The following is a 55,225-nucleotide window of genomic DNA, read 5'->3' on the forward strand; positions in this document are numbered from 1 at the left end:
TCACCGGATACGGCACATCGGCCAGCAGCGGCACACGGGTAAAGGTGGCGCGCAGCTTGGTCTTGTCCATATCGATGTAATCCGGCACTTCGCGCTCGGCGCTGGCCAGGGCTTCCTGCACCACCACCATATCCTTGCCCTTGCCGCGTACTTCGATCACGTCGCCAACCTTCACCTGCATCGAGGCGATGTTGCAGCGGCGGCCGTTGACCAGCACATGGCCGTGGTTGATGAACTGGCGCGCCGCAAACACGGTCGGCACCAGCTTCATGCGGTACACCACGGCATCGAGGCGACGCTCCAGGATACCGATCAGGTTTTCCGAGGTGTCGCCACGACGGCGGATCGCCTCGAAATAGGCACGGCGGAACTGCTTCTCGGTGATGTTGCCGTAGTAGCCCTTGAGGCGCTGCTTGGCCATCAACTGAACGCCGTAATCGGTCGGCTTCTTCCGCTTCTGGCCATGCTGGCCCGGCGGATAAGCGCGCTTGTTGATCGGGCTTTTGGCACGACCCCACAGATTCTCGTTCAGACGACGGTTAATCTTATACTTGGACTCAAGACGTTTTGTCATAGTCGTTCCTAGTCGGCGCATGGACGGACGGCAGCCACGACGACCCGTTTCATGCAAGGAATGCCGATCGCCTCGCTTGAGGGGAGCGAGGAGGGCGGGCGCATCATAAGGATAACGCCCCCCACGTCAAGGCCGGATTGCGGCCGGCCAGACAGCATTCGGCCCTGGCAGCCGGCAATTTACCGCCACGCCAGAATTAGCGAAAGATAACACCGTCATTTCAACTTCTTAGCGAAACTTAACTAGCTTGGAAAAGTGTAGTTATGAAATATATATGCCCTGATCAAAGGAGCGGAACCCCATGAGCTTTTCTAACTGGCGCATTCTTTTCAAGATCATGGCCCTGGTCTTGCTGATGGCGGCTGGCACTGCCGTCACCGGCGTGATCGCCATGCGCAGCCTGTCAACCATGGCAGCCGAGGAAGCCGAGGTGGCGGAAGCCGGCAGCGTAGCCACCGACGCAGCACGTGCAGGACAGAATATGCTGCGCCTGAGCCGGGGCGAATTCCGCATCGCCGCGCAGCCGACACTGGAAAACCTGCAAGGCGTGGCGCAGCGCGTGCAGGAGCAGGAAACCCTGCTACGCGAGCGCCTGGCCCTGGTGAAAAAGAACCCTGATGCCGAGCAGAGCCGGCTGTTGCGCGAGATTGAGGCCAATTACCAAGCCTACAGTAAGGAACTTGCCGGCGCCCTGGCCAAGGCGCGTGAAGTGATCGGCAAAATGCCGCCCGCCGAAGCGCAGGACATCCTGGTGAAGGAAGCCCTGGCCAGCGTGGTGCATGCCGACCGTCTGGATGCCGCGATGCTGCAAATGATCGACTATTCCGACAAGAAGGCCGAGCGCATCGCCACCAGCAGCGCCGCTAGCAGCGTCGCGATCCAGCGCAACCTGATGATCATCGTGGCCGGCAGCATCCTGGGCAGCCTGCTGATCGGCTTCCTGATCGGGCAATATGGCATCGCCAAGCCGATCGGCAATGCGGTGGACAACCTGCGCGCCCTGGCCGCCGGCCGGGTGGATGTGACCATCTTCGGTGCCAGCCGCAAGGATGAAATCGGCGATGTGGCCGCCGCCATGCAGGTGTTCAAGGACAACATCATCGAGAAGCAGCGCGCCGATGCGGCGCTGAGCAGCGAACGCGCCGAAGCCGACCGCCAGCGCAGCCAGCGCGAAGCGCGCGAGGCCAAGGCCGCCGCCGAAATCGCCGATCTGTGCGAACGTATTGTGGATGGCGACCTGGATAGCCGGCTGGAAACCGCCGACAAAGAGGGCTTCCTGCTGCGCCTGAGCCAGCAGCTCAACCAGCTTTCCGGCACACTTGGCACCATGATGCGCGATCTGGATGGGGTGATGAGCGGCCTGGCGCGCGGCGATCTGGGCACCACCATCACCGGCGATTACAAGGGTGTGTTCGGCCGCCTGAAGGATGCTACCAACAGCACCAGCGACACATTGCGGCAATTGGCGCGCCGGCTGAACGAGACCGCCGCCCAGGTGCAATCGGCCTCGGCGGAAATCTCCACCGGCAGCCAGGATCTGGCCAGCCGCACCGAAAGCCAGGCCGCCAGCCTGGAGGAAACCGCCGCTTCGATGCAGGAAATCACCACCACGGTGAAGCAGAATGCCGATAATGCCCAGGCCGCCAATCAATTGGCCGGCGTGGCGCGCGACACCGCCGAGCAGGGTGGCCAGGTGGTGGCCAAGACGGTATCGGCGATGAGCGCCATTGAGCAGAGTGCGCAGAAGATCAGCGATATCGTCGGCCTGATTGACGAAATCGCCTTCCAGACCAACCTGCTGGCCTTGAACGCATCGGTGGAAGCGGCGCGCGCCGGTGAAGCCGGCAAGGGCTTTGCCGTGGTGGCGCAGGAAGTGCGCGCCCTGGCGCAGCGTTCGGCTAATGCGTCGAAGGATATCAAGGCGCTGATCTCGGAATCGAACGGCCAGGTGAAAAACGGCGTAACGCTGGCCAGCCAGGCCGGCAACCAGCTTGGCGATATTGTCGGCGCGATCAAGAAAGTGTCGGATATCGTGGCCGAGATTGCCGCAGCCTCGCGCGAGCAGGCCACCGGGCTGGATCAGGTCAACACCGCCGTGGGCAATATGGACGAGATGACTCAGCGCAATTCCGCCCTGGTGGAGGAAACCTCGGCCGCGGCGCAGGCCCTGGCCGGCCAGGCCCGCGACCTGGCCGATGCCGTGGCCTTCTTCAAGCTGAGCGATGCGGATCGTGGCCCGGCCCGACCGGCCATGACGGCGGCACGGCCAGCCAGCCCGGCCGCCAAACCGGTGCCCTCCGCCAAACCACCGGCATACAAACCTGTGGCAAACAAAGCCCCGGCCGCAAAGCCCGTGCCGGCAAAGCCCAAACCGCAGCCGGTTGCCGCCACCGCAGCCGCCGCCTCGTCAAATGCCGGCGACGCCGACTGGCAGGAATTCTGAGCCTGGACCCTGCCTGATACATGCGGCAGCATGGGGCCTTCGTAAAAAGGACACCCCATGCTGCTGCATCTCTGCACCTGGGCCGAGGTTGAAGCTCGGCTCAAGACCACCAAGGCGATCATCCTGCCGATTGGCTCCACCGAGCAGCATGGCCCCAATGGCCTGATCGGCACCGATGCGATCTGCGCCGAAGTGTTTGCCCGCGAAGTGGGCGAAGCCGCCGATGCCCTGGTGGCGCCCACCATCGCGGTGGGCATGGCGCAGCATCATCTTGGCTTTGCCGGCAGCATGACATTACGGCCTTCCACCCTAATCGCCGTGGTGCGCGATATGGTGCAGTCGCTGGCGCGGCATGGCTTCGAACGGTTTTTCTTTATCAACGGCCATGGCGGCAATGTGGCCACGGTGACCGCCGCCTTTTCGGAAATCTATGCCGAGGCTTCGCTCAGCCCGGGCGGCGGCAATGGCTACAGCCCGCGCTGCACGCTGCAAAACTGGTATGACATGCCGGCGGCGCGGCAATTGTCGCGCGAATTATACGGCCACCAGGAAGGCAGCCATGCCACGCCGAGCGAGGTTTCGGTGACCTTCCATGCCTATCCGGAAGCGATCAAGCAGGCGGTGCTGAGCCCCGAACTGGCGCCGAGCGGGCGCTTTACGGATTCGGCGGATTATCGCCGGCGGTTTCCCGATGGCCGCATCGGCTCCAATCCCGGCCTGGCCCGCGCCGAGCATGGCAAGCGCATCCTGGATGCCGTTGTGCCTGAATTGACCAGCGCCTATCGCCACTTCGCCGAGGGTTCGTAACGGCTGGTTACACAAAGTGTGATGATTGCCGCGATTTCGCCGCAATGCGGTCATCGCCTTGCCGTAACACTGCGCTAACTTCTGTCTCATAGAAGACGCGAGACAGAGTAGTGGCGGAGGGCTGGACGATGACCGATGATTTCTATCAGGGCGAAATGCGCGAACCGGGTTTGGGCGACATGCTGGCCGATCCGATCACCCGGGCGGTGATGCGGCGCGACGGCGTGGATGAGGCGGATTTGCGGGCGCTGATTGCGGCGCAGCGCGAAAGCCTGCTGGAACAGGGCCGGCTGCTGCTGCGCTGATCAGTGTGACGCAGCTATTCGCCTTCTCGCTTCAGCATGCGGCCCAGCATACGGCCGCCAAAGATATGCATGTGCAAATGCGGCACTTCCTGATTGGCGTTGACGCCGCAATTGGATAGCAACCGGTAGCCACCGGCATCGGCGCCGACGACGCGCGCCGTATCGCCAATGGCCTTGAGATAATCGGCCTGTTCCTCGGCCGAAGCCTTGGCCGAAAAATCATCAAAATCGACATACGGCCCCTTCGGGATCACCAGCACATGAATCGGCGCCAGCGGATTGATGTCGTGAAAAGCCAGCGAATGGGCGCTTTCATGCACCTTCTTGCACGGAATTTCCCCACGCAGGATACGGGCAAAGATGTTGTTCGGATCGTAAGCGGGCATGGTTTCCTCGTTGCCGTTTCTGGTCAGTTTGGGGCGCGGGATTTTTTCTCGTCCACGCCGGAGCGGCCCTCGCGGCGCTGCAATTCGGCCCAGACCTCATCCGGCGTAACACCGCAATCGGCCCACAGCACCAGCAGATGGAACAACAGGTCGGCGCTTTCGCCCACCACTTCATTGCGATCATTCAGCGCGGCGGCGGCCAGGGCGGTTTCCACCGCTTCCTCGCCCACCTTCTGGGCGATCTTGGCCCGGCCACGGGCAAACAGCTTGGCGGTATGCGAGGTGGCCGGGTCGCCGCCCTTGCGGCTTAGGATCAGGCCGTAAAGCCGCTCCAGCACCGCCACCGCTTTTTCCTGCTCGCTCATACTGTATTCCTTCCTTCACGCCAGCCGCATCGGCAGGCCGGCAGCCGCCATATGCGCCTTGGCCTCGGCAATGCTGTAGCGGCCAAAATGGAAGATGGAAGCGGCCAGCACGGCAGAGGCATGGCCCTGGCGCACACCATCCACCAGGTGATCCAGATTGCCCACCCCGCCCGAGGCGACCACCGGCACCCGCACGGCATCCGAGACGGCGCGGGTCAGCGCCAGGTCAAAGCCTTTTTCGGTGCCATCGCGGTCCATTGAAGTGAGCAGGATTTCACCGGCACCGTATTCCGCCATGCGCTGCGCCCAGGCCACCGCATCCAGGCCGGTGGCATTGCGCCCGCCATGGGTGAAGACCTCCCACTGATCCGGCCCGGTGGCGCGCGCATCAATTGCCACCACCACACATTGGCTGCCGAATTTCTCTGCCGCCTCGCGCACAAATTCCGGCCGGTTCACCGCCGCCGTGTTGATCGAAGCCTTGTCGGCGCCGGCCAGCAGCAGCTTGCGCACATCCTCCACCGTGCGCACGCCGCCACCCACGGTGAGCGGCATGAAGCAGCGCGCCGCCGTGCGCGCCACCACATCAAACAGCGTGTCGCGGGCATCGGAGGAAGCGGTGATATCCAGGAAGGTCAGTTCATCGGCGCCGGCGGCATCGTAATGCGCCGCCTGCTCCACCGGGTCGCCGGCATCACGCAGATTGACAAAATTGACGCCCTTGACGACGCGGCCATCCTTCACGTCGAGGCAGGGAATGACGCGGACCTTGAGGCTCATGCCGCCTCCCGCAAAGCTGCGGCCGGATCAATGCGGCCGGCATAAAGCGCGCGGCCCAGGATGGCGCCGTCAATCGGCGCGCCGCTCTGCTTCAGCCGGGTGATATCCTCCACCCCGGCCACACCGCCCGAGGCAATCACCGGGATCGGCACGGCGCGGGCCAGAGCCGCTGTGGCCTCCACATTCACGCCCTTGAGCAGTCCGTCACGGTCGATATCAGTGTAGACAATGGCGGCCACGCCGGCATCAACAAACCGCCCGGCCAGATCGGCAGCGGCCAGCTCACTCGCCTCGGCCCAGCCTTCCACCGCCACCCGGCCGCCACGCGCATCAATGCCCACCACCACCTGGCCGGGCCAGCGCCGCGCGGCGCGTTTCACCAAATCCGGATCGCGCACCGCGATGGTGCCCAGGATCACCCGGGTGATGCCGGCCTCAAGCCAGGCTTCGATGGTGGCTTCATCGCGGATGCCGCCGCCAAGCTGGATCGGCAGCGTGATGGCCTGGCGGATTGCGCGCACGGCGGCAGCATTCATCGGCTTGCCGGCAAAGGCTCCATCCAGATCCACCAGATGCAGCCAGGTGAAGCCGGCTTCGGCCCAGGCGCGGGCCTGCGCCGCCGGATCGGTGTTGAACACCGTGGCGCGCGCCATGTCGCCCTGCTCCAGCCGCACGCAGGCGCCGTTTTTCAGATCAATCGCGGGATACAGATTCATGACACCAGCCGCTTAGTATAAAACACACCCGGCACATAGGCGCCGTTCACCAGCGCATAATGCGGCTTTTCGCCCCAGCGCTGATAGCCGCAATCCTCGGCCAGTTGCAATGCCGCAAGCTGGGTGGCGCGCATGTCCACATCCACCTGGGCATAACCCTGCGCCTGCGCCGCCTGTTCCACCGCCGCCAGCAGGCCACGCGCTAGGCCATGGCCACGCGCCCAGGGTGCGATGAAAAACGTGGTCAATTGCACGGCATGGCTTTGCGCCTCGTTATTCGGCGCCGGACGCAGCAACTGCGTCGAGCCGACAATGGCGCCATCCAGCCGGGCAACAAACAGGTCGCGCTGCGGCATCAAGAGCACGCCGCGCCAGTATTTCTCCAGCACATGGCGCGAGGGCGGGGTGAGCCAGCCGAAGCCATTGCCATCCAGCACCGCCTTTTCGGCCGCGATGCAGAGTTCGTCCAGCTCATCGTCGGTCAGCTGCGTGATACGCTCAACGCGGGCCAGTGGCGCCATATTCATGGCCGCCACCGCAGGAAATTGGCCAGCAGGCGCAGGCCGGTGGCCTGGCTCTTTTCCGGATGGAACTGCGTGCCCACCATATTGTCGCGACCCAGCATGGCGGCAAACCGCCCGCCATAATCCGTTTCGGCCAGCACATCGCCGGGCTGGTCGGGCCGGAAATGATAGGAATGGACAAAATAGGCATGCTCGCCGGCCGTGATGCCCTCAAGCACCGGATGCGGGCGCAGCGGCTCAAGCTGGTTCCAGCCCATATGCGGGATTTTCAGTGCCGGGTCGGCGGGCGTGAGTTGCTCCACTGCGCCGCCAATCCAGCTCAAGCCCTGATGCTCGCCATGCTCGCGACCAACCGACGCCATCAATTGCATGCCGACGCAGATGCCCAGGAACGGCCGGCCACGCTCCAGCACCTGCCCGCGCAGGGCGTCGATCATGCCATCCAGCGCCGCCAGGCCGCGATAACAATCGGCAAAGGCTCCCACGCCGGGCAGCACAATGGCATCCGCCGCCTGCACTTCGGCCACGCTGTTGGTGACCGCCAGATTCAGCGCCAGGGCATTATCGGCGGCGGCGCGTTCGAGGGCTTTTGCCGCCGAGCGCAGATTGCCGGAACCATAATCGATCAGAGCAACACGCATCTCACACCAGCCTGGGCAGAGGATCGAAGGAAGCGCCCGGCAGCGGCGGCCCAGGCAATGATGCCCCGGGCGGCGTGGCCGTCATCGCCGCCTGGGGCATCACGGTCCGGGCCGGCTGTACCGGGTTTTCGCGGCGATACCGCAATTCGGCTTCCAGCGCATCGCGGCCGGCCACCACCGCCACCAGGCGCCAGCCCTGGCGCCGCAGGGTCCAGCGCCGCAGATCTGCCGCCGAAGCGCCGAACAGGAAAGCCAACGCGGCGCCGATGGCCAGATCGGCCGGATCGGCGATCTCGATCCATTCCAGCACCAGCCCCAGCGGCAGCATCAGCAGCAGATAACCGCCAAGGCCAAGCCATTGCCGGTGCCACAGCAGCCAGAGCGGCGTGAGCAAGGCGGCGGCCCAGCTGAAGCCGGAACCAACCAGCCGGATATCATCGCCCCCCGCTATGGCGGCGGGGCGTTCATGCACGGTGAAAAAACGCATGACGCCCCTTACAGGCTGCCTTTGGTGGACGGGATGGCGTGCGGGCTGCGCGGATCGGCGGCAATCGCCTGGCGCAGCGCGCGGGCCAGCGCCTTGTAGCAGCTCTCGACGATATGATGGTTATTCTCGCCGTAGAGATTTTCCACATGCAGCGTCAGGCCGGCATTCTGGGCAAAAGCCTGGAACCATTCCTTGAACAGCTCGGTGTCAAAATCACCCAGCTTGTCGCGGCTGAAATGCACCTTCCAGATCAGATAGGGCCGGTTCGAGGCATCCAGTGCCACCCGGGTCAGCGTCTCGTCCATCGGGATCAGCGCTTCGCCATAACGCTGGATGCCGGCGCGGTCGCCCAGCGCCTTGGCCACGCATTGCCCGATGGCGATGCCGGTATCCTCGGTGATGTGGTGGAAATCGATATGCGTATCGCCCTTGGCCTGCACATGCAGGTCGATCAGGCTATGGCGGGATAGCTGCTCAAGCATGTGATCGAGAAAGCCGACCCCGGTCGACACGGCATATTGGCCGGTGCCGTCCAGATCGAGGCTGACTGCGATCTCGGTTTCCTTGGTCTTGCGTGCCACGCTGGCCTTGCGCTCGGCCATGCTGCTCTCCTTAACCCGGCGACCCTTTCGCCGCGCGCGGTATAGCAGGAAGCGGCGCCCGAGGCTAGCACAGATCGTCATGCCCGGGCTTGACCCGGGCATCTCCCATGCAACTCATAAAACATTGAATTATCATATGTTTTCTTGTTTGTCAGCTAACTGATCTTGAACCCGGCCACCTGGGCGGCCAGGTCACGCGCCTGCACGGCCAGATTCTGCGCCGAGGCGCTGGTCTGTTCCACCAAGGCGCCATTACGCTGGGTCATCTCGTCCATATTCACCATGGCGGTGCTGACTTCATCCAGGCCGCGCGCCTGTTCGGCCGAGGCGGCGGCGATTTCGGCAACAATATCCGAGACCTTTTTGATCGCCACAACAATCTCCGACAGCGTGGCGCCGGCCTCGCCCACCAGCTTGGCGCCGCCGCGCACCTCGCTGTTGGATGCGGCGATAAGCTGCTTGATATCCTTGGACGCATTGGCCGAACGCTGCGCCAGGGCGCGCACTTCCTGCGCCACCACGGCGAAGCCTTTGCCCGCCTCGCCGGCACGCGCCGCTTCCACCGAAGCGTTCAAGGCCAGCAGGTTGGTCTGGAAGGCAATCTCGTCGATCAGCGCCACGATATCGCTGATCTTGCCGGCACTTTCCTCAATGCGGCCCATTGCCGCCACGGCACGCTGGGTGACCCCGCCGCCGGCTTCGGCAATATCGCGCGCCGACTGGCTGAGCTGATTGGCGGCCTGGGCGTTATCAGCATTCTGCTTCACCGTGGCGGTGACCTGATGCATCGCGGCGGCGGTTTCCTCCAGGCTGGCGGCCTGCGCCTCGGTGCGGCTGGCCAAATCCTGGCTGCCGGCGGAGATTTCCGCCGAGGCATCGCGCACGCCATCGGCACCACGCGCCACTGCCGCCAGCGCCACGCCCAGCCGTTCGGCGCTGCGATTCGCATTACCCTGCAATTCGGCGAAAACACCGCCGAAGTCGCCGTGCACCCGGCGGCTGAGATCACCTTCCGCCATGCCTTCCAGCATGGCACCAACCGCTTGCAGCGCCGTGTGCACCGCGCCGAGCAGCCGGTTCACGCCCTCGCCCAAAGCCTGCATGGTGCCACTGAGCGCCGCAGTGTCGATGCGCCGCGTCAGATCGCCATTGGCCGCCGCCGCCACCACCTGGCCGACAGCGCGGTCCAGTTCGGCTTCCTGCGCCTGGCGTTCGCTTTCATGCGCCAAACGCTCCTGCTCCACCCGCTGGCGCAAGCTGTGATTTTCCTGCGCCGCCTGTTTGAACACCTGCACTGCGCCAGCCATGCGGCCAATCTCGTCGGCGCGGTCGCGGTCCTGAATCTCGGTATCCAGATCGCCGCCGGCCAGCCGGGTCATGGCATTGGTGAGCAGGGCCAGCGGCGCACTGATCGAGCCGCCGATGCGCAACGCCGCCACCAGCCCGACCAGCAAGGCTGCCAGCGCCAGCGCCAAAACCACCACCAGCACATGCTGGAAGGTCGCCAGCGCCGTATCGCGCTCCTGCGCCAGTTCGGCGGCCTGGGATTCGGCCAAAGCGGCCAGCTTCGCCGCCGCCTGATCGGCAGCTTCGTTGATCGTGACGCGCAGCGGGCGCTGCACTTCATTCAGCAGGCGTGCGGCTTCCTGCACACCCTTCTCGTAGCTTTCCGCCGCGCGCATCGCATCACGCGCCATCTCGACGCGGGCATCACTGAACTGGGTGCCGAGGCCATCCACCTGGGCGGTGAATTCCAACGCCTTGGCGCGCGCTTCCGAGGCCGAGGCGGCGTCGCCGGTGGCCAGAAAGCGCATGGCGGCAAGCTGCACTTCCGCCAGCTTGGACAGGATGATGCCGGTTTCGGCGGCCGGCAAAAAATCGCCAAGCCGGATCGAGGCTTGCAGCAACCGCTCGACTTCCAGACGGGATTTCGGGCCATAGACTTCCAGGCCGGAATTGACCACCTCATCACGCTGCGCCTTGGACTGGATCAGTTTGCCCAACGCATCAAAAACCCGGTTCAGATCGCCCGCCAGCGCCTCCAGCGCGGCGCGATCATCGGCCGAGCTTTCCGCTTTGCCGGCTGCCGCCACGGCCTCGCGCAGGAAACTTTCCTGCCGGCGCAAAACCAGCAAGGCCGGTCGCTCATTGGCATCCATGAAAGCCGGCACAGCGCGGCGCAATTCCAGGAATGCCTGATTGATCGCCTGCAAACGGCCTAATTCTTCAGCATACGACTGATATATCGTGAAGCTGCTGCGCCCGGTCAGCGCGCCGTAAAGACCACCACCGGCCACCCCGGTGAGCAGCAACAGCACCAGTGCAAAACCGGCGAGAATGCGGGCGCGGAGCGACAACCGCGTCATAAACCGAACCTGAGCCATGGTAATCAAATCCACCCTTCTGAACATAACCAGACCGGGAGCCGCAAACGCGACTCGATGCCGGCAGCAATACCACGCAAAGAACATGCCGCTGTGACAGCATCATTGCCATAAGTTGCAAATACTGCCGGATCAGTGCTGAATGCTGTAGTGTTGCGCAGAAGCTGCGACGCATCGCCACAGCACGAGCTTTTGCCGCGCCGCAAAGCCCGCATGGCGAGCGTATAATTGAAAAATTAGGTCCATGGCGATTGTAGATAGGCTAATCTGCGCCCATCTAAAGCGTAATCGCAGCAGCGCGTGGCCCCGGCCGGCCTGTTGCAACATTGTTTCTGTAGCTTGCGCCAGCACCCCTGCACTGGCCCCGCCGGATCGACAATGTTACGCTTATATCAACCAGTATCGCATCGGGCAGCCTGGTTACGCCCGATTGCGGTTCATGGAATGGAGATTACACCATGATGCGTACACCCAACCCCTATGATGCCCATGTCGGCGCCCGGCTGCGGGCCTGCCGCACCTTGGCCGGCTTCAGCCAGGAGCGTTTGGGCCAGGCTGTCAGCCTCAGCTTTCAGCAGATCCAGAAATACGAAAAGGGCTTGAACCGCATCGGCGCCAGCCGGTTGCAGCAATTCGCCCAGATCCTGAACGTGCCACCCTCATACTTCTTCGAGGACATGCCGGGCATCGATCAGCAGCCGCAGGCGCGGCCGGAACATGCCGTCGTGTCGGAAATCGAGCAGGATCGCAGCCCGGTTTCGCGCCGCCAGGCGCTGGAACTGGTGCGCAATTTTGGCCGCATAACCGATTCCACCGTGCGCGACCGCATCTTTCAGCTGATCAAGGCCGCCGCGCATTCCTATGGCGGTGAAGAAGGTGAAGCTGCCGCGCCTGCCGTGGCTGCCGCACCCGCCGCCAGCGAAGGCTAAACCAGCTCGACCCAGACCAGGCCGCCCGGGAACCACGCGGGCGGCCGGTTTTTTTGTCGCATCGCTCAACAGCACTTGACCTTGCCATATGGGAAGGGCCTAGGCTGCGGTGTGATGATGAACATCCGGCGCCAAGTCACTGCATGGTTTGCTGCCCTGGCATTGTTGTTTGCCAGCGCGGCCATGCCCTTGCTGCATGATGCCCGGGCCATGCCCGGCACGGATCACCAACAGCATGGTGCCGCAAACCATCAGCATGATGCTGCCGTTATGGATCATGATCCAGGCCAGCCAGCCCCGGCTGCTGGTTGTGCCGATGGCAATGGCCTGTGCCTGAATTGCGCGTTGTGCAATCTGCAAAGCCTGGCGCTGCCTTCGCCATTGCCGGCATTGCCGCCCGCGGCGCTCCAGCCCGGCCGGACTGGTATTGAGCCGGCGAGCCATATCGCCGCCCTGCCCACTGAACCCCCGCAAATCTAGGTCACGGACTAGCCGCGCATCGCCGCTCTACCTGTGGTTGATGCAGCCCTGACTGATACGATATTGCGAGGATAATATGCGTTCACTTTTGCTCTGGCCCTTGCTGGCCGGCTGGCTGCCGGTTGCCGCTCTGGCGGCGGAACCGGCGCCGATCCAGCCCAATCCCGCCGATCCGGCCGCGGCGGCGGCGCCACTGACTTATCGTTCGGCTTTCTCTACCGAGCTGCGCCCGCAGCAGCCGCCCCGCGGCGATTGGCGCCAGGCCAATGACCGGGTGCGCGCAGTGGGTGGTTTTGCCGGTGCGCTGAAGGATGAGGCGCCTGCAACGCCGCCGCAGCACCAGCATGGCGAAAAGCAGCCGGACGGGCACAGGCACACCATGCCGGAACACAAAATGCCGAGCCATAAAATGCCGGATCACAAAATGTCTGAAAAATGTATGCCGGAACGCTGCATGCAAATGCGCGGGATGCACAAGCAGGGCCAGCCACAGGACGGCCAAAAGCATGACGGGCATCACCAGCATGGTGGAGACAAACCATGAGCCCGCGCCTCAGTCTGTTTGCCCTGGCGCTGCTGCTGGGGGGCTGCGCAGCACCGCTGGCGCAGCAAGGCTTCACGGATATCACCGACCGCACCGCCAGCAGCATCGGCAGCCGGCCGGCCTGGCTGCTGAGCAGCGCGGATGAAGCCGCCGCGCGGCAGCGCCTGGACCAGTTGCTGGCCGCGCCACTTGATATTGATAGCGCGGTGCAGATTGCGCTGCTCAACAACCGCCATCTGCAACAGTCCTATGCCGAACTGGGTATCGGTGCCGCGGATCTGGCGGCGGCCAGGCGGCCGGAAAATCCAGGCATCGGTTTTGGCCGCTTCCGGCGCGGCCAGGAAATCGAGATAGAGCGCAGCCTGGGCTTCAACCTGCTCGGCCTGCTGGCCCTGCCGGTCACCGCCGGCATCGAGGAGCGCCGCTTTGAGCAGACCAAGCTGCGCCTGGCAGCGGAATCGCTGGCACTGGCTGCCCGGGTGAAACTGGCCTGGTATGATGCCGTGGCGGCGGCGCAACTGGCGCAGCATGCAGAACAGGTGACGGAAGCCGCCGCCACCCAGGCGGAATTGGCCCGCCGCATGCGTGCCGCCGGCAATTGGAGCCTGCTGGATTACAGCCGCGAACAGCTATTCCATGGCGAAGCGGCAGCCAGGCTGGCGAAAACCCGGCTGGCCGCCGACCGCGCCCGCGAAAAGCTCGGCCGGCTGCTGGGCCTGTGGGGCGCCGACATGGCCTATCGCCTGCCGGAACGCCTGCCGGCCCTGCCGGCTGCACCGCGCCAGATCGACAATATCGAAGCTGCCACCATTGCAGGCCGGCTGGATATTCAGATGGCGCAGGCCGATCTGGCTGCGCTGGGCCGGGCGCATGGCCTGACCCAGGCGACCCGTTTCATCAACCTGCTGGAGACTGGCCTGGTGCGCAACAGCGAAAGCGGCCGCAAGGACCAGACCGGTTATGAACTGCGCCTGGAAGTGCCGCTATTCGATTTCGGCGATGCCCGCGCCACCCGGGCGGAACATCTGTATCGGCAGGGCCTGCAACATCTGGCGGCGCTGGCGGTGGATGCGCGTTCGGCGGCGCGCGAAAGTTATCTCGGCTATCGCACCAGCTTTGACCTGGCACGCCACCACCAGCAGAACCTGCTGCCATTGCGGCAGAAAATCTCGGAGGAAATGCTGCTGCGCTACAACGGCATGCTGGTCAGTGTGTTTGACCTGCTGGCCGATGCCCGCGAGCAGATCCTGGCCACCGAAGCCGCGCTTGAAGCCCAGCGCGATTTCTGGCGCGCCGATACCGAACTCAGCTTCGTCACCCTGATCGCCCCGCAGGATTGAGAAACATCATGCTCACAAGACGCACACTTTTTGCCGCCGCCTCAGGCATAGCCGCCGCTGCCGTCAGCCGCTCGGCCCTGGCCAACCTGCCTGAACCGGCCTATGCCGCAACCGGCGCCAGCACCGCGCCGCCGGCCCTGCCCGGCAGTGGTCGGCCGTTTAACCCGGTGGTGACGCTGAACGGCTGGTCGGCGCCCTGGCGCATGAAGGATGGCTGGAAGGAATTCCATCTGGTGGCCGAGCCGGTGGTGCGCGAAATCGCCCCCGGCATGAAGGCCAATCTGTGGGGCTATAACGGCCAGTCGCCCGGCCCCACCATCGAAGCGGTGGAGGGCGACCGGGTGCGTTTGTTTGTCACCAACAAACTGCCGGAGCACACTACGATCCACTGGCATGGTCAGATCCTGCCCAGCGGCATGGATGGCGTGGGCGGCCTGAGCCAGCCGCATATCAAGCCGGGCGAAACCTATGTCTATGAGTTTCAGCTGCGCAAATCCGGCACCTTCATGTATCACCCGCATGCCGACGAGATGGTGCAGATGGCGATGGGCATGATGGGCATGTTCATCGTGCATCCGCGCGACCCGAACCAGTATCGTGTCGACCGCGACTTCGTGTTCCTGATGAACGCCTACGAAATCGCGCCCGGCGCCGCCACGCCGAAAGTGGTGGAGATGACCAACTTCAATCTATGGACCTGGAACAGCCGGGTGTTTCCCGGCATCGATCCGCTGCCGGTGCGGCTGGGCGACCGGGTGCGTATCCGCTTCGGCAACCTGACCATGACCAACCATCCGATCCATCTGCATGGCTATGATTTTGCCGTTACCGGCACCGATGGCGGCTGGGTGCCGCCGCAGGCACGCTGGCCGGAAGTGACCATCGATTGCCCGGTGGGGGCGATGCGCGCCTTTGAATTCGACGCCGTGCATCCAGGTGATTGGGCGTTTCACTGCCATAAGTCGCATCACACCATGAATGCCATGGGCCATGACGTGCCGACCATGATCGGCGTAGATCACCATGGCCTGGCGCGCCGCATTGTGTCGCTGATCCCGGATTACATGGTGATGGGGGAACGCGGCATGGCCGATATGGGCGAGATGGAAATGGAATTGCCGGAAAACACCCTGCCGATGATGACCGGCAGCGGCCCGTTCGGCCCGCTGGAAATGGGCGGCATGTTCACTGTGGTGAAGGTGCGCGAGGGGCTGGGGCGCAACGATTACCGCGATCCGGGCTGGTATCGCAATCCGCCCGGCAGCGTGGCCTATAAATGGCCCAAGACCTGATCCCGCTTGCACAGCATTCGATTGAAGGAAAACATCATGCTGAAACCATTCCTGCTCATTCTGCCTTTGCTGCTGGCTTCTGGCGCGGTCCTGGCTGCGCCGGACCACAAACATGGCGGCCATGGCAAGGGCCATCACGATCACGGCCCGGCAACATCCGGCTATGACGGCCATGCCGCAGCCTTAGGCGAACCGGGTGACCCCAAGGCAGCGACCCGTGTGGTGCAGGTCATCATGAAAGACACCATGCGTTTCGAGCCTGCCACGGTGACAGTGAAAAAAGGCGAGACGATCCGCTTTGTGGTGAAGAATGCCGGCCAGCTCAAACATGAGATGACCCTGGGCACCATGGCGGAATTGCTGGAACATGCCGAGGTGATGCAGCGTTTTCCCGATATGGAACATGACGATCCCAATGCCGTTACCGTGGCGCCGGGCGAAAGCCGGGAAATCCTGTGGAAATTCACCAAGGCCGGCAGTTTTGATTATGGCTGCCTGATCCCGGGCCATCTGCAAGGCGGCATGAAGGGCCGCATCATTGTACGATGAAGCGGCGCATGCAGACGTTGTTTGCCGGCACTATCGCCCTGCTGCTGATCGGCAGCGGGCCGGTCCAGGCGCAAACAATCGGCAGCGCCGAGGGTGAAATCCGCCGCATCGACAAGGAAGCCGGCAAGATCACCATCCGGCATGGCCCGATTGCCGAGCTGGACATGCCGGCGATGAGCATGGTGTTCCGGCCGGTTGATCCGGCTTTGCTGGACCAACTGAAAACCGGCGACAAGGTGCGTTTTACCACCCGGCATGAAAACGGCACCTATTTTCTGCTGGACGCCACGCCGCAGAAATAGGTGCAGCCAGATGGCGTGATGCACGGCATAGTATTCGCCCGCATCACGCCGAAAGCCGCCCGCCCTTGCCGCCCACGTCCCTCAGCCAAGCCGAAATTGACCAATTGGCCGCCGGCCGCCGGGCCTTGCTGCAGGCAGCATGGCATAGCGGCTTGCGCCTGGAACTGCGCCAGGATTTTGCCGAATTGGCGGCGCTCAACCAGCAGCATCGCGCAAGCTGGCATGCCCTGGCGCCAAGCTTTGATCCACGCCAGGGCGGCATCGGGCCGCATAACGGCTTCTGGCTGCGCGGCTGCGCGGCCGATGGCCAGGTGGTGGCGACCCAGGCGGCACGCTTCTATGATTTTGGCAGCACAAGCCTGGGCCAGCATTTGTCTGAGCTGCGGCTGTTTTATGCTGCGCCTGCGCAGCAGGCGGCGCCGGGAGAAAGCTGCCAGGCGCCGGCGGAAGCCGGGCTGCTGCATGGCCGCGCCACGTTTTCAGGCGCCACCTGGGTGGCGCCGGCCTGGCGCGGGCGCGGCCTGGCCGGCATTCTGCCGCGGCTATCGCGCCTGCTGGCGCTGGCGCGCTGGCAGAGTGACCTGACTTTCAGCTTTGTGGCCGATGCTTTGCTGGCGCGCGGCCTGGCGGCAACCTATGGCTATCGCAACATCGCGCCCGGCATGCGCTGGCTGGCTGGCGATGGCACGGTGTTGTTTGCCGGCGCGCTGGTCTGGCTGCCGCGTCACGCCTTGCTCGATGACCTGGCCGAATTCTGCGCCCGGCTGAACTCAGCCACGCCGCTCGGCCAGCACGGCGCCCAAAGCCATATCGGTGACGATGCGGATCAGGTCGCGGCGCATCTGGTCGGTGACCTGGGGCACCTGGAAGCCATAGAGCAGGGTGTGGCGCGCATGGAACATGTGGTCGATGGCACCGAATAGCGTGAAATAGAACAGCATCGGATCAACGGCGCGGAATTCGCCGCAGCGCTGGCCTTCCGCCAGCAGCTTGCGGTGAAACTCCACCACCGGGGTGACAAAAAAATCCGAGACCTGCTGCGCCACCTCGGCACTGCTCTGATACAGCAGATCGTGGATCAGGCGGTTGAGATAGGGCGAGCGGTAATAGGCATTGACGATGCCGGCGATATGCAGCTTGAGCTTCTCGGTCGGCGTGGCGTTCTGCCGCAGCAGGGTGTTGAGCTGGCGCACAGCGGCCAGGGCATCGCGTTTGAGCAGGGCGGTGAGCAGGCCGGTCTTGCTGCCGAAATGATATTTGACCAGCGCGCCGTTCAGCCCCGACCGCGCCGCCACATCCTTCAGCGTCAATTCGGTGCTGCCTCGCTCGATCATCACGCTGCTGGCTGCTTGCAGCAGACGCGCCGGGGCATTGCCGCGCGTCTGGCGTTCGGTTTCAGAGGGCGCGCGGTCCCGATCTTCAACAAGCATGGTCTTCAACAAGCATGGTCTGTAACAGGCATCATTCCGATTCCATTCCGGCAGGGCATTATCTACCGAAACCCAAGGAATTGAATCCACTATTAATTATTTAATTGACTAATTAAATCCCTTTCGCCTTAATTTGCCCCGCCCAGAGAAGGCAGTGCCATCAAGGCCCATGGAGGAAATGCAGATGAAGAAGACAAACCCGGCTGCCCAGAAGGCAACCCTGGCGAAAATCACCCTGGCCGGCGGACTGCTCGCCGCCCCGCTGGTCGCCCTGGGCCTGGCCCAGCCGCAGGCCGCGTTGGCGCAGGTTTCCGACAATGTGGTCCGCATCGCGGTGATGAATGACCAATCCTCAGCCTATTCCGACACATCCGGGCGCGGCTCGGCGGTGGCGGCGGAACTGGCAATTCAGGATGCCGGCGGCAAGGTGAATGGCCTGCCGGTGGAATTGCTGGTGGTGGACCACCAGAACAAGGCCGATATCGGCGCCACCCAGGCCAAGAAACTGATCGATGTGGATCGCGTCGATGCGCTGTTCGACATGGCGAATTCCTCCGTGTCGCTGGCGGTGCAGGAAATCACCCGCCAGGCCGGCAAGGTGGTGGTGCATGTCGGCAGTGCCCATGTTGATCTCTACGGCAAGGCCTGCTCGCCCACCGGCGCGCTGTGGCTGTATGACAGCCATGCGCTGGCCAAGGGCCTGGCCCATGCCATTTACGGGGCGCAGAGCAAAAACTGGTTTATGATCGTGGCCGATTACGCCTTTGGCCATGCCATGCAGCAGGATATGACCAAAACCCTGGAAGCCCTGGGCGGCAAGGTCAGCGGCGCGGTGCGCCATCCGCTCGGCCAGGCCGACTTCTCCTCCTTCCTGCTGCAATCGGCCGGTTCCAACACCAATGTGCTGGCGTTGCTGAATGCCGGCGCCGACACCACCAATGCCTTGAAACAGGCGGGCGAATTCGGCGTTACCGGCAAGGGCATGGTGGTGGCGACACCGATCTTCACCATCGTGAATGCCAAGGCGATCGGGCCGCAGCTGGCCCAGGGGACACAATTCCTGGCCGGCTATTACTGGGATGCGGATGACGCAAGCCGCGCCTTTGCCAAGCGCTTTGCCGAGAAGATGAAGCGGCCGCCCACCCATACCCAGGCCGGCGTGTATAGCGCGGTGAATCATTACCTGAAGGCCATTGCCGCCGCCAAAACCGATGACGGCCCGCAGGTGATGCGCAAGATGAAGGAACTGCCGGTCAACGATTTCATGACCAAAAATGCAAGCTTGCGCGAGGATGGCCGCCTGATGCGCGACATGCTGCTGTTGCAGGTGAAGAAGCCGGCCGATGTGAAAGGCGAGTGGGATCTGGCTGAAGTGCGCGGCGTGGCCAAGGCCGGCGACACCATCCGTCCGCTGGCCGAAGGCGGCTGCGCGCTGGTCAAATCCTGATCCTCTTCCTGCCCCCCAGGCCGGGCCGGGTGATGCATGCATTGCCCGGCCCCTCGGCTCATTGCCGGAGGCTTCATGCTGCATCCTTCGTTTCATGCCGCCCAGACGCCGGACAAGCCGGCCTATGTGATGGCAAAAACCGGCGAAAGCCTGAGTTACGCGGCGCTTGAACAGCGTGCCAACCAGGGCGCACAGCTTTTTCGCAGCCTGGGCCTGAAGCCGCAGGACCATATCGCGCTGCTGATTGAGAACAGCTTCGCCTTCCTGGAAATCTGCTGGGCAGCACAGCGCAGCGGCCTGTATTTCACCGCCATCAGCACCCACCTCACCGCCAGCGAGGCGGCCTATATCGTGCGCGATTGCGGCGCCCGGGTGTTCATCACCTCGGCCGCCCTGGCCGATACCGCCGCCGCCATGGCGCCGCTGCTTGGCAACGGGGTCAGCTGCTTCATGGTGCATGGCACTGGACCTGGCTTTGCTGCCTGGGAAGCGGCCGCCGCCCAACAGCCGGCCAGCCCGATTGCCGATCAGGTGGTGGGCCTCGACATGCTCTATTCCTCCGGCACCACCGGGCAGCCCAAGGGCGTCAAGCCGGCCTTCACCGGCCAGGCAATCGGCTGGGTCAACCCGTTCATGTATCACCTGATCCACACGCTGTGCGGCATGCAAGCCGACAGCATCTATCTCTCGCCGGCGCCGCTATATCATGCCGCGCCGCTGCGCTTCAGCATGATGGCCGCTGCCCTGGGCGCCACCGCCATCATCATGGAGAAATTCGAGCCGGAATTTTTCCTGCGCCTGGTGCAGCAGTATCGCGTCACGCATACACAACTGGTGCCGACCATGTTTGTGCGCCTGCTGAAACTGCCCGAGGCCGACAGGCGGCGCCATGATGTTGCCAGCCTGCGCGCCGCGATCCACGCCGCCGCGCCCTGCCCGGTTGAGATCAAGCAGCAGATGATCGACTGGTGGGGCCCGATCCTGACCGAATATTATGCCGGCACCGAAGCCAATGGCGTAACCCTGGCAGATTCAGCGGAATGGCTGGCGCATCGCGGCACCGTGGGCAAGGCGGCGGTGGGCGAAGTGAAGATTCTGGACGAGGCCGGCGCCGAATTGCCGCCCGGCCGGATCGGCGCCGTCTATTTCGCCGGCGGGCCGGCCTTTTCCTATCACAACGATGCCGAAAAGACGCGCAGCGCCTATAACGACAAGGGCTGGTCGACGCTGGGCGATGTTGGCTATCTCGATGCCGATGGCTATCTCTATCTCACCGACCGGCAGTCTTACATGATCATTTCCGGCGGCGTGAATATCTATCCGCAGGAAACCGAGAATGTGCTGATCAACCACCCGGCCGTGGCCGATGTGGCGGTGTTTGGCATACCCGATGCCGAGATGGGGGAGCAGGTCAAGGCGGTGGTGCAGTTGCAGGACCCGGCCCAGGCCAATGCTGACACGGCGCGGCTGTTGCTGGCCTATTGCCGCCAGCAGCTTTCGGCGGTGAAATGCCCGCGCAGCATTGATTTTGCCGTGACCTTGCCGCGCACGCCAACCGGCAAGCTGGTCAAGCGGCTGCTGGTTGAGCAATACCGCCAGGCAGCGCCGCCCAACTAAAGCGGTATTGCCATATCCGGTTTCATCAAAGAACTGCCGGTGATGATCACACTTCCCGCAGGGTCGCGCCAGGGCAGGATCAGGCGCTGATAGCGGCGGCGGCGTGGATCATGGCCCGGCGCTTCCACAATGGCATCAATATCATCCACTAGCGGCGCCGCAGCATCGCGGCAATCGGCATAAGCCTGCGCCACCCATTGGCCATAGGCCCGATCCGGCTGTTCCGAAAGCGGCCGGCCGATCAACTGGTGCATCGGGAAACTGTCATAGATGCTGAAACCGCCGCCTGAGGCGATCACACAAAGCCCGGCCTGATCGCGCTGCTCGGCAATCACCGTGCGCTGTTCCAGCCCGGAGCGGTGCAGGAAATCCTGCACCGACGGCCCGATCCGGCCGCCGTTATCGCGCCACAGCGCATAAAGCTGGCTCAGGCCGCTTTGCTGTTGCTGCGCCCACGGCTCGGGCTGGCTGGCTTCACGCATGAACAGGTCGCGCATACGCGGCTCGCGCAAAGCCGCCAGCGCCACCACGCGGCGATGCAGGCTGTGCGGTTCGGTATAGACTTCCTCCATCCAGCCGGAAGCGAAATAGACCAGACCCACCGGCTTGGCCGGCGCCGCATTCATCAGATACGGCTTGAGCGAGCCAAGTGTGGCACCGCCGACACTGCCGGCGCGGAATTGCAGGAAGGTGACATTGTTTTCGACCATCAGCCAGACATAGCCGAGGTTACGCACGGCATAGCCGGCCAGATCAAAATCCGGATCGGGATAGCCGAGCTTTTCGGCCAATAGCTGCGACGGCCAGCGCCACCAACGCCCACTGGGATCGATCAGATAACTCATCGATAGCTTCCCCCGGAGGATCGCCCGGCATTCTCCGGACGTGAATTCAATTAACCATGTCGCCTGCCATAAGTCGATATGACCAAAGCAGCAGTTGCATGAATTTTTGAATTTTGCCGGAAGTCCGGCGACCTTGGCGGGATACAACAAAAATAAAAACACAACCTGGGTCTGTGGCGTGAATCGCCGGGCCGTGGCTTGCAGGTGGCCCGGCGCCCCCCTACATGAAAGGACCGTTCCGCAAACAAGAGTATTGCCATGGCTGTTCCCTCGTTTGACCAATCCGCGCCGCCAAGCTGGCACGGCACCACCATTGTGGCGGTGCGCAAGGGTGGCCAGGTGGTGGTGGCCGGCGATGGCCAGGTCAGCCTGGGCCAGACCGTGATCAAGGCCAATGCGCGCAAGGTGCGGCGCATTGGCGGCGGCAGCGTGCTGGCCGGCTTTGCCGGCGCCACCGCCGATGCCTTCACCCTGCTGGAGCGGCTGGAAGCCAAGCTGGAGCGGTATCCGAACCATCTGGAAAAAGCCTGCGTCGAACTGGCCAAGGATTGGCGCACCGATCGCTACCTGCGCCGCCTGGAAGCCATGATGGTGGTGGCCGATGCCAAAAGCCTGCTGGTGCTGACCGGCAATGGCGATGTGCTGGAGCCGGCCGATGGCCTGGTCGGCATCGGCTCGGGCGGCAATTACGCCCTGGCCGCCGCCCGCGCCCTGGCGGATCGCGACGACATGGATGCCGAGGCCGTGGCCCGCCGCGCGCTCGAAATCGCCGCCGATATCTGCGTCTACACCAATCGCAACGTTACTCTGGAAAAACTATGACCTCGTTTTCGCCGCGTGAGATCGTTTCCGAACTGGACCGCTACATCATCGGCCAGGCGGATGCCAAAAAGGCCGTGGCCGTGGCCCTGCGCAACCGCTGGCGCCGCCAGCAGCTGCCCGAGGCGCTGCGCGAGGAAGTGCTGCCCAAGAATATCCTGATGATCGGCCCGACAGGCGTGGGCAAAACGGAAATTTCGCGCCGCCTGGCACGGCTGGCCGGGGCGCCCTTCATCAAGGTGGAAGCCACCAAATTCACCGAGGTGGGCTATGTCGGCCGCGATGTGGAGCAGATCGTGCGCGACCTGGTGGAAGTGGGCATCGCCATGGTGCGCGAACGCCGCCGCAAGGATGTGACCGCACGGGCCGAACTGGCCGCCGAGGAGCGTGTGCTGGACGTGCTGGTGGGCGAGAAGGCCAGCGTGGAGACGCGGCAGAAATTCCGCAAGCTGCTGCGCGAGGGCGAACTCGACAAGCGCGAGATCGAGATCGAGACGGCGGATGCCGGCGGCGGCATGCCGATGTTTGAAATTCCCGGCATGCCGGGCGCCCAGATGGGCATGGCCAATTTGCAGGACATGCTGGGCAAGGCTTTGGGTGGCCTGCGCCGCAAGCCGCGCAAGACCGATGTGGCCGAGGCAATGCGGCTGCTTACCGCCGAGGAAAGCGACAAGCTGCTGGACCAGGACAGCGTGATCAAGGAAGCCATCCACGCGGTGGAGCAGAACGGCATCGTGTTCCTGGACGAGATCGACAAGATCTGTGCGCGCGGCGAATATCGCGGCGGCGGCGATGTCAGCCGCGAAGGCGTGCAGCGCGACCTGCTGCCGCTGATCGAAGGCACCACGGTTTCCACCAAGCATGGCCCGGTCAAGACCGACCATGTGCTGTTCATCGCCAGCGGCGCCTTCCATATCGCCAAGCCTTCCGATCTGCTGCCGGAATTGCAGGGCCGGCTGCCGATCCGGGTGGAATTGAAGGGCCTGACGCGCGAGGATTTCCGCCGCATCCTGACCGAGCCGGAAGCCAGCCTGCTGAAACAATATGTCGCCCTGCTCGGCACAGAGCAGGTGACACTGGATTTCACCCCGGATGCCATCGATGCCATTGCCGGCTATGCCGCGCAGGTGAATGAGGGCGTGGAGAATATCGGCGCCCGCCGGTTGCATACAATCCTGGAACGCATTCTGGAAGAAATCAGCTACACCGCAGCGGATCATCCCGGCGAAACCGTGCGGATTGATGCCGCCTATGTCACCGCACGCATCGGCGACCTGACCAAGAATGCCGACCTGAGCAAGTATATTCTGTAGAGCCGTTGCGCGCTTCGCCCCTTGCGGCATTATGGTTGTCAGGGGCAAAGACGGGCATTTTTTTATGCCACCCCGCCATGCCAGCAGGGGGCCATGCCGCGCAAGGGCTTTGACAGTCTGCCAAAAACCGCCGCAGGCGGCATCGCCGAAGGTTCGCCGGAAGAGCGTGTTGCCCGGCGCATCACCTTTTCCTATGTGGTTGGCTTGGCTTTCATCGCGGTGCTGGCCGGCTGCCTGCATCTGCTGCTGGATAGTGTGATTGCCAAGCAGAATGACGCCGCCACGGTGATCAACATTGCCGGGCGCCAGCGTATGCTGTCGCAGCGTATCGCGCTGACCGCCAATATCCTGGTGTTGCATGACGAGCGTGGCGCCCGCCTGCTGCTGAGTGATGCCATCACCCTGTTTGAACGCTCGCATCGCGCCTTGCAGCAGGGCGATGCCGATCTGGGCATCAGCAGCCGGCCGTCGCGCCATGTGCTGGCGCTGTATGACGGGCCGGAAGGCGCCAATGCCATTGTGCGCGACTTCATCGCCGATGCCCGCATCATCGCCAGCAATGTCGGCCATGATGCCGAAGTGGATGCGGCGCTCAGCCGGGTCACGCTGCTGGCTTCCGGCCGGCTGCTGGCGCAGCTTGACGGCATCGTGCAGAAGCTGGAGCAGGAAACCCGCGCCAGTATCCGCCAGTTGCAGAATGTGCAGACCACCGTGCTGGTGGTGATCGTGCTGACCCTGATCGCCGAGGCGGTTTTTGTATTCCGCCCGCTGGTTGGCCGCATCCGTGGCTATATGCACGAACTCTATTCGCTGGCCACTGTGGATGCGCTCACCCGGCTGACCAACCGGCGCCGCTTCATGGAACAATTTGCACAAATGCACGCACTCGGCGCCCGTACCGGGCTGCCGCTGGCCGTGGTGGTTTTTGACATCGACCATTTCAAGCGGATCAATGACAGCCACGGCCATGCCGCCGGCGATTGTGTGCTGGCCGAAGTGGCGGCGCTGGCGCAAAGCTGCTGCCGCTCGACGGATCTGGTCGGCCGCATCGGCGGCGAGGAATTTGCCATCCTGCTGCCCAATACCGGCATCATGGGGGCGCTGATGCTGGCCGAAAAGGTGCGCGCCGCCATCGCCGGGGCGCAGATCAGCGACGGCCATGTGGCGATCCCGGTGACCGCCAGTTTCGGCGTGGCCGAAGCACGCAGCGATGAAACCCATCACGATGCCATGCGGCGCGCCGATACGGCGCTCTATGCCGCCAAGCAGCAGGGCCGCAACCAGGTGGCATCAGGCTGAGCGGATAAATCAAAAAAAGCCGGAGGAAAACAGGCAATGAGTGAGTTGAAGGGCAAGGTGGCGCTGGTCACCGGATCATCGGCCGGCGTGGGCGCGGCAACCGTGCGCAAGCTGGCCGCCAAGGGCTGTGCGGTGGTGATCAATTTCTCCAAAAGCCGGGCGCCGGCCGAGGCGGTGGCGGCTGAATGCCAGGCTCTGGGCGGCGAGGCTTTGCTGGCGCAGGGCAACGTGGCCGAGGATGTCGATTGCCGCCGCATCGTGGCCGAGACGCTGTCGCGTTTTGGCCGCATCGACTATCTGGTCAACAATGCCGGCACCACCAAGTTTGTTGCGCATCGTAATCTGGCCGGGCTGTCGGCCGAGGATTTCCAGGCCATCTATGCCGTGAACACCATCGGGCCGTTCCAGATGGTGCGCGCCGCCGAAGCCGCCTTGCGCGCGGCACATGGCGCCGTGGTGAATGTGTCTTCGGTGGCCGGGGTGTATGGCACCGGCTCATCCATCGCCTATGTCGGCTCGAAAGCGGCGCTGAATGGCATGACGCTGAGCCTGGCACGTGTGCTGGGGCCGGAAGTGCGTATCAACGCGGTCTGCCCCGGCTTTATCGAAGGCGACTGGCTGCGCGCCGGCATGGGCGACAAGGCTTATGAAACAGCCCGCGACATGTGGCGCGCCAATGCGCCGCTAGGCACCACCAACACCGCCGAGGATGTGGCCGACAATATCCTGATGCTGCTGCTTTATGCCACCAACGTGACCGGCGAAACCTTGCTGGTGGATAGCGGCATGCGGCTGGCGCAGCCGCGCCCGCCAATTGCCGCCCGATAGAGACAGCGAAATTATTCCTCGCGCAGCAGTTTCAGCAACTGGCCGAGCCGCGCCTCGTCCAGTTTGCCGATCCGCTGCGCCAGTTCATTGGCCAGCAAAGTGGCGCGCGGGCTTAAGCCCGCCGTGTCGATCACCACGCGCGGATGCGAGCGTTTGGCCAGGTCGGCCAATGCTTCGGCATCATCCCAGATGATGTTGAAATAGCCGCAGACGCGCTGGATGAACAGCCAGCTTGGGCGACCACGATGGCCATGCTCAAGCGCCGACAGATAAGCCGCCGAAACCCCCAGATCGGCAGCCATCTGCTTCAGCGTCAGCCCGCGCGTCTTGCGCAACTGGCGCAGCCTGGCGCCGAAGGGTGTCATGGCGGCAACGGATCCTGTGATAACCGGAAATAGTATGCCCAGCGCTTTTGCCTTCGCGCTGCTTCAGCCTATAGTTCTGTCTATGGGAAGGCAATGGCAGCGCAATAACAGCGCCTCCGCTTCGGCCAGCTTCATGCGGCGGGCGATGCGATTTGCTGCCATGCTTTTTGCCTTGTTGCTGCCGGTGCACGCCGCCCGCGCCGCCGATGTGACCGTGGGTTTGCGCCTGGCGCCGCCCTATGTGATGGAAGCGGCGGATGGATTCCTGACCGGGCTGGAATATGAGTTGGTGCGTGAAACTTTGCACCGCGCCGGCCATCGCCTGGTGCCGCGCCTGCTCACTTTCAGCCGGCTGATCGAGGATTTCCGCCGCGGCGCCCTGCCAGCCTTTGCCCCGGCCCATGCCGGCATGAATCTACAGGGCTGCATCAGCGATGTGCTGCTGGTATATCAGAATATCGGCCTCACGCTGCGACAGCGCGACCTGTTGGTGGAGAACATGCAGCAACTGGGCGGCCTGCGCATCATGGCCTTCCAGAATGCCCGCGCCCTGCTGCCCGGCCTGAGTGATGCCGTGCAAGGCAACCCCGATTATGTGGAAGTGGCAAACCAGATGCTACAGGTGCGGGCGCTGTTCTCACGCCGCGCTGATATCGTGGTGGCAGATCGCCGCCTGCTCTATGCGCTGATTGCAGCGCCGGATTCCGGCCTGCCGGCCGGCACGCCACTACGCGAGCACCGGCTGTTTGCGCCTTCGCCCTACAGCGTGGCTTTCGCCTCGGCTGAACTATGCCAGGATTTTAACCGTGCGCTGGCTGGCCTGCGCGCCAGCGGCGATTATGATCGGCTGTTGCAACGGTATGATCCGCACCCGCTGGCCAACGGGCAGCAGCGCGGCGAATATCTGCCGCTGCTGCTGCCAACGCCACGGCACTTACGCAGCTAGACCGGCCAGGGCCTGCTGCTGGATTTCCAGCGCGCGCGGATAGCAGATATCGGCCCAGGATGGGTCTTCCGGATAAAACGCGGCGCGAATCTGGCGCTTGATGGCGCGACCTTGCTCGGAAAACACATCGCCGCGCAGATGCAGCCAGTTATCGGCGATCACCGATAGCCGCACCTGTTCGGAAGGCAGTGTGCCAACCTCGATATTCACCGCCACGGTCACCGCCGGCTCGCAGAAGCGCGCGATGCCCATGCGCAGGTTGCCTTCGATGATCGGCGAATCCGACTGGCCCAGTGCAGGCGAGGTGACGGCATCGCCGAACCATTGCCGCGCCAGGCCCAGCGCCTGCGAATCCGGCGCATGGCGACAGATCAGTTCGGAATAGCCAAACGGCCCGAGTCCGGTATGGAAATCCACCACGGCAATGCGTTCGGCGCGAGACAGATAGCGCGTGCAGACATCGCGGATCATGTGATGCGACCAGCATGGCGCGGTGCCGCCATAGAAGATGCCATCGGCATGGCTGTGCTGGCCGCCAACAATCGCCGCGTTGGCGGCCTTGGCGCCGACGCGCTCGTAATAGGCCTTGAGCTGTGCCTCGATGCCGCTGATCGCGGCGGCATCCCAGCTTTCGGGCAACAGCCATTGCTGCACCTCGGCATAGGCCGGGTTCTGCGGCGGCGTGGCGCCGCGCTCAAAGGCGATGAAATTGCGGTTGATATCCATGTTGTCTTCATTCACCCGGCGGCCCCAGGAGAAGCCATAGGGATTGGAGGCATGGATATTGAGCAGAGCAACACCGGCCGGCAGCCTGGCGGCATGGCCATCGCGCAGCCAGCCAACCTGGATGCCGGAGCCGTAATAGCCCTCGATGCCATGGGTGCCGGACACCGTCACCAGCACGGCGCGGGCATCACGCGGGCCGATCCAGGCCAGGTCGGCAGCCAGGTCTTCACCTTCAATACCCTTCAGTGGATGCGGCAGGCTTTCGATTTCGGCGCCGGCCTCGGCGGCAGCGGCAAGAAACTTGGCGCGCGCGGCGGCATAACTCGGCGAGAAATGATCGTGATGCGTCATGGCATATCCTGGTGCTGTGTGCTGTGTGCTGTGTGCTGGGTGTGGGGAAAGCGGTTTCAATCGCGGAAATAGCCAGGGTTTTGCGCCCGGATTTCCGCAGCAAAGGCCAGCGAGCGTGATAGATGCTCCCGCATCGCGCTGCTGGCAGCGGCGGGGTCGCCAGCGGCAATGGCTTCCACGATGGCGATATGGTCCTGCAAGGTCTGCCGCACCTTGCCCGGCATCGGCAGATGCAGCCGGCGCAGCCGCTCGATATGGCCATTGCGGCGCTGCACCAGCGACACCAGATCAGGAATGCCGGCCGCCTCATGCATCAGGCGGTGCATCAGCCGGTCCTGGCTGTTGAATTGCAGCAGGTCGTTGGCCTCGGCAAAGGCCTGCTGGGCGCGTATGGTCTGGCGCAGCCGCTCGATCAGTGCCGGATCAGGCTGACGTGCCAGAGTATGCACCATTTCCACCTCAACCGCCCGGCGCAGGAATGAAGCCTGGCGGGCATGGTCCAGGTCGATGCGGCTGACCCTTGTGGCATGCTGCGGGAAAACCTCGACCAGCGCCTCTTCTTCCAAGCGCATCAGCGCATCGCGGATCGGCGTGGAACTGAGGCCGAATTGCTGCTGCAATTCCTGGCGCGACAAAGTGGTGCCGGGCGGCAATTCCAGCGCGATGATCTTTTCGCGCAGCAACTCAAACACCTGCGGCGCCGCGTGGCGGGTGCGGTCGCGCAGCGGGCTGAAATTGATCCCGGCCGTGGCGGCGGGGCTGCTCGGAATCGGGCTGCTCATGGCTGGCACTACCATGCACCGGGCCAGCCTGTTTTGTAAATTGACGCACTAATGCATTAGTGTTTTAATGCGCAAAACAACAAACGGAGGAAACCATCATGTCGATCTTGTCACGGCGCGGCTTTGGCGCCTTGCTGCTGGGCGCCAGCGCGCTTTCCGGCCTTGCCCTGGCCGCCCTGCCCGGCGCCACTTTTGCGGCCGGCTATCCCGAACGCACCGCCACAGTGATCGTGCCATTTCCGCCCGGCGGCGCTTCCGACATTACCGGGCGCCAGCTTGCCGCCAAGTTGAGCGAATTGCTGGGCCAGCAATTCATCATCGACAACCGCGCCGGCGCCAATGGCTCGGTGGGGGCCGGCGCGCTGAAACAGGCCAAGCCGGATGGCTACACCCTGCTGGTTGGCTCAATCGGCGTCTATGCCATCAATCCGGCCCTGTTCAAGGATCTGCGCTACGATCCGCTGAAGGATTTTGACCTGCTGACCGTGGCGGTGCGCACGCCGAATGTGCTGGTGGCCAACCCGAATTTCCCGGCCAACAATGTGCAGGAACTGATCGCGCATCTGAAGAAGAACCCCGACAAGGTGTCGTTCGCTTCCTCCGGCACCGGCTCGTCGGACCACCTGACCGCCGCGCTGTTTCTGCAAAAAACCGGTACCAGCGGCGTGCATGTGCCTTACAAGGGCGGCGGGCCGGCCATCACCGACCTGATCGGCGGCCATGCCGATGTGTCCTTCCAGAATCTCGGCGCCATTGCCGGCCATGTCAAAGCCGGCAAGCTGAAAGCCCTGGCGGTGACCGCCGACAAGCGCAACCCGGCATTGCCGGATAGTGTGCCGACCATGGCGGAAGCCGGTGTGAAGGAAGTGGAGGTCTATTCCTGGCAGGCAGCCGCGGCGCCCAAGGGCCTGCCGGCGGATGTGAAGGCCAAGCTGGAAGGCGCCATGATCCAGGCGCTGAATGCCCCCGAAGTGAAGGCCAAGTTCAACGATATCGGCTTTGACGTGGTGGCCAACAGTTCAAAGGATTTCGAGAAATTCCTGGTTGATGAGATCGGACGCTGGAAAACCGTGATCGAGACCGGCAAGATTCAGCCCGACTAAGCCGGGAATCCGGAGGGGTGCATCGCGCGCCCCGCCGGTCATAACAAAGAGTATCAGATGAGCAACAGCCAGCCCCAGAATGCGCCGCAAGCGGATCATCCGCGCAAGACGCCCGAGCAATTACGCTCGGCGCGCTGGTTCGGCCCCGACGATCTGCGCAGCTTCGGCCATCGTTCACGCTTCCGCCAGATGGGCTATGCGCCCGACGAATGGCAGGGTCGGCCGCTGATCGCCATCGTCAACACCTGGTCTGACATCAATCCCTGCCACGCACATTTTAAACATCGGGTGGAGGATGTGCGGCGCGGCATCCTGATGGCCGGCGGCCTGCCGATTGAACTGCCGGCGATTTCGGTGTCGGAGAATTTTGTCAAACCCACCACCATGCTGTATCGCAACCTGCTGGCGATGGAGACCGAGGAATTGCTGCGCAGCCATCCGGTGGATGGCGCCATCCTGATGGGCGGCTGCGACAAATCCACCCCCGGCCTGCTGATGGGCGCCAGCTCGGCCGGGCTGCCCTTCATCTATGTGCCGGCCGGGCCGATGCTGCGCGGTAACTGGCAGGGCAAGATCCTCGGCTCCGGCTCGGATGGCTGGAAATACTGGGATGAACGCCGCGCCGGCAATCTCAGCGAAGCCGACTGGAATGCCATCGAGGCCGGCATTGCGCGCAGCTATGGCACCTGCATGACCATGGGCACCGCCGCCACCATGATGGCGATTGCCGAAAGCATCGGTGTCACCCTGCCCGGCGCCTCGTCGATTCCGGCCGCCGATTCCAGCCATATCCGCATGTGCAGCGATGCCGGCCGGCGTGTGGTGGAGATGGTGTGGGAAGACCTGACGCCTGGCCGCATCCAGAGCCATGCCGCCTACAAGAATGCCATTGCGGTGGCGATGGCGATGGGCTGCTCCACCAATGCCATTATTCATCTGATCGCCATGGCGCGCCGCGCCGGCTGCGATATCGGCCTGGAGGATTTTGAAACCGCCTCGCGCCTTGTGCCGGTGATCGCCAATATCCGGCCCTCTGGCGAGCAATATCTGATGGAAGACTTCTTCTATGCCGGCGGCCTGCCGGCGCTGATGACGCGCATCACCGGGCATCTTGATCTGACCACCCTGACCGTGACCGGCAAAACCCTGGGCGAGAATATTGCCGGCGCCCGCGTGTTCAACGACGACGTGATCCGCAACACGGACAACCCGCTCTATCGCGAGGGCGCGCTGGCGGTGCTGAAGGGCAATCTGGCGCCCGATGGCTGCGTGATCAAACCCAGCGCCTGCGCGCCAAAATTCCTCAAGCATCGTGGCCCGGCTTTGGTGTTTGACGATTACCCGGCGATGAAAAAGGCGGTGGATGACGAAAACCTGGATGTGACCGAGGATCATGTGCTGATCCTGCGCAATGCCGGCCCGCTGGGCGGCCCCGGCATGCCGGAATGGGGCATGCTGCCGATCCCGAAAAAGCTGCTGAAGCAGGGCGTGCGCGACATGGTGCGGCTGTCGGATGCGCGCATGAGCGGCACCAGCTATGGCGCCTGCATCCTGCATGTGGCGCCGGAAAGTTATATCGGCGGGCCGCTGGCTTTGGTGCGCAACGGCGACATGATCGAGCTGGATGTGGATGGGCGCAGCATCCATCTGGATGTGCCGGATGATGAACTGGCGCGCCGCCGCGAAGCCTGGATGCCGCCGCAGCCACGCTATGAACGCGGCTATGGCTGGATGTTCAGCCGCCATATCAAGCAGGCCGACCAGGGCTGCGATTTTGATTTTCTTGAAACCGGTTTTGGCGCCCCGGTGCCGGAACCGGATATTTTCTGAGCCAGCCATTATCTGAAGCAGACAGGATTACGCATCATGCCGTTGAAGCCCGAAACCCGCGCCAAGCTCCAGACCGTGAGCACGCCGACCATTGCCACCGCGCTGTATAAGCGCGGCCTGCGCAACCAGGTGATCCAGGATGTGGCGCCGCTTAATCCCGCGCTGCCGACCATGGTGGGCGAAGCCTTCACCCTGCGCTACATGCCGGCGCGCGAAGATCTCAATCCGATCACGGTGTTTCAGAACCCGGAGCATCCGCAGCGCAAGGCGGTGGAAATCTGCCCGCCTGGCTGCGTGCTGGTGATGGATAGCCGCAAGGATGCCCGCGCCGCCTCGGCCGGCGGCATCCTGATCTCGCGCCTGATGGTGCGCGGCGTGGCCGGCGTGGTCACCGATGGCGGCTTCCGCGATTCCGCCGAGATCGCCCGGCTCAGCATCCCGGCCTTCCACAGCCGGCCCTCGGCGCCGACCAACCTGACGCTGCATCAGGCCATCGACATCAATGTGCCGATCGGCTGCGGCGATGCGCCGGTTTTCCCCGGCGACGTGATTGTGGGCGATGCCGATGGTGTGATCGTGATCCCGCAGGACATCGCCGACGAGATCGCCGACGAGACGGTGGAAATGACCGCGTTTGAGGATTTTGTCACCGACATGGTGCAAAATCACGGCCGCTCGATCCGCGGCCTCTATCCCGCCACCGACCCGCAGACCAAGGTGGATTTCGCCGCCTGGCGCAAGGAACGCGGGCGGTAAGCATTCGAAATCGCAATAATTATTGCGCGAAGGGAAATATTTCAGCCGAATTTTCGGCTGAAATATTCAGGATCAGGATTATAACTCGCTATATTTCAAATAACCGCTATGATGAATTTCTGGCATATAACTGCCAATAGAAAGCGTGAATATTATGACTTCGTCACAAAATCACACTCAGCCCGTCAAGCCGAACGTTCTTTCCAATCTCGACAAGCGTGTTGCCGATGGTGTTATCGCCGCCAAGGCGCTTGAACAGGCCAAGCATGCGCTGATTGCGCCGGCTGCCGGCCTGCCGCTGCCGCTTATCGGTCCGGCCATGCCGGGTGATAACAGCAACGCCAAGCAATAACCGGAGCGGGGGCTGAGCCGGCGATTGGGCAACCGACGCCCGTTCGCCCCCATTCTCGCCCACCCCACGGGGTTCGGCGACGATGCGGCCGGTGCTTTCGCCGCCTGACTGCCGTTCGCAAGTTCCGGCAATTGGCCTGCGCGATCCCGGCCGCATTGCGGCTATACCGCCCTTTTCCTTCTTTTCATGGAGCCCGCATCATGACTTCGCTACTTGATAACAAGACCCTGTCCTGGCAGGACCGCGCCCTGATCCACTGGAATAACATCCGGCCCGCCGCCCTGGCGTTGGCGATTGGCCTGGTGGCCGGGCCGCTAATCTCAAATTACATGGGCTGGCAGATGACGCGCGGCAATGCCGAACGGCAGATCACGGCCAGCGGCGTGCAGCAGCAGGCCATGGTTTGCGCCGCCCTGGCCCGCAATGCCAATCCCGATGCCGCCAGCCTGGGCTGGGCGCCGCGTAATGAACTGGCCGAGAAATTTGCCGTGATGCCAGGCCGCGACAGCGCTGCGATGGGTGTGGCCAATGCCTGCTCGCAGATGCTGGCCGAGACAAAATCCTGATCCCGGCACCGCTTTCGGCAAAATAATCCAGCGTTATCCACAACCGCCTGCTTTTTCATTTGATGACACAAAACTTTCATGCGAACGTCAAATGATCATAACAAGCGCTGCATAATGTTCGTTTGAACATGCGGTGCGAGGTTTCGGGCCTACCGGAACCTGGCGGGAAGAGGGACGACGAAAGTGGCTATTCCGGCGGAAGACCGCGCCCGGGCCATTGTGGACCTGGTGCGGCGCGACGGCTTTCAGACCATCGAGTTGCTGGCGACAAGTTTTGGGGTGACGCCCCAGACCGTGCGGCGCGATGTGACGCTGCTTTGCGACCGCGGCCTGCTGCGCCGCCGCCATGGCGGCGTGGAAGCGCCGCCGCTCGATCCGGGCGATGGCCTGGGCCGCAACCTGGCCTATCCGGCCCGTTCTGTGCTGAATCTGGCCGCCAAGCGCCGCATCGCTGCCCTGGTGGCGGATCAGGTGGCGGCGGATTTCCCCGATGGCGGCGCCTCGCTGTTTTTCGGCATCGGCACCACGCCGGAACAATGCGCCATCGCCCTGGCCGAGCGTTTTGCCGAGCCGCGCCCGGCCAATTCGGCCGGCCTGCGCGCCATGACCAACAACCTGAATGCCGCGCTGGCCCTGGCGCGTAATCCCGAAACCCGCATCACCATTGCCGGCGGCGAATTGCGCAACATCGACCGCGATGTGGTGGCCGGCGAGGCGCAGGGTTTCTTTGCCCGTTTTGCCGTGGATATCGGCATCTATGGTGTGGGCGGCGTGGCCGAGGATGGCACGCTTCTGGATTTCAGCCAGGATGAAGTGGCGATGCGCCAGGCCCTGGCGCAGCATTGCCGGCGCCGCTTCCTGGTGCTGGATCACTCCAAATTCGGCCGCGGCGCCACCATGCGCGGCGGCCATATCAGCGAAGCCAGCATTGTTTTCACCGACCAGCCGGTGCCGCCTGCCATTGCCGCGCAATTGGCCGCAGCCGGCTGCCGCCTGCTGGTGACGGATACATCCACCACCCCCCGCGTTACCACCACAGGAGAAGCAGACCATGCTTAAGCGTCTTGTCCTATCAGCCGCGCTCGGCCTTGCCGCGCTTGGCCTTCAGCCGGTCGATGCCTCGGCCCAGGCTCGCGCCATCTGCTACAATTGCCCGCCGGAATGGGCTGATTGGGGTTCGCAGCTCAAGGCGATCCAGGCCAAGCTGGGCATCCAGGTGCCGCCGGATAACAAGAATTCCGGCCAGGCCATCGCAGCCCTGATTGCCGAGAAGGCCAATCCGGTGGCCGACGTGACCTATCTGGGCGGCATCGCTGCCGACCCGGCCAAGGATGCCGGCGTGCTCAGCCCCTACAAGCCGACCGGCTGGGACAAGATCCCCGCCAGCCTGAAGGACCCGGAAGGTTATTGGTTCACCATCCATTCGGGCACGCTGGGCCTGTTTGTGAACAAGGATGCGCTGCGCGGCAAGCCGGTGCCGCAGAGCTGGGCCGACCTGCTGAAACCGGAATACAAGGGCATGGTTGGCTATCTCGACCCGACCTCGGCCGCCGTAGGCCAGCTTGGCGTGATGGCGGTCAATCTGGCGCTTGGCGGCGATTACGGCAATCTCGACAAGGCCATCGACTTCTACAAGAAGCTGGCCAAGAACGACCCGATCGTGCCCAAGCAGACCTCCTATGCCCGCGTCATCTCGGGTGAAATTCCGATCCTGCTGGATTACGACTTCAACGCCTATCGCGGCCAGTATACCGACAAGGCGCCGGTGCAGTTCGTGATCCCGAAGGAAGGCAGCGTGGTGTTCCCCTATGTCATGGGCCTGACCAACAAGGGCCCGAATGCCGAGAATGGCAAGAAGGTGCTGGACTTTGTGCTGTCGCCGGAAAGCCAGGCGATGTGGGGCAATGCCTTCCTGCGTCCGGTCTTCGCCGAGCATCTTTCCGCCGAGGCCAAAGCCAAGTTCCTGCCCGAGAGCGATTATGCCCGCGCCAAGCCGATTGACCTGAAGCAGCTGGCCGCCGCGCAGAAGAGCATCATCGAGCGCTACAAGAACGAAGTGAACTGACGCAATACCGGGCGGCGGTGCCGCAAGTGCCGCCGCCCGAATTTCACGGTAAGCCATGACCATCAAGCGCGATACGCCGATCCTGACCCTGCTGCTTTTGCCGGCGGGGATTTTCTTTTGCGCCTTTTTCCTGCTGCCACTGACGCGGCTGTTTTTCATCGGCGGCAGCGGCAAACATGGCTTCATGGCCTATGCCGCCATCATCACCGACAGGAATTACTTCAACAGCCTGATCGCCACCCTGGTGCTGGCCGGCGCCACTACTGTGCTCACCCTGATCATCAGCGGCATTGCCGGCGTGTTCCTGCAACGCAACCGGTTTCGCGGCAACAGCACGCTGGTGGCGATGCTGACCTTTCCACTGGCCTTTCCCGGCGTGGTGATCGGCTTCATGGTGATCATGCTGGCCGGTCGCCAGGGCCTGATCGGCGATATCACTTTGCTGCTGTTTGGCGAAAAACTGGTTTTTGCCTATTCGATGGCCGGGCTGTTGATGGGCTATATCTACTTCTCCATCCCGCGCACCATCCTCACCGTGATGGCCGCTGCCGAGAAGCTTGATCCCAAGCTGGAAGAGGCGGCGCGTTCGCTGGGCGCCTCGCCCTGGCGCGTGGTGCTGGATGTGATCGTGCCCGGCCTGAAAGGCGCCTTCCTGGCCGCCGGGGCGATCTGCTTCGCCACCGCCGTCGGCGCTTTCGGCACCGCCTTCACACTCGCCACCCGCATCAATGTGCTGCCGATGGTGATCTATACCGAGTTCACGCTGGAGGCCAATATGGCGATGGCGGCGGCTTTGAGCTTTGTGCTTGGTGCCGTTACCTGGATCGTGCTGGCGATTGCGCGCCAGATTGCCGGCGGCACTGTCGCGGCAGCCGGCTGAGGGAGCGGATCATGCAGAAACGCTCCCCCCTGTTCTGGCTGCAACTGGCCTTCACGCTCTCGGTCTGCGCCTTCCTGGTGGTGCCGGTGGTACTTTCAGCCCTGGCCGGCCTGACGGTGAATTACCAGACCGGCCTCTCCAGCGGCTTCACCCTGCGCTGGGTGATCGAAGTCTGGTCCGGCTATCGCGACACCATCTTCCATTCTATTTTCCTGGCCCTGGCCTGCCTGGGCCTGACCCTGCTGCTGGGCATTCCAGCCGCCTATGTGCTGGCCAAACGGCAGACCGCCTGGAGCCGCGCGGTTGAGGAATTGCTGGTGATGCCGGTGGCGGTGCCGGGCCTGGCCACGGCGCTGGCGCTGATCGTGATGTATGGCGGCGCCGGCGGTTTCCGCACCTCATCGGCCTTCATCCTGGTGGGCCATGTGCTGTTCACACTGCCCTTCATGGTGCGCTCGGTGCTGGCGGTGCTGATGGCCATCGATCTCAAAACGCTTGAGGAAGGCGCCGCTTCGCTGGGTGCCGGCTTTGTGCAGCGCTTTTTCCATATCGTGCTGCCGAATTGCCGCGCCGGCATCGTTGCCGGCTCGCTGATGGTGGTGACGCTGTCGATGGGCGAATTCAACATGACCTGGCTGCTGCATACGCCGCTGACCAAAACCCTGCCGGTCGGCCTGGCCGATGCCTATGCCAGTCTGCGGCTTGAAATCGGCAGCGCCTATACCCTGGTATTTTTCCTGATGATCGTGCCGCTGCTGATCGCCATGCAGGCCATTTCGCAGGCCCCGGCGCCGAAGCTGAAAGCGGATGAGGAGTAAGCCTATGCAACCCGTATCGATCCGCCTGACCAATTGCGGCAAGACCTTTGCCGATGGCACCCGCGCGCTGGAACCGCTGAACCTGGAAATCGGTGCCGGCCAGACCGTGGTCTTCCTCGGCCCCTCGGGCTGCGGCAAAACCACCACGCTCCGCATCATCGCCGGGCTGGAAGACCCGGATCAGGGCGGCGCCGTGTTGTTTGACGGCGTGGATGTGACGCCGCTGCCGATCGAGAAGCGCAATGTCGGCATGGTGTTTCAATCCTATGCGCTGTTCCCCAACATGAGCGTGGCAGAGAATGTCGGCTATGGCCTGCGTATCCGCAAACGCCCGGGCGCAGAGATCAAGCGCCGCGTCGACGATCTGCTCGGCATGATGCGGATCGAGGCCTTGGCCGAGCGCCGCATCGACCAGCTTTCCGGCGGCCAGCGCCAGCGTGTGGCGCTGGCACGCGCCCTGGCTGCCGAGCCGCGCGCCCTGCTGCTGGATGAGCCGTTGACCGCGCTGGATGCCAAGCTGCGTGACACATTGCGGCTGGAAATCGACGGCCTGCTGCGCCGGCTGGGCATCACTGCCGTGTATGTGACGCATGACCAGGCCGAGGCGATGGCCCTGGGCGACCGCATCGTGGTGATGGATCATGGCCGCGTCGCCCAGGTGGGCAGCCCGCGCGACATCTACCAGCGCCCGGCGACGCGCTTTGTCGCCGAATTCATCGGCACCATGAACCGGCTCAGCGGCAGCCTGGAACAGGGCGGTTTCCGCACCGCCGGCGGGGTGATCCCGTGGCCCGATGCGCCGGCCAGTGCCAGCGAAGCCTTGTTCCGCCCCGAGGATACCCATCTGGCCGAGCCGGATGCCGTTGCGCATCTACACGGCCGCATCAACGCGGCGTTTTTCCTCGGCGACCGCACCCGGCTGTTTGTCGCGGTCGGCGAAGACAAGCCGCTGGTGGTGGAAACCACCCAGCGCCGCGATTTTCAGCGCGGCGAAACCGTGGGGCTGCGCATCAACCCGCAAAGCCTGCTGGCCCTGTAATCGCAGGCGCTGTAACGGAGACCAACATGCTGATCTGCCAGATCACCGACACCCATATCAAACTGCCTGGCAAGCTGGCCTATAAGAAGGTGGATACCGCCGCCATGCTGCGGGTCTGCGTGGCGGAAGTGCAGCGGCTCAACCCGCAGCCCGACCTGATCGTGATGACCGGCGATCTGGTGGATCTGGGCCGGCCCGAGGAATATGCCCATCTGCACGAGATCATCGCGCCGCTGACCCAGCCGCTCTATGTGGTGCCGGGCAATCATGATGCGCGTGATCCGATGCGCGAAGCGTTCAAAGCCGGCGGCTATTTCCCGGCAAGCGGCTTCCTGCAATATGCCGTGGAAGACTGGCCGCTACGCCTGATCGGGCTGGATACCATCATTCCCGGCCAGGGCGGCGGCGAAATCTGCGCCGAACGGCTGGCCTGGCTGGACCGCACCCTGGCCGAACAGCCGCAGCGGCCGACCTTGCTGATGATGCACCATCCGCCTTTCATCACCGGCATCGGCCATATGGATGATATCGGCCTGATCGGCCGTGAGGCTTTCGCCGATGTGGTAGCGAAGCATAGCCAGATCGAACTGATCCTATGCGGCCACCTGCATCGCACCATCCATGCCCGGGTGGGCGGCCGCGCCGTGCTGACCAGCCCGAGCCCGGCGCATCAGGTGGCGCTGGACCTGCGCGACGATGCGCCGAGCCGCTTCCGCATGGAACCGCCCGGCTTCATGCTGCATCGTTGGCGCGACGGCCAGCTGATCAGCCATGTGGCGCCGATTGGCGATTATCCCGGGCCATTCCCGTTTTTTGACGCTGATGGCAAGCTGATCGACTGAGCGGCTCAGGCAGATTCAGGCAGGGCCGCTTTCCAGAAGGGCTTGAGCCGGGCGTAATCCTGCCAGGCCGGGCCAAGCTGGGCCAGTTGGGCGGCCTGGCGCGCCGCGAACCAGCCGGCAATGGCAGCGGCGGCGGGATCCTGATCCACCGGGCCAAGCAGGCCCTTGAGCAACTGGTCGCCCACGGCGGCATCGTTCAGGGCGCCAAGCGTATCCTGTAGCCGCGCCAGGGTGATGCCAGCCAGCTTGCTTGGCTTCTTGGCAAACAGGTAGCGGAAAAAATCGCTGGCATAGCGCAGCTTCTTGGCCCGGATGCGCAGGCGATGCAGTTCCGGCACCGTCAATTCGGCATGGCGCTCACCAAGCTGCTTCAGCTTGCGGCGGCGTTTTTTTAGGCTCAGCGCGGCAAAGCTGATCGCTGGCAACAGCGCGGCTTCATGCTGTGCCGGTTCAAGCTGGCGCAATATTTCGGCTTCATCCAGTGCCGCCAGCCAGCGCAGCCGCAGCAGGGCAGCCGTGGCGCGCGGACTTTGCAAAGCGACCACCAGATCGGCCTGTGCTGCCAGGCGCCGGGTATCAAGCAGTTTGTTTAGCTGCCCCAGGCCGGCCAGATCGGGCTGCGCGACGCGCAAAGGCGCCAGGGTTTCCTCAACAAACACATCAAGATCGCGGCGCTGGCCAAGCGGCGTATTCAGCCAGCGCAGATCGTCGAGCATGGCCGCAAGCCAGCCCGCCGGCAGGATGGCGGCGAAAATATCCAATGCCGAGCGCAGCCGGCGCAGGGCGACACGCATCTGATGCACGCCTTCGCTATCCTGCCCCAGCAGCACCGGCTGGATATTGGCATCGAATTGCAGCAGGCAATGGCGCAGGATGGCGCAGGCAGCAGCAATGGCGCTGTCGCCAGCCGGAATCTGCGACGGCAATTCCGGCGCCTTGACCGGCTTTGGCGCCGCCAGACCCAGCATGGCTGCCAAAGCCACACCGGGTTCGCTGCCCAGCAGGCCGAATTTCAGGCCTGGCGCAGCCGGGTCGCCGGCCAGTTCAAGCAGCCAGGCTGCCGCTTCCGCCGCCGTGAAACCATCGCAGCGCAGCACGGCAAGGCTGGCCGGCTTGCGCTTGACCGCCAGCTCATATTTTTCCAGCAGCAGGCGGCGGCTGCCGGATAGCGGCAGCACCAGCCGCTCCAGCTTGCCACGCGCCAGAATCGCCAGATTGCCCAGCGCCTCAATATCCGGATTGGGCAAAACCTTGCCCTGGGCCAGCGCCAGCAAATGCGGCTGGTCGTTTTCGCTCAGGCAGAGCCAGCCCAACTCGGCCAGGGTGCGGGCCGGCGTATCCACCAGCACAATCTCGGCCTGCTGCCGGCTGGCGCGGCCGGCCTGTATGGCTTTAAGCCCGGAATGGCGCCGCAGCCCCGGCCAGCTTTTGGCATCGAGGCGTAGGCAGAAAGAGGCGGCAGCAGCATCGGGCATGGCGGCGGACTCTAGCCGAGGCCGGCGGCGATACACAATCGCGCCGCGCTAAAGTGCTGAAAAATTTAGCTTATCGGCAAGAACGCAGCAGGGGTATATGACAATTGCATGACAGCAGTGGCGCGCTCAGCGCTTCAGCAGGCGCTGCAACGTCTCGGCCAGCACCTGTTTGCGCACCGGCTTGGCCAGCATCGGCGCATTATGGCGAAACGGCGTGGTGCGGAACATTTCCTCGCCGGCTGTGCCGGAGGTGAAAACCACCGGCAGTGATGGCCGGATGCGCAAGGCGCGTTCGGCCAGATCAAGCCCGTTCATTTCCGGCATCATCACATCGGTGAACAGCAGGTCAACCGGCTCGCCGGATTGCAGGATATCCAGCGCCGCCATGCCCGACGAAGCGGCGCGCACACTATAGCCCAGGCTATCAAGCAGCATGGCCAAGGTGGTGCGCACATCCGGATTGTCATCCACCAGCAACACCACCGGGCCGGCGGCCTTTTCCGCCGCCTCGGCACTGATCGTGCTCAGGCCGGGCAGATAGAGCCGCACCTCGGTGCCCTTGCTCATGGTGCTGTCGATATGCACAAAGCCGCCAGACTGGGTGATGAAGCCATGCACCATGCTGAGGCCAAGTCCGCTGCCCTTGCCGATTTCCTTGGTGGTGTAGAATGGCTCAAAAGCACGCTCACGCACACCATCCGGCATTCCGGTGCCGGTATCGCCCACCGCAATCATCACATAGCTGCCGGGTTTCCCGGCCTGCTGGCCGCGCTGTTCCTGGCCACGTTGTTCCTGGCCGCGCTGCTCAAGCGCCGTGCGGATGGTGAGCGTGCCGCCCTGCGGCATCGCATCACGGGCATTCAGCGCCAGATTGATCAATGCATTATCCAGCAAACCCGGATCAACCTGCACATCGGGCAGGCCGGGCGCCAGGCTGGTGCGCACGGCAATGGTGTCGCCCAGGGTATGTTGCAGAATCTGCGCCACGCTGGCGATCAGACTGTTCACTGCCACGCGCTTGCTGTGCAAGGTCTGCTGGCGGCCGAAAGCCAGCAACCGCTGGGTCAATTCCGCGCCACGCGTGGCGCCATGCAGCGCCTGATCAATCAGCTTGCGGCTCTGATCCTCGGCCACCCGGTCGCCAAGCAATTCCAGGCTGCCGATCACCACCGCCAGCAGATTGTTGAAATCATGCGCAATGCCGCCAGTGAGCTGGCCGATGGCTTCCATTTTCTGTGACTGGCGCAATTGTTCGCGCATCTCTTCGGCCCGGCGCCGCTCGGTCACATCATGGATGATCTTGGTATAGCCGGTGGTGCGGCCCTGCTGGTCATGCACAGCTGTGAGTGATACTTTCGCCCAGAAGCGGCTGCCATCCTTGCGATAGCGCCAGGCTTCCAGCGTAGCACGGCCGTCACTGGCCGCTTGCCGCAGCAGGAATTCGGCCTGTTCCGGCTCAGTCGGATGGAACAAATCCATGCTCTCGCCCAGCACGGCATCCGCAGTCAAGCCGAGCAGCCGGCGGGCGCCATCATTCCAGCTTGCCACCCGGCCATCGGGGTCAACCAGGAAGATGGCATGATCCTCCACCGCCTCGACCAGCAGGCGGAAGGTATCCTCGCTGCGGCGCTGTGCCGCCTCGCTGCGGCGCCGATGGGTCAGATCATGGATCACGCCGATATACATCGGCACGCCATTGTTGTCGGCTTCCGCCACCGCCAGTTCAAACGGGAATTCGCCGCCATCCTTGCGCCGGCCGATCACTTCGCGGCCGATGCCGATGATGCGTTTCTCGCCGGTATGCTGGTAATGCCGGATATAGCCGTCATGTTCCTCATGATACGGCGACGGCATCAGCATTTTCACATTGCGGCCAAGCACTTCATCTGGCTGGTAGCCGAACAGCTTTTCGCAGGCCGGATTATAAAGGCGCACGATTCCGCCGTGATCGATCAGGATCACCCCGTCGATCATGGTGTCAATCACGGCTTGCAACAGAGGCTCGGATTGCATCTCAGTACCATACAATCATAAGCGGCGCGTGTATATCTTTTATAGATAATCACGCGATTTTTTGTTGTTAATTTTTCCATTTGCGCTTTTTGTAAGCAGTAGCGAATTCGCATTCGCTGGCGCCATGACATTACACGGGGGTGGATGATGGCGAGAATCCTGGTGGTGGATGACATCGCCGAACTGCGTGACATCCTGCGCCAGCATCTGGAAGCGTTGGGGCATGAGGTGGATGAAGCCTGCGATGCCAGTGCTGCAATGGCGCGGTTATCTGCGGCCACGTTCGATCTTGTGATCACCGACATTCTGATGCCGGGCGCCGATGGCTTTGAATTGCTGAACGCTTTGCGCCGCAGCCATGCCGCTCTCCCGGTGATTGCCACTTCAGGCGGTGGCCGCATGATGGATGCCGAACTGGCGCTGCGCTTAAGCCGCGATCTTGGCGCCTTCGGCATGCTGCGCAAGCCGGTGCGGCGGGCAGAATTGCTTGAAGCCGTGGCCGCCGCCCTGAATGCGCCGCCAAGCCGAGAATAGCGCCTAACGCGGTGCGTTGGCGGCGCGCAACACCGAATCGGCGGCCTTTTCGGCAATCATGATGGTGGGCGCGTTGGTGTTGCCGCCGATCAGGCGCGGCATCACCGAGGCATCGGCGACATAGAGCCCGTGCAGGCCATGCAGGCGCAGATCCGGCCCGACCACGGCACCGGCATCATCGGCCAGGCCCATGCGGCAGGTGCCGACCGGATGATAGATGGTATCGGCGCGGGCGCGGATTGCCGCTTCCAGTTCGGCATCATCCTGTGGCAACGGATAAAGCGGGCGCGGCGCATGCTGGGCCAGGCTGGGCGCCTGCATAATGCGCCGCATCATCCAGGCACCGCGCTTCAAAATCTCCAGATCGGCTGGCGCCGAGAGAAAACCCGGATCAATCCGCGGCGCTGCCAGCGGCTCACGGCTGGCCAGGCCAACCGCGCCGCGGCTTTGTGGCCGCAGCACGCAGACATGGCAGGAATAGCCATGGCCAAGATGCTGCTTGCGGGCATGGTCATCCACCATCGCCACGACAAAATGCAGCTGGATGTCCGGCCGCTCCAGGTTGCGGTCGGTTTTCAGGAAAGCGCCGCTTTCGGCAAAGTTGGAGGTCAGCATACCGCTGCGCTCACGGCGCCATTGCCGCCATGCCGCCAACATCTTCGGCAGGCCACGCAGCGACAGGCCGAACAAGTCGGTACTATCAACGCGGTAATGCTCCAGGTAATCCAGATGATCCTGCAAATTGCGGCCCACACCGGGTAGTTCATGCTGCACCGGGATGCCATGCGGCTGAATTTCGCCAGCCGGGCCGATGCCGGAGAGCAGCAGCAGATGCGGCGAACCGAAGGCGCCCGCCGCCAGCAGCACGGCGCGGCCGGCGCGCGCCAGCAGATCCCGCCCGCGATAGCGGTAGCGCACGCCCCTGGCGCGCTGCCCTTCCAGCACAATCTGCGCTGCCTGGGCGCCGGTGATGATTTCAAGATTGGGCCGTGCCCGCACATCGGGCGGCAGATAGGCTTTGGCCGCCGAACAGCGTTCGCCATTCTCCTGCGTCACCTGATACCAGCCGACGCCTTCCTGGCTGTCGCCATTAAAATCGGCATTCACCGGATGCTGATTTTCTGCGCCAGCGGCAATGAAATCAGCAGCAAAGCGGTTCGGGCTTTGCAGATCGGATACTGCCAGCGGGCCATTGCGGCCATGCAGGCCGGCATCGATATCGCCGCGCAGGTTCCGTTCCGAGCGGATGAAATAGGGCAGCACATCATCCCAGGCCCAGCCTGGCAGGCCCCATTCATCATAATCACGGCGATGGCCGCGAATATAGATCATGGCATTGATGCCGCTGGAACCACCCAGCATCTTGCCGCGTGGCTGATAGCCCTGGCGGCTATTCAAGGCCGGCTGCGGCACGGTCTTGAATGCCCAGTTACGCCATGGCCCCGGGATGAACAAGGCCGCGCCAATCGGCAACTGGCAGGCGGCGATATCATCGGGCGGGCCGGCTTCCAGCAAACAGACCCGGTTGCGGCCATCCTCGCTCAGGCGCCGCGCCAGCACACAGCCGGCGGAACCACCGCCGACAATGACATAATCGTAGATCAGGCCGTCGATCATGGCGTCACGATATTAAAGCGATCGCCCGGCGGTTCCACCTGGCGCATCAGGTCAAGATAAGCCAGCGGATTGCCGGCAATTTTCAGATCACCGGTCAACACCGCCACCGGCAGGCTGAGTTCCCGCAGAGCAATACGGTTCCAGGTCTGCCGGGTCAGGCTCACCGTGGCATCGGCCTTGTCGTCCAGCGCATCGCGGCGATGGTTGAGCACGCTGTTGCGCAGGAACATGTGAAAGGTTTCGCCGGTATCGGTGAAACGCCAGTTCACGGATATGGTCTTGCCCGCCACCGCTTCCGGATCGATCCGCACGGCGAGGAAATCAAACATCATATCCAGCGTCAGCCCGGCAATTGTATCGGGATTGGCGGTGCTGGCCGGCGGCAGCTTGCGCAAACCATCGCGCAATTCCTGTGCACCAAGCAGATAGAGATTACGCCAGACACCGGATTCGGCCTGATAGCCAAGCTGCTCAAGCGCATCGGCTTGCAGGCCACGCGCCGCCTTGTTATCGGGTTCGGCAAATACCAGATGCGTCAGCACTTCGGCCACGAAGCGGTATTCGCCGCGTGCATAATATTCGCCGGCGCGTTTCAGCATCGCCGCGCTGCCGCCCATGAAATCCACATAGCGCTTGGCGCCCTGCTCCGGCGGCAGCGGATCGAGATGCGCCGGATGCGCGTCATACCAGCCGAGATAACGCTGATACACCGCCTTGGCATTATGCTTCAGCGTGCCGTAATAGCCCCGGTTATGCCAGGCTTGATCCAGTTCCTTGGGCAGTTTGATGGTTTCGGCTATCTCGGCCGGCACCAGGCCCTTATTGGCCAGCCGCACCGATTGGTCATGGGTGAATTTGTACAGGTCGCGGGTCTTCTCCATCACTTCCGCGATACGCTCGCGGCCCCAGCGCGGCCAGTGATGGCTGGAAAATGCCACATCGGCCCGGTCGCCATAAAGCCGCATCGCCTCGTCGATGTAATAGGCCCAGGCCTTGCCATCGCGCACCAGGGCGCCGCGCAGGGTGTAGAGATTATGCATCACACCCGAGACATTCTCGGCCAGGCAAAGCGCGCGTAGATCGGGGAACAGGATGTTCATTTCCGCCGGCGCCTCGGTTTCCGGCGTCATCTGGAATTCCATGCGCAGGCCATCGATGGTCATGGTCTGGCCGGTGCGTTCGATCAGATCGGTGGGCGCGATCAGGCCGATGGTGCCGGTGGAGGACACCGTCTTGCCCAGGCCGGTATCGACCTGGCCCTGCGGCCCGCGCGCCAGCCCGATGCCAAACTGGTATTCGGCCCGCCGTGTCATGGCGGTGCCAAGCAGCACATTCTCGCTCACCGCATGTTCCATGAAATGCGCCGGTGCGATGATCTTCACCTTGCCGGCCTTCACATCGGCTTCGTCGATCACGCCGCGCACACCGCCAAAATGATCGATATGCGGATGGGTGTAGATCACCGCCAGCACCGGCTTGCGCGGCCGGTGCTTGTAGAGCAATTCCAGCCCGGCGCGCGCCGCCTCGGCCACCAGCAGGGTATCGATCACCACATAACCATTCGGGGTTTCAACAAAGGTCATGTTGGCCAGATCGTAGCCACGGAACTGATAGATGCCCGGGCGCACTTCAAACAGGCCATGCAGATTGTTGAGCCTTGCCTGGCGCCAGAGCGAAGGATTGACCGTATCCGGCGCCTGCTCGGCGGCATCGATGAAGTTATACGACGAACGCGCAAAGGCGGTGCTGCTGTTGCGACCCGGAATATCCGGATTGTCGAGCCGCGCGATCAGGCCACGGGCGGCTTCCTCGGCATCGCGCCTGTCATCAAGCGGCAGGCTGGCCGCCATGCTACGGTTATGCTGGCGGGTGATGTCGGTGGCGGGCTTGGCGGCCTCCTGCGCCGCATTGTCAGCCAGCGGCGCAAAAATCACGGCGGCGCACAGCACCGCACCCATGCCAGCCCTGGCCCAAAACGCGCCCATCGGCTTCCCCTCCCTTTGCTGTAGTCAATTGACTACTTCACGGGAGTATAGCGCCGCTGCAATGCCATGCAAGAGGGAGTTAGCGATCCGCCATCTCGGCCAGCCGCTGCACAAAAGCCTGCCGCAGCTTATCAGCCGGCTGACGATCCAGATCGCTGGCGGCGCGCAGGAATGGCTCAAAAATCAGAAAACCCATGGCGGCCGCCACCAGGGTGACAATGTCCACCGCCGCCGCCTCGCGTGGTTCCTGGCGCTGGCTGGCGCGATTGTCGATCAGGCGGCGCAAGGTGGGGAAATCAAGCTGCAATTCACGCGGATCGCGGCCATCCAGCAGCCAGCGCGCCAGGATGCGCCAATAGGCGGCGCGGGCCTGGGTGGCGGCAAACAGTCGCGCGGTCAGCGTCTGGTTCGCATCTCCCAGTGCAATACTTTCGCCGGCCGCTGCCGCAAGCTGATCGGCCTGACGCTGCATCACTGCGCGCAGCAAGGCTTCCTTGCTGCCGAAATGGCGATGCACCAGGCCATGATTGACCTTGGCGGCGGCGGCGATGTCGCGCACCGAGACACCAGTGAAACCTCGCGCGGCAAAGAGCTGCGTTGCCGCTACCAGCAAGGCATCGCGTGGATCAACCGGTTTTGCCGGACGGCGCGGCCTGCCCAGACTGCGTGGCTTGGCCGGACTGCGTGATTTGGCCAGGCTGGGCCGCTTTACCGTAACCGCCATGCTCAGGTGAAACTGATCACCAGCAGCCACAGGCTGGGCACCAGGATGCTGATCCAGGTGAGCAGGATGCCGATGGCGCGGCCCGGCGAAGTGCCCTGGCTGCGGCTGAGGCCCCAGGCATGCAGCACGCGACCGAGGAACAATCCTGCGCCCAGGCCATGCAGAGCCCAGACCGGCACGCCGCGATATTCCAGCAACAGCAGCAGGATCAGCGCCAGCGGCACATATTCGATGAAATTGGCATGGGCGCGGCAGGCCAGCGCCAGATCGGCATGGCCGCCATCGCCGATGCCCACCTTGTGCTTGCCGCGCAGCCGCACCACAGCAGTGGTCAACGCCAACAGCAGCAGGCCGAGCAAGGCGGCATAGATCGGTATTATGACAAAATTCTGCGGCATGTGGCCTCCCGATAGGCTTGTAGTGACGCCCACCCACTCAATCACGTAGGCGCGTCACCTGTATTTTACTCTTTATAAGCGGAAAATTCCTTGCTGGCGGGTCTTTTTGAACTAGTTTGTCTGCTCTGTAAATTAGAAGCAGCCCTTTTTCGGGGTATGGATCTTTATGCCTAAACATCATTGGCTGTTTGTTGCCCTGCTTGCAACATTGCCTGCCTTGCTCCTGCCGCTGGCTGCCCTGCCCGGAACGGAAGTTACACCCGCATCCAACCAGCGCCTGCTGGTGTTCTATCCCCCGCACCACCCGGCCGAGCAGGCTTTCGCCGGGCTGGCCGCTGCCGATGCCCGGCCGATTGCCGCCGGGCGCGCCGGCGCCTGGCTGGTGGCTGGCGATGCCGCGCTGACCAACAAACTCTATCACAATGGTGCCTGGCTGGTGCTGGACGCACGCGCTTGGCTGGCCGGCTGCCTTGGCCTGACCGGCAATCAGATTTCATAGGAAATATGGCGATGTCACAGACTGCCGATAAACTTCAAGGCGTGGATGCGTTGCGCCAGCAGGCCAGCCGTTTCTTTGCCCTGTGGCTCTGGCTGCATGTGCCGGTGATTGCCCTGATCGGCTGGTTCAACAAAACCGGCCTATGGCTGCCAACGGCTTTTGCCATAGTGCTGGCGCTGGCCGCCTCGCTTTGCGCAGCACGCGATCCACTGGCGCCGCTGACCCGCTATGTCATGGCCACCGGCTTTGTCGGCATGGTGTCGCTGCTGGTCAATGGCGCGGCCGGGCCGTGGCAGATTGATGTGCACATGTATTATTTCGCCAGTTTTGCCATCCTGGCGGCCTATTGCGACTGGCGCGTGGTGCTGCTGGCGGCCGCGCTCACTGCGGTGCATCATCTTGGCCTCAACCTGCTTTTGCCCAGCGCTATCTTCCCTGATGGCGGCAACCTGCTGCGTGTGCTGCTGCATGCCGCCATCGTGGTGGTGGAATGCGGCGTGCTGATCTGGCTTTGCCTGGTGCTGGAGCAGCTGTTTGCCAAAAGCGCCACCAGCCTTGAGCAGATGCGTGCCGGCATTGCCGAACGCGAGGCATTGGAACAGCAGGCCGCCGCCGAGCGCGCGCGTTTTGCCACCAGCCAGGCGGAACAGGAACAACGTTTTGAGGCTGCAATCGGCAGCGTGGTGGCCGCTGCCGCCGAGGGCGACCTGGCGCAGCGTGTGGATGTGGCCAGTCTTGATGGCACCATGCGCCGGGTGGGCGAAGCGGTGAACCGCCTGCTGGCCCGCACCGACGAAGTGCTCAACGCCGTGACCCACATGACTGCCGCGCTGGCGCATGGCGATCTGCGCCAGCGTATCGAAGGCCGCTTTGGCGGCCGCTTCGCCACGATGGTGAACGACCTCAATGCCACCAGCGACAAATTGCGCGATTTCGCCCATCGCCTGGCCAACAGCGCCGAGGCAGTGAAAGCCGCTTCCGCGGAAATCTCCACCGGCAGCCAGGACTTGGCCGGCCGCACCGAAGCCCAGGCGGCGGCGATTGAGGAAACCGCCGCCTCGATGCAGAGCCTGCTTGATACCGTGCGGCAGAATGCGCGCAACGCACAATCGGCCGCCGCCTTGGCCGGCGGCGCGCGCGACGGCGCCAATCAGGGCGGCGCGGTGGTGCAGGATGCGGTGACGGCGGTGCGCGGCATTGAACAGAGCGCACGGAAGATCAGCGAGATTGTTGGCCTGATTGACGAGATTGCCTTCCAGACCAACCTGCTGGCGCTGAACGCATCGGTGGAAGCGGCCCGCGCCGGTGAAGCCGGCAAGGGCTTTGCCGTAGTGGCGCAGGAAGTGCGCGCCCTGGCGCAGCGTTCGGCCAATGCCTCAAAAGACATCAAGGGGCTGATCAGCACCTCGAATGCGCAGGTGAAAAGCGGCGCCGAACTGGTGGATCGCACCGGCGGCGCGCTGGAGGGCATTGTACGGTCGATCGGCCAGGTTTCCGATATCGTGGCCGAGATTGCTGCCGCCAGCGCAGACCAGGCCACCAGCCTGGATCAGGTTGGCGCCTCGGTCGGCGGCATGGAGGAGATCACCCAGCGCAACGGCGCCTTGGTGGAGGAAACCACCGCCGCCGCGCAGCAGCTCGCCAATCTGGCCGCCGAATTGGCCAAGCTGGTTGGTTTCTTCAATGTTGGTGACAGCAAGCCGCTGAGCATGGCCAGGATTGCGCCGCCAGCCCAGCCGGCAAAGCCGCCGGCAAGCAGCGTTCAGCCGGCTCCGGCCAAGCCCAAGCCGGCACCAACACCTGTTGCCGCCAAACCGGCATCGCCCGCACCGGTCAGGCCGATGGCCGCCGCTGCGGTGGCAGCCAAGCCGGACGATGACTGGCAGGAATTCTGATCGCAGCGTGCTCTAACGGCGTCAGTTCAGCACCTTGTGCAGGGTGATGCGGCGCTCCACGCCGCTATGGGTGAGCCAGCCGATGCTGCCGCCTTCATGCAGACCGAGCAAAGCCGTGCCGACCGGCGTGGCGATGCTGATCCGACCGGCGGCGATATCGGCTTCATTGGGATAGACCAGGGTGACGGCCTGGGTGTCGCGACTGTGGCTGTAGCCGAACAGCACGCGGCTATGCATCGCCACCACGCGCGGATCGAGGCCGCCTTGCGGGCGCAATTCGGCGCGCGACAATTCGCTCATCAGCATCTCGGCCACATCAGGGCGGCGGCTGCGCCAGGTTTCGGCGATGGCCATTAGGCGGTCGTAATCGGCATTGCCAACAGTGATCGGCGGCAGCGGTTGCAGGAAAGACATAGGAAAACTCCATAAGCAAAAAACGCGCGTCTGTATCTCAACAGACGACGGCGTTGGGAAAATGACCGATTGGGTTATCGAGCCCCGGCGGGGGCGGCTTGTATCAAGCGCGCACGGCCGGGGCGGCAGCGCCTGCATGCAGGCGGCCAGCGCGGCAGATATGAGAAAGGCTGCGCATCCGGGTCATCCTGTATTATATGGGCATTCAGGCGCTGGCTTGCAAGCCTGCTGTTTTCCGCTGCTGGCGCAAAGCCGTGGCGCTGAGCGGATTCAGCCGCGTCTTGAGCAGCATGAAGGCCGGTGCCTTATGCCCGGCCAGGGCGCCAGCCTGGCCCAGCCGCAGCCGATGCGGCGCCAGCGCGCGCGCCACCAGGCTTTGCGCCGCCGGCAGGCCAAAGCCAGGGCGATCCAGCACCGCAATCGGCATCAGCGCGGCAATGCGGCGCCAATCCTGCCAATGCCGCATCTGCGCCAGGTTATCGGCGCCCATCAGCCACACAAAACGCATGGCCGGATAATGCCGGCGCAGCAAGGCCAGGCTATCGGCTGTGTAATAGCTGCCGAAACTTTGCTCGATGGCGCAGGGCTTGATACGCGGATGCGCCGCCACCTGCCGCGCCCCGGCCAGCCGTTGCGCCAGCGGCGCCATGCCGGCACGGCTTTTCAGCGGATTCTGCGGGCTGACCAACCACCAGACCTGATCCAGCTTTAGCCTTTGCATCGCCGCCAGGCTGATTTCACGATGCGCGGCATGGGCCGGGTTGAACGAGCCGCCAAGCAGGCCGACGCGCAGCCGCAGCCGCGCGCCCAGGGGCGGCAAAAGCGGCGTGTTGTTCAGGGCCGCACCTGGCCGTTGCCAAAGACCAGGTATTTGAAAGTGGTGAGCTGCTCAACGCCCACAGGGCCGCGCGCATGCATCTTGCCGGTGGCAATGCCGATTTCGGCGCCGAAGCCGAATTCGCCGCCATCGGCAAATTGTGTTGAGGCATTATGCAGCAGAATGGCGCTGTCGATGCGGCGCATGAATTCGGCGGCATGATCGGCCGCTTCGGTGATGATGCTCTCGGTATGATGCGAGCCATAGCGCTCGATATGCCGGATCGCAGCATCCAGATCCGGCACCAGCTTCACGGCGATGATGGCATCCAGATATTCGGTTGCCCAATCGGCTTCGCTGGCCGGCTTGACGCGGGCATCCACCGCCTGGGTGGCGGCATCACCGCGCACTTCGCAGCCATGCTCCAGCAGCATGGTCACCAGCGGCGCCAGATGCGTTGCCGCCGCCGCCTGTTCCACCAGCAAAGTCTCGGCCGCACCACATACACCGGTGCGGCGCAGCTTGGCATTGAGCAGGATGTTTTTCGCCATCGCCAGATCAGCGCTGGCCTCAACATAGAGATGGCAATTGCCTTCCAGATGGGCAAACACCGGCACGCGGCTTTCCGCCTGCACCCGCGCCACCAGGCTCTTGCCGCCGCGCGGCACAATCACATCCAGATATTGCGGCGCCGCCAGCATGGCGCCAACCAGCGCGCGGTCGGTGCTGGGCATCAGCTGGATCGCGGCTTCGGGCAGGCCGGCGGCGCGCAGGCCCTGCACCAGCGCGGCATGGATGGCACGGCTGGAACGGAAACCTTCCGAACCGCCGCGCAGGATGCAGGCATTGCCGGCCTTGAGGCACAGGCCGCCGGCATCGGCGGTCACATTCGGCCGGCTTTCAAAAATCACCCCGATCACACCGAGCGGCGTGCGCACGCGCTTGAAATGCAGGCCATTGGGCCGCGTCCATTCCGCCATCACGGCGCCGACCGGATCGGGCAGGGCGGCAATATCCTCAAGCCCCACGGCGATGGCTTCGACCCGCTTGGGGTTCAGTTCCAGGCGATCAAGCAGGGCAGCGCTGAGCTGCTTGGCGCGGGCAGCGGCCATATCCTCGGCATTGGCAGCCAGGATCGCGGCGCTGGCGGCGCGGATCGCTTCGGCGGCAGCCAGCAGGGCACGGTTCTTCGCTGCCGTATCGGCCACTGCCAGTTCGGCGGCAGCGGCGCGGGCCGCCTGGCCCAGCTGATCCATGATCGCCTGAGCTGAAAGATCGGTTTGCATCGGCGCGTTCATGCTCGCCTCCTTACCGCAGCACAAGATCGTCGCGGTGAATCATCTCATCGCGGCCAGCGTAGCCAAGGATGGCTGCAATTTCATTGGATTTATGGCCGATGATGCGGCGCGCATCCTCGTCGGAATAGGCCGAAAGCCCCTGCGCCACCAAAAGCCCGCCGGCATCCACCACCTGCACCGCATCACCGCGCTGAAAACGGCCATGCACGGCAGTGACACCGGCCGGCAGCAGCGAGCGGCCGCGTTTCAACGCCTGGGCGGCGCCGGCATCGATGGCGATGCTGCCCTGGGCGTTGAGATGACCGGCAATCCATTGTTTACGCGCCGTGGCCGGCGAGCCGCTGGCGCGGAACCAGGTGCAATGCCCGGTTTCGGCCAGTTGCCGGATCGGATGCTGCTTCTTGCCATTGGCAATCACCATGGCGCAGCCGGCGCCCACGGCAATCTTGGCGGCCAGGATTTTGGTGATCATGCCGCCACGGCCCAAGCCGGAACGCGATACGCCAGCCATCGCCTCGATCTCCGGCGTGATCGCCTTCACCTCGGGGATGAATTTCGCCGCCGGATCAACACCGGGATCAGCCGTGTAGAGGCCATCGATATCGGAGAGCAGGATCAGGCTGTCGGCCGAGATCATCTGCGCCACCCGGGCGGCCAGGCGGTCATTATCGCCAAAGCGGATTTCCGCCGTCGCCACGGTGTCGTTCTCATTCACCACTGGCACTACGCCGAGGCCCAGCAAAGTATTCGCCGTTTCACGCGCATTGAGATAATGCCGGCGCGATTCAGTGTCGCCCAATGTCAGGAGAATCTGCGCCGTCTTCAGTTCATGCTTGCCCAAAGCCTCAGCCCAGGCGGCGGAAAGCCGGATCTGGCCGGCAGCGGCAGCGGCCTGGCTTTGCTCCAGCCGCAACGCGCCGGCGCCCAGGCCAAGCACGCGGCGACCCAGCGCGATGGCGCCAGAAGATACCACCAGCACTTCCTTGCCCTGCTCGCGCAGGCCGGCAATGTCTTCCACCAAAGCTTGCAGCCATTGGCCGCGCAAAGTGCCTTTATCGCCATCGACCAGCAGGCTGGAGCCGACTTTGACCACAACCCGGCGCGAGCGCTTGAGGTGGTCGGTCATACCACACCTGTTTGCGCTGTTCCGGCCTCCAGCTCTTTCTCGGCCAGGCGGGTGGCGGCGATCTGCTCATACAGCGCCTGCACCACGGCATCGATACCATCGCCGGAAACGCCCGACAGCACAAAGACCGGCCGCTTGGCGGCGCGTTTCAGCTTCTGCACCTTGGCTTTCAACTCATCCGGCGGCACGGCATCGGCCTTGTTCAGGCCGATGATTTCCGGCTTGTCTTCCAGCCCGGCGCCATAGGCCGCCAGTTCCTTGCGGATCATGCGCCAATGTTTCACCGGCTCGGCCTCGGTGCCGTCCAGCAGATGCAGGATCACGGCGCAGCGTTCCACATGGCCCAGGAAGCGCGTGCCAAGCCCGGCGCCTTCGGACGCGCCCTCGATCAGCCCGGGCAGATCGGCCAGCACAAATTCCTTGTCGGCAAAACGCACCACGCCAAGCTGCGGCTTCAGCGTGGTGAAGGGATAATCGGCGATTTTCGGCTTGGCGCGGCTGACCCGGCTCAGGAAGGTGGACTTGCCGGCATTGGGCAAGCCGACCAGACCGGCATCGGCGATCAGCTTGAGGCGCAGCCAGATCCACTTGTTTTCGCCCGGCCAGCCGGGTTCACCGCGCCGGGGCGCGCGGTTGGTGGCACTTTTGAAATGCTCGTTGCCATGGCCGCCATCGCCGCCACGGCAGAGCAGCACACGCTGGCCCACTTCAGTCAGGTCGGCGAGCAGGGTTTCGCCGTCTTCCGCCAGGATTTCGGTGCCTTTCGGCACTTTCAGCGTCACTGCCGGGCTATCGGCGCCGGTGCGGCTGCGGCCCATGCCATGGCCACCGCGCTTGGCGCGGAAATGCTGCTGGTAGCGATAGTCGATCAGGGTGTTGAGGCCATCAACGCATTCCACCCACACATCGCCGCCCCGACCGCCATTGCCGCCATCGGGACCGCCATATTCGATGAATTTTT

Annotated in this window: 57 protein-coding genes (2 of these 57 running past the window's edge); 30 read left to right on the top strand and 27 right to left on the bottom strand. The window is 63.6% G+C overall.

From position 1 onward, the window contains the following. Positions 1-574 carry the 5' portion of a 30S ribosomal protein S4 gene (gene rpsD / locus KBB36_RS00870; RefSeq protein WP_290975551.1) on the bottom strand. It extends 41 nt beyond the left edge of the window, so only the first 574 of its 615 coding nucleotides appear in the window; the start codon lies at positions 572-574; its stop codon lies off the left edge, out of view. Positions 575-875: 301 nt separating this feature from the next. On the opposite strand from rpsD, the gene KBB36_RS00875 reads away from it, so the two are divergent. From KBB36_RS00875 to KBB36_RS00885, 3 genes are all read left to right on the top strand, one after another. Beyond that, complete coding sequence (locus KBB36_RS00875; RefSeq protein WP_290975553.1) at positions 876-3,017, top strand: methyl-accepting chemotaxis protein; 2,142 nt, start codon at positions 876-878, stop codon at positions 3,015-3,017. A gap of 57 nt (positions 3,018-3,074) precedes the next feature. Next, positions 3,075-3,824: a creatininase family protein gene (locus KBB36_RS00880; protein WP_290975555.1), complete on the top strand. Its 750-nt coding sequence runs from the start codon at positions 3,075-3,077 to the stop codon at positions 3,822-3,824. A 128-nt stretch (positions 3,825-3,952) separates the two neighbouring features. Next, a complete protein-coding gene (locus tag KBB36_RS00885; protein WP_290975557.1) occupies positions 3,953-4,129 on the top strand; it encodes a hypothetical protein in 177 nt (58 codons plus the stop codon). A gap of 14 nt (positions 4,130-4,143) precedes the next feature. On the opposite strand, the gene KBB36_RS00890 is transcribed toward KBB36_RS00885, so the two are convergent. The 9 genes from KBB36_RS00890 to KBB36_RS00930 all read right to left on the bottom strand — a co-directional run bounded on the left by KBB36_RS00890 (position 4,144) and on the right by KBB36_RS00930 (position 11,014). Next, positions 4,144-4,515: a histidine triad nucleotide-binding protein gene (locus tag KBB36_RS00890; RefSeq protein ID WP_290975558.1), complete on the bottom strand. Its 372-nt coding sequence runs from the start codon at positions 4,513-4,515 to the stop codon at positions 4,144-4,146. Between the two features lie 23 nt (positions 4,516-4,538). Next, on the bottom strand, positions 4,539-4,880 hold the full coding sequence (locus KBB36_RS00895) for a phosphoribosyl-ATP diphosphatase (RefSeq protein ID WP_290975560.1): 342 nt from the start codon (positions 4,878-4,880) through the stop codon (positions 4,539-4,541). Between the two features lie 15 nt (positions 4,881-4,895). After that, on the bottom strand, positions 4,896-5,660 hold the full coding sequence (hisF, locus tag KBB36_RS00900) for an imidazole glycerol phosphate synthase subunit HisF (protein ID WP_290975562.1): 765 nt from the start codon (positions 5,658-5,660) through the stop codon (positions 4,896-4,898). Next, entirely contained in the window at positions 5,657-6,376 is a 720-nt protein-coding gene (hisA, locus tag KBB36_RS00905) for a 1-(5-phosphoribosyl)-5-[(5-phosphoribosylamino)methylideneamino]imidazole-4-carboxamide isomerase (RefSeq protein WP_290975564.1), read from the bottom strand. Before hisA ends, hisF begins: the two co-directional genes overlap by 4 nt. Further along, entirely contained in the window at positions 6,373-6,903 is a 531-nt protein-coding gene (locus KBB36_RS00910; RefSeq protein ID WP_366933158.1) for a GNAT family N-acetyltransferase, read from the bottom strand. The genes hisA and KBB36_RS00910 overlap by 4 nt, the downstream gene beginning before the upstream one ends. Continuing rightward, positions 6,900-7,541 (bottom strand): imidazole glycerol phosphate synthase subunit HisH, encoded by a 642-nt coding sequence (hisH, locus tag KBB36_RS00915; protein ID WP_290975566.1) that lies wholly within the window; start codon positions 7,539-7,541, stop codon positions 6,900-6,902. Before hisH ends, KBB36_RS00910 begins: the two co-directional genes overlap by 4 nt. A gap of 1 nt (position 7,542) precedes the next feature. Next, complete coding sequence (locus KBB36_RS00920) at positions 7,543-8,028, bottom strand: DUF2628 domain-containing protein (protein ID WP_290975568.1); 486 nt, start codon at positions 8,026-8,028, stop codon at positions 7,543-7,545. Between the two features lie 8 nt (positions 8,029-8,036). Further along, complete coding sequence (gene hisB, locus KBB36_RS00925; RefSeq protein ID WP_290975570.1) at positions 8,037-8,630, bottom strand: imidazoleglycerol-phosphate dehydratase HisB; 594 nt, start codon at positions 8,628-8,630, stop codon at positions 8,037-8,039. Positions 8,631-8,785: 155 nt separating this feature from the next. Continuing rightward, positions 8,786-11,014 (bottom strand): methyl-accepting chemotaxis protein, encoded by a 2,229-nt coding sequence (locus KBB36_RS00930; RefSeq protein ID WP_290975572.1) that lies wholly within the window; start codon positions 11,012-11,014, stop codon positions 8,786-8,788. Between the two features lie 458 nt (positions 11,015-11,472). On the opposite strand from KBB36_RS00930, the gene KBB36_RS00935 reads away from it, so the two are divergent. After that, positions 11,473-11,943, top strand: a complete 471-nt coding sequence (locus KBB36_RS00935; protein ID WP_290975574.1) for a helix-turn-helix domain-containing protein — start codon at positions 11,473-11,475, stop codon at positions 11,941-11,943. Between the two features lie 99 nt (positions 11,944-12,042). Here the strand turns inward: KBB36_RS00935 and KBB36_RS00940 are convergent, their stop codons facing one another. Next, a complete protein-coding gene (locus KBB36_RS00940; protein WP_290975577.1) occupies positions 12,043-12,387 on the bottom strand; it encodes a hypothetical protein in 345 nt (114 codons plus the stop codon). A 112-nt stretch (positions 12,388-12,499) separates the two neighbouring features. Between KBB36_RS00940 and KBB36_RS00945 the strand changes: the two genes are divergently transcribed. Genes KBB36_RS00945 through KBB36_RS00965 form a run of 5 tightly spaced genes read left to right on the top strand, consistent with a single transcriptional unit; the run spans position 12,500 to position 16,450 of the window. Continuing rightward, positions 12,500-12,967, top strand: a complete 468-nt coding sequence (locus tag KBB36_RS00945; protein WP_290975579.1) for a hypothetical protein — start codon at positions 12,500-12,502, stop codon at positions 12,965-12,967. After that, a complete protein-coding gene (locus tag KBB36_RS00950) occupies positions 12,964-14,307 on the top strand; it encodes a TolC family protein (RefSeq protein ID WP_290975581.1) in 1,344 nt (447 codons plus the stop codon). The genes KBB36_RS00945 and KBB36_RS00950 overlap by 4 nt, the downstream gene beginning before the upstream one ends. An 8-nt stretch (positions 14,308-14,315) precedes the next feature. Next, entirely contained in the window at positions 14,316-15,599 is a 1,284-nt protein-coding gene (locus KBB36_RS00955) for a copper oxidase (RefSeq protein ID WP_290975582.1), read from the top strand. A 36-nt stretch (positions 15,600-15,635) separates the two neighbouring features. Next, positions 15,636-16,148, top strand: coding sequence for a cupredoxin family protein (locus tag KBB36_RS00960; protein WP_290975584.1), 513 nt, complete (start codon positions 15,636-15,638; stop codon positions 16,146-16,148). Between the two features lie 8 nt (positions 16,149-16,156). After that, a complete protein-coding gene (locus tag KBB36_RS00965) occupies positions 16,157-16,450 on the top strand; it encodes a copper-binding protein (RefSeq protein WP_290975586.1) in 294 nt (97 codons plus the stop codon). A gap of 770 nt (positions 16,451-17,220) precedes the next feature. Here KBB36_RS00965 and KBB36_RS00970 read toward each other — a convergent pair. Continuing rightward, positions 17,221-17,880, bottom strand: a complete 660-nt coding sequence (locus KBB36_RS00970; protein ID WP_290975588.1) for a TetR family transcriptional regulator — start codon at positions 17,878-17,880, stop codon at positions 17,221-17,223. A gap of 184 nt (positions 17,881-18,064) precedes the next feature. Between KBB36_RS00970 and KBB36_RS00975 the strand changes: the two genes are divergently transcribed. Continuing rightward, a complete protein-coding gene (locus tag KBB36_RS00975; protein WP_290975591.1) occupies positions 18,065-19,327 on the top strand; it encodes an ABC transporter substrate-binding protein in 1,263 nt (420 codons plus the stop codon). Positions 19,328-19,402: 75 nt separating this feature from the next. After that, positions 19,403-20,944, top strand: a complete 1,542-nt coding sequence (locus KBB36_RS00980) for an acyl-CoA synthetase (RefSeq protein ID WP_290975594.1) — start codon at positions 19,403-19,405, stop codon at positions 20,942-20,944. Here KBB36_RS00980 and KBB36_RS00985 read toward each other — a convergent pair. After that, complete coding sequence (locus KBB36_RS00985; protein WP_290975597.1) at positions 20,941-21,789, bottom strand: hypothetical protein; 849 nt, start codon at positions 21,787-21,789, stop codon at positions 20,941-20,943. The two genes, KBB36_RS00980 and KBB36_RS00985, sit on opposite strands and share 4 nt — an antisense overlap. 258 nt (positions 21,790-22,047) lie before the next feature. Here KBB36_RS00985 and hslV point away from each other — a divergent pair, with 258 nt between their 5' ends. The 4 genes from hslV (at position 22,048) to KBB36_RS01005 (ending at position 26,048) form a co-directional block, all read left to right on the top strand. Further along, a complete protein-coding gene (hslV, locus tag KBB36_RS00990) occupies positions 22,048-22,611 on the top strand; it encodes an ATP-dependent protease subunit HslV (protein WP_290975599.1) in 564 nt (187 codons plus the stop codon). Then, on the top strand, positions 22,608-23,921 hold the full coding sequence (gene hslU, locus KBB36_RS00995) for an ATP-dependent protease ATPase subunit HslU (RefSeq protein ID WP_290975601.1): 1,314 nt from the start codon (positions 22,608-22,610) through the stop codon (positions 23,919-23,921). The genes hslV and hslU overlap by 4 nt, the downstream gene beginning before the upstream one ends. Positions 23,922-24,014: 93 nt before the next feature. Next, positions 24,015-25,220 carry a diguanylate cyclase gene (locus KBB36_RS01000; protein ID WP_290975603.1) on the top strand — a complete coding sequence of 402 codons (1,206 nt, stop codon included), beginning with the start codon at positions 24,015-24,017 and terminating at the stop codon, positions 25,218-25,220. A gap of 36 nt (positions 25,221-25,256) precedes the next feature. After that, on the top strand, positions 25,257-26,048 hold the full coding sequence (locus KBB36_RS01005; RefSeq protein WP_290975605.1) for an SDR family oxidoreductase: 792 nt from the start codon (positions 25,257-25,259) through the stop codon (positions 26,046-26,048). An 11-nt stretch (positions 26,049-26,059) separates the two neighbouring features. Here KBB36_RS01005 and KBB36_RS01010 read toward each other — a convergent pair whose 3' ends face one another. Further along, positions 26,060-26,413: a helix-turn-helix domain-containing protein gene (locus tag KBB36_RS01010; RefSeq protein WP_290975607.1), complete on the bottom strand. Its 354-nt coding sequence runs from the start codon at positions 26,411-26,413 to the stop codon at positions 26,060-26,062. Between the two features lie 145 nt (positions 26,414-26,558). Here KBB36_RS01010 and KBB36_RS01015 point away from each other — a divergent pair, with 145 nt between their 5' ends. Beyond that, positions 26,559-27,359, top strand: a complete 801-nt coding sequence (locus KBB36_RS01015) for a transporter substrate-binding domain-containing protein (protein WP_290975610.1) — start codon at positions 26,559-26,561, stop codon at positions 27,357-27,359. Here the strand turns inward: KBB36_RS01015 and KBB36_RS01020 are convergent. Together KBB36_RS01020 and KBB36_RS01025 are read right to left on the bottom strand one after the other, a co-directional pair. After that, positions 27,348-28,436, bottom strand: coding sequence for a M14 family metallopeptidase (locus KBB36_RS01020; protein WP_290975614.1), 1,089 nt, complete (start codon positions 28,434-28,436; stop codon positions 27,348-27,350). The two genes, KBB36_RS01015 and KBB36_RS01020, sit on opposite strands and share 12 nt — an antisense overlap. A 56-nt stretch (positions 28,437-28,492) precedes the next feature. After that, the gene (locus KBB36_RS01025; protein ID WP_290975616.1) at positions 28,493-29,218 is read right to left on the bottom strand and encodes a GntR family transcriptional regulator; all 726 of its coding nucleotides are present in this window, start codon (positions 29,216-29,218) and stop codon (positions 28,493-28,495) included. Between the two features lie 98 nt (positions 29,219-29,316). Between KBB36_RS01025 and KBB36_RS01030 the strand changes: the two genes are divergently transcribed. The 11 genes from KBB36_RS01030 (at position 29,317) to KBB36_RS01080 (ending at position 39,469) form a co-directional block, all read left to right on the top strand. Then, positions 29,317-30,321 (top strand): tripartite tricarboxylate transporter substrate binding protein, encoded by a 1,005-nt coding sequence (locus KBB36_RS01030; RefSeq protein WP_290975618.1) that lies wholly within the window; start codon positions 29,317-29,319, stop codon positions 30,319-30,321. Positions 30,322-30,378: 57 nt separating this feature from the next. Further along, the gene (gene araD, locus KBB36_RS01035; protein WP_290975620.1) at positions 30,379-32,151 is read left to right on the top strand and encodes an L-arabinonate dehydratase; all 1,773 of its coding nucleotides are present in this window, start codon (positions 30,379-30,381) and stop codon (positions 32,149-32,151) included. Positions 32,152-32,187: 36 nt separating this feature from the next. Continuing rightward, positions 32,188-32,907 carry a ribonuclease activity regulator RraA gene (locus KBB36_RS01040; RefSeq protein ID WP_290975623.1) on the top strand — a complete coding sequence of 240 codons (720 nt, stop codon included), beginning with the start codon at positions 32,188-32,190 and terminating at the stop codon, positions 32,905-32,907. A gap of 154 nt (positions 32,908-33,061) precedes the next feature. Then, positions 33,062-33,259, top strand: a complete 198-nt coding sequence (locus tag KBB36_RS01045) for a hypothetical protein (RefSeq protein ID WP_290975626.1) — start codon at positions 33,062-33,064, stop codon at positions 33,257-33,259. Positions 33,260-33,459: 200 nt separating this feature from the next. Next, positions 33,460-33,825: a hypothetical protein gene (locus KBB36_RS01050; protein WP_290975628.1), complete on the top strand. Its 366-nt coding sequence runs from the start codon at positions 33,460-33,462 to the stop codon at positions 33,823-33,825. Positions 33,826-34,008: 183 nt separating this feature from the next. Then, positions 34,009-34,884, top strand: coding sequence for a DeoR/GlpR family DNA-binding transcription regulator (locus KBB36_RS01055; RefSeq protein ID WP_290975631.1), 876 nt, complete (start codon positions 34,009-34,011; stop codon positions 34,882-34,884). Next, a complete protein-coding gene (locus tag KBB36_RS01060; protein ID WP_290975633.1) occupies positions 34,877-35,890 on the top strand; it encodes an extracellular solute-binding protein in 1,014 nt (337 codons plus the stop codon). Before KBB36_RS01055 ends, KBB36_RS01060 begins: the two co-directional genes overlap by 8 nt. Before the next feature lie 55 nt (positions 35,891-35,945). Continuing rightward, a complete protein-coding gene (locus KBB36_RS01065; RefSeq protein ID WP_290975635.1) occupies positions 35,946-36,770 on the top strand; it encodes an ABC transporter permease in 825 nt (274 codons plus the stop codon). 11 nt (positions 36,771-36,781) lie between these two features. After that, positions 36,782-37,588, top strand: a complete 807-nt coding sequence (locus KBB36_RS01070) for an ABC transporter permease (protein ID WP_290975637.1) — start codon at positions 36,782-36,784, stop codon at positions 37,586-37,588. Between the two features lie 4 nt (positions 37,589-37,592). After that, positions 37,593-38,627, top strand: coding sequence for an ABC transporter ATP-binding protein (locus KBB36_RS01075; protein ID WP_290975640.1), 1,035 nt, complete (start codon positions 37,593-37,595; stop codon positions 38,625-38,627). Between the two features lie 26 nt (positions 38,628-38,653). Further along, entirely contained in the window at positions 38,654-39,469 is an 816-nt protein-coding gene (locus KBB36_RS01080) for a phosphodiesterase (protein WP_290975643.1), read from the top strand. Between the two features lie 5 nt (positions 39,470-39,474). On the opposite strand, the gene KBB36_RS01085 is transcribed toward KBB36_RS01080, so the two are convergent. Together KBB36_RS01085 and KBB36_RS01090 are read right to left on the bottom strand one after the other, a co-directional pair. Next, a complete protein-coding gene (locus tag KBB36_RS01085) occupies positions 39,475-40,944 on the bottom strand; it encodes a CHAD domain-containing protein (protein WP_290975645.1) in 1,470 nt (489 codons plus the stop codon). Between the two features lie 126 nt (positions 40,945-41,070). Continuing rightward, on the bottom strand, positions 41,071-42,957 hold the full coding sequence (locus KBB36_RS01090) for a PAS domain-containing sensor histidine kinase (RefSeq protein ID WP_290975648.1): 1,887 nt from the start codon (positions 42,955-42,957) through the stop codon (positions 41,071-41,073). Between the two features lie 147 nt (positions 42,958-43,104). Here KBB36_RS01090 and KBB36_RS01095 point away from each other — a divergent pair, with 147 nt between their 5' ends. Next, positions 43,105-43,491: a response regulator gene (locus KBB36_RS01095; RefSeq protein WP_290975651.1), complete on the top strand. Its 387-nt coding sequence runs from the start codon at positions 43,105-43,107 to the stop codon at positions 43,489-43,491. A gap of 3 nt (positions 43,492-43,494) precedes the next feature. On the opposite strand, the gene KBB36_RS01100 is transcribed toward KBB36_RS01095, so the two are convergent. The 4 genes from KBB36_RS01100 to KBB36_RS01115 form a co-directional block, all read right to left on the bottom strand. Beyond that, a complete protein-coding gene (locus KBB36_RS01100; RefSeq protein WP_290975654.1) occupies positions 43,495-45,108 on the bottom strand; it encodes a GMC family oxidoreductase N-terminal domain-containing protein in 1,614 nt (537 codons plus the stop codon). Then, on the bottom strand, positions 45,105-47,093 hold the full coding sequence (locus tag KBB36_RS01105) for an alkyl sulfatase dimerization domain-containing protein (RefSeq protein WP_290975656.1): 1,989 nt from the start codon (positions 47,091-47,093) through the stop codon (positions 45,105-45,107). The genes KBB36_RS01100 and KBB36_RS01105 overlap by 4 nt, the downstream gene beginning before the upstream one ends. A gap of 79 nt (positions 47,094-47,172) precedes the next feature. Further along, a complete protein-coding gene (locus tag KBB36_RS01110; protein WP_290975659.1) occupies positions 47,173-47,817 on the bottom strand; it encodes a TetR/AcrR family transcriptional regulator in 645 nt (214 codons plus the stop codon). Positions 47,818-47,819: 2 nt separating this feature from the next. Then, the gene (locus KBB36_RS01115; protein ID WP_290975662.1) at positions 47,820-48,215 is read right to left on the bottom strand and encodes an MAPEG family protein; all 396 of its coding nucleotides are present in this window, start codon (positions 48,213-48,215) and stop codon (positions 47,820-47,822) included. A 166-nt stretch (positions 48,216-48,381) separates the two neighbouring features. Between KBB36_RS01115 and KBB36_RS01120 the strand changes: the two genes are divergently transcribed. Together KBB36_RS01120 and KBB36_RS01125 are read left to right on the top strand one after the other, a co-directional pair. Then, the gene (locus KBB36_RS01120) at positions 48,382-48,714 is read left to right on the top strand and encodes a hypothetical protein (RefSeq protein ID WP_290975665.1); all 333 of its coding nucleotides are present in this window, start codon (positions 48,382-48,384) and stop codon (positions 48,712-48,714) included. 11 nt (positions 48,715-48,725) lie between these two features. Beyond that, positions 48,726-50,609 (top strand): methyl-accepting chemotaxis protein, encoded by a 1,884-nt coding sequence (locus KBB36_RS01125; RefSeq protein ID WP_290975667.1) that lies wholly within the window; start codon positions 48,726-48,728, stop codon positions 50,607-50,609. A gap of 21 nt (positions 50,610-50,630) precedes the next feature. Here KBB36_RS01125 and rnk read toward each other — a convergent pair whose 3' ends face one another. From rnk to obgE, 5 genes are all read right to left on the bottom strand, one after another. Continuing rightward, positions 50,631-51,023 (bottom strand): nucleoside diphosphate kinase regulator, encoded by a 393-nt coding sequence (gene rnk / locus KBB36_RS01130; RefSeq protein ID WP_290975669.1) that lies wholly within the window; start codon positions 51,021-51,023, stop codon positions 50,631-50,633. A gap of 205 nt (positions 51,024-51,228) precedes the next feature. Continuing rightward, on the bottom strand, positions 51,229-51,843 hold the full coding sequence (locus tag KBB36_RS01135) for a nicotinate-nucleotide adenylyltransferase (protein ID WP_290975672.1): 615 nt from the start codon (positions 51,841-51,843) through the stop codon (positions 51,229-51,231). A gap of 14 nt (positions 51,844-51,857) precedes the next feature. Continuing rightward, positions 51,858-53,138, bottom strand: a complete 1,281-nt coding sequence (locus tag KBB36_RS01140) for a glutamate-5-semialdehyde dehydrogenase (protein WP_290975675.1) — start codon at positions 53,136-53,138, stop codon at positions 51,858-51,860. A gap of 10 nt (positions 53,139-53,148) precedes the next feature. Then, entirely contained in the window at positions 53,149-54,264 is a 1,116-nt protein-coding gene (proB, locus tag KBB36_RS01145; RefSeq protein ID WP_290975677.1) for a glutamate 5-kinase, read from the bottom strand. Then, positions 54,261-55,225, bottom strand: partial view of a GTPase ObgE gene (gene obgE / locus KBB36_RS01150; protein WP_290975679.1) — the 3' portion only. 76 nt of this gene lie beyond the right edge of the window; only the last 965 of its 1,041 coding nucleotides appear in the window; the start codon falls outside the window, past its right edge — the gene reads right to left on this strand; the stop codon is at positions 54,261-54,263. The genes proB and obgE overlap by 4 nt, the downstream gene beginning before the upstream one ends.

Origin of the sequence: Ferrovibrio sp. (assembly GCF_017994015.1) — a bacterium.
Lineage (GTDB): Bacteria > Pseudomonadota > Alphaproteobacteria > Ferrovibrionales > Ferrovibrionaceae > Ferrovibrio.

Bases quoted from the DNA above. Each gene is read 5' to 3' on its own strand.
- KBB36_RS00875 (WP_290975553.1), top strand. From the start codon at position 876: ATGAGCTTTTCTAACTGGCGCATTCTTTTCAAGATCATGGCCCTGGTC.
- KBB36_RS00880 (WP_290975555.1), top strand. From the start codon at position 3,075: ATGCTGCTGCATCTCTGCACCTGGGCCGAGGTTGAAGCTCGGCTCAAG.
- KBB36_RS00885 (WP_290975557.1), top strand. From the start codon at position 3,953: ATGACCGATGATTTCTATCAGGGCGAAATGCGCGAACCGGGTTTGGGC.
- KBB36_RS00890 (WP_290975558.1), bottom strand. From the start codon at position 4,515: ATGCCCGCTTACGATCCGAACAACATCTTTGCCCGTATCCTGCGTGGG.
- KBB36_RS00895 (WP_290975560.1), bottom strand. From the start codon at position 4,880: ATGAGCGAGCAGGAAAAAGCGGTGGCGGTGCTGGAGCGGCTTTACGGC.
- hisF (WP_290975562.1), bottom strand. From the start codon at position 5,660: ATGAGCCTCAAGGTCCGCGTCATTCCCTGCCTCGACGTGAAGGATGGC.
- hisA (WP_290975564.1), bottom strand. From the start codon at position 6,376: ATGAATCTGTATCCCGCGATTGATCTGAAAAACGGCGCCTGCGTGCGG.
- KBB36_RS00910 (WP_366933158.1), bottom strand. From the start codon at position 6,903: ATGAATATGGCGCCACTGGCCCGCGTTGAGCGTATCACGCAGCTGACC.
- hisH (WP_290975566.1), bottom strand. From the start codon at position 7,541: ATGCGTGTTGCTCTGATCGATTATGGTTCCGGCAATCTGCGCTCGGCG.
- KBB36_RS00920 (WP_290975568.1), bottom strand. From the start codon at position 8,028: ATGCGTTTTTTCACCGTGCATGAACGCCCCGCCGCCATAGCGGGGGGC.
- hisB (WP_290975570.1), bottom strand. From the start codon at position 8,630: ATGGCCGAGCGCAAGGCCAGCGTGGCACGCAAGACCAAGGAAACCGAG.
- KBB36_RS00930 (WP_290975572.1), bottom strand. From the start codon at position 11,014: ATGGCTCAGGTTCGGTTTATGACGCGGTTGTCGCTCCGCGCCCGCATT.
- KBB36_RS00935 (WP_290975574.1), top strand. From the start codon at position 11,473: ATGATGCGTACACCCAACCCCTATGATGCCCATGTCGGCGCCCGGCTG.
- KBB36_RS00940 (WP_290975577.1), bottom strand. From the start codon at position 12,387: ATGGCTCGCCGGCTCAATACCAGTCCGGCCGGGCTGGAGCGCCGCGGG.
- KBB36_RS00945 (WP_290975579.1), top strand. From the start codon at position 12,500: ATGCGTTCACTTTTGCTCTGGCCCTTGCTGGCCGGCTGGCTGCCGGTT.
- KBB36_RS00950 (WP_290975581.1), top strand. From the start codon at position 12,964: ATGAGCCCGCGCCTCAGTCTGTTTGCCCTGGCGCTGCTGCTGGGGGGC.
- KBB36_RS00955 (WP_290975582.1), top strand. From the start codon at position 14,316: ATGCTCACAAGACGCACACTTTTTGCCGCCGCCTCAGGCATAGCCGCC.
- KBB36_RS00960 (WP_290975584.1), top strand. From the start codon at position 15,636: ATGCTGAAACCATTCCTGCTCATTCTGCCTTTGCTGCTGGCTTCTGGC.
- KBB36_RS00965 (WP_290975586.1), top strand. From the start codon at position 16,157: ATGCAGACGTTGTTTGCCGGCACTATCGCCCTGCTGCTGATCGGCAGC.
- KBB36_RS00970 (WP_290975588.1), bottom strand. From the start codon at position 17,880: ATGCTTGTTGAAGATCGGGACCGCGCGCCCTCTGAAACCGAACGCCAG.
- KBB36_RS00975 (WP_290975591.1), top strand. From the start codon at position 18,065: ATGAAGAAGACAAACCCGGCTGCCCAGAAGGCAACCCTGGCGAAAATC.
- KBB36_RS00980 (WP_290975594.1), top strand. From the start codon at position 19,403: ATGCTGCATCCTTCGTTTCATGCCGCCCAGACGCCGGACAAGCCGGCC.
- KBB36_RS00985 (WP_290975597.1), bottom strand. From the start codon at position 21,789: ATGAGTTATCTGATCGATCCCAGTGGGCGTTGGTGGCGCTGGCCGTCG.
- hslV (WP_290975599.1), top strand. From the start codon at position 22,048: ATGGCTGTTCCCTCGTTTGACCAATCCGCGCCGCCAAGCTGGCACGGC.
- hslU (WP_290975601.1), top strand. From the start codon at position 22,608: ATGACCTCGTTTTCGCCGCGTGAGATCGTTTCCGAACTGGACCGCTAC.
- KBB36_RS01000 (WP_290975603.1), top strand. From the start codon at position 24,015: ATGCCGCGCAAGGGCTTTGACAGTCTGCCAAAAACCGCCGCAGGCGGC.
- KBB36_RS01005 (WP_290975605.1), top strand. From the start codon at position 25,257: ATGAGTGAGTTGAAGGGCAAGGTGGCGCTGGTCACCGGATCATCGGCC.
- KBB36_RS01010 (WP_290975607.1), bottom strand. From the start codon at position 26,413: ATGACACCCTTCGGCGCCAGGCTGCGCCAGTTGCGCAAGACGCGCGGG.
- KBB36_RS01015 (WP_290975610.1), top strand. From the start codon at position 26,559: ATGCGATTTGCTGCCATGCTTTTTGCCTTGTTGCTGCCGGTGCACGCC.
- KBB36_RS01020 (WP_290975614.1), bottom strand. From the start codon at position 28,436: ATGACGCATCACGATCATTTCTCGCCGAGTTATGCCGCCGCGCGCGCC.
- KBB36_RS01025 (WP_290975616.1), bottom strand. From the start codon at position 29,218: ATGAGCAGCCCGATTCCGAGCAGCCCCGCCGCCACGGCCGGGATCAAT.
- KBB36_RS01030 (WP_290975618.1), top strand. From the start codon at position 29,317: ATGTCGATCTTGTCACGGCGCGGCTTTGGCGCCTTGCTGCTGGGCGCC.
- araD (WP_290975620.1), top strand. From the start codon at position 30,379: ATGAGCAACAGCCAGCCCCAGAATGCGCCGCAAGCGGATCATCCGCGC.
- KBB36_RS01040 (WP_290975623.1), top strand. From the start codon at position 32,188: ATGCCGTTGAAGCCCGAAACCCGCGCCAAGCTCCAGACCGTGAGCACG.
- KBB36_RS01045 (WP_290975626.1), top strand. From the start codon at position 33,062: ATGACTTCGTCACAAAATCACACTCAGCCCGTCAAGCCGAACGTTCTT.
- KBB36_RS01050 (WP_290975628.1), top strand. From the start codon at position 33,460: ATGACTTCGCTACTTGATAACAAGACCCTGTCCTGGCAGGACCGCGCC.
- KBB36_RS01060 (WP_290975633.1), top strand. From the start codon at position 34,877: ATGCTTAAGCGTCTTGTCCTATCAGCCGCGCTCGGCCTTGCCGCGCTT.
- KBB36_RS01065 (WP_290975635.1), top strand. From the start codon at position 35,946: ATGACCATCAAGCGCGATACGCCGATCCTGACCCTGCTGCTTTTGCCG.
- KBB36_RS01070 (WP_290975637.1), top strand. From the start codon at position 36,782: ATGCAGAAACGCTCCCCCCTGTTCTGGCTGCAACTGGCCTTCACGCTC.
- KBB36_RS01075 (WP_290975640.1), top strand. From the start codon at position 37,593: ATGCAACCCGTATCGATCCGCCTGACCAATTGCGGCAAGACCTTTGCC.
- KBB36_RS01080 (WP_290975643.1), top strand. From the start codon at position 38,654: ATGCTGATCTGCCAGATCACCGACACCCATATCAAACTGCCTGGCAAG.
- KBB36_RS01085 (WP_290975645.1), bottom strand. From the start codon at position 40,944: ATGCCCGATGCTGCTGCCGCCTCTTTCTGCCTACGCCTCGATGCCAAA.
- KBB36_RS01090 (WP_290975648.1), bottom strand. From the start codon at position 42,957: ATGCAATCCGAGCCTCTGTTGCAAGCCGTGATTGACACCATGATCGAC.
- KBB36_RS01095 (WP_290975651.1), top strand. From the start codon at position 43,105: ATGGCGAGAATCCTGGTGGTGGATGACATCGCCGAACTGCGTGACATC.
- KBB36_RS01100 (WP_290975654.1), bottom strand. From the start codon at position 45,108: ATGATCGACGGCCTGATCTACGATTATGTCATTGTCGGCGGTGGTTCC.
- KBB36_RS01105 (WP_290975656.1), bottom strand. From the start codon at position 47,093: ATGGGCGCGTTTTGGGCCAGGGCTGGCATGGGTGCGGTGCTGTGCGCC.
- KBB36_RS01110 (WP_290975659.1), bottom strand. From the start codon at position 47,817: ATGGCGGTTACGGTAAAGCGGCCCAGCCTGGCCAAATCACGCAGTCCG.
- KBB36_RS01115 (WP_290975662.1), bottom strand. From the start codon at position 48,215: ATGCCGCAGAATTTTGTCATAATACCGATCTATGCCGCCTTGCTCGGC.
- KBB36_RS01120 (WP_290975665.1), top strand. From the start codon at position 48,382: ATGCCTAAACATCATTGGCTGTTTGTTGCCCTGCTTGCAACATTGCCT.
- KBB36_RS01125 (WP_290975667.1), top strand. From the start codon at position 48,726: ATGTCACAGACTGCCGATAAACTTCAAGGCGTGGATGCGTTGCGCCAG.
- rnk (WP_290975669.1), bottom strand. From the start codon at position 51,023: ATGTCTTTCCTGCAACCGCTGCCGCCGATCACTGTTGGCAATGCCGAT.
- KBB36_RS01140 (WP_290975675.1), bottom strand. From the start codon at position 53,138: ATGAACGCGCCGATGCAAACCGATCTTTCAGCTCAGGCGATCATGGAT.
- proB (WP_290975677.1), bottom strand. From the start codon at position 54,264: ATGACCGACCACCTCAAGCGCTCGCGCCGGGTTGTGGTCAAAGTCGGC.